Source organism: Xanthomonas sp. CFBP 8152 (assembly GCF_014199025.1).
Classification (GTDB): domain Bacteria; phylum Pseudomonadota; class Gammaproteobacteria; order Xanthomonadales; family Xanthomonadaceae; genus Xanthomonas; species Xanthomonas arboricola_B.
Genome location: NZ_JACHNO010000003.1, coordinates 737,272 through 794,942, shown reverse-complemented (window position 1 = coordinate 794,942; position 57,671 = coordinate 737,272). Strand labels below are relative to the sequence as shown.

Below are 57,671 nucleotides of genomic sequence, written 5' to 3'. Positions count from 1 at the left end.
AGCGGACGCGCCGCAGTGTTGGCGGCCAGCGATCGATCCATCTGCGCATGCAAGGCTCCGGGCTGGCGAGTGCGCTGATTCGAGCATGCCGGGATACCGCCCGCCACGTGTCTTTGGTCAGGGGCGCGAGAGCTTCCGGCTTTAGGTTGCAAGCGAGGGCATCGTCGCCGGTCACATTCCCGACGATTGCCCTCAAGTCCGCCGCGTGCGGGCCGACAAGGTATGCAACGTTTCGAGGAATCTCCATGGGCATCTTGATCTACCTGGTGCCTGCATTCGCGCTCTGGGCGCTGATTGCCACCGTGCTGGCGTTCGTGCGTGGCCGGCAGCTGCGCGCCGAATCCGGCCAGCTCGCCAGCACCCAGGACAGTCTTGCCCGCTACCAGGCTGCGCTCTCGCAGGCGAAGGCGCGTGCGGCCGCCAGCGTGCTGGAGCTGGAATCGCTGCAACGCAGCTACACCGTCCTCAAGCAATCGCTGGAGCAGCAGGAACAAACGGCAGCCGAACAGGCGCCGGCTGCCGACAGCCAGGTGATTCCGATGGTGATGGTGCAGCGGCTGGATATCGCCAACGAGATCGGCACATTGTTTGCGCACGTCGCACGGGTGGCACGCAGCCTGCGCCGCTACAGCGCCTACAGCCGCGGCCACACTGCGCCGGAACCGGCCACTGCCCGTTACGACCTGCACTGGCTGGCCGATTGCCTGCACAGCTTCGACCAGATCGGCTATGCCTTGTTGCGCGGCAACGTCGCGGCGCTGATCACCGCCTGCCAGGACCTGCTGTCGATGTACGACCACTATCTGAAGGACGGGTCCGGCTACAACAGCCGCGATACCTTCCAGCGCCTGAGCAGCGATGTGCCGCTCTCGGATGCCACCGATGCCATCCGCTCGATCATCGTCAAGGCCACGCTGGCGCAGGATGTGCGGGATGCGGTGATGGAGGATGCGGCTGCGGCTAACGTCGGGTGAATCGGGAATCGGGAATCGGGAATCGGGAATCGGGAATCGGGAATCGGGAATCGTAAGAGCGTGAGTGCGGGGTTCTGTTGGGTCAACAGGTAGATGCATGCTGTTTGACCGCTTCCCGATGAAGCGACTGCTGTGATGCGATTGCAGATAAAAAAAGCGCACCGCTTGCGGTGCGCTTTTTCGTTTCAGGCCTCGGGGATGGCCGACAACCCTCAGCTTGCTGGTTTGATTGCCGCGTTCATCACGGTGCCTGCTGCGGCAGCGCGTAGGCCACCACGGCATCGCCAGCGGGCGTTTCCATGAAGTGGTGGCCACCGGCCATGATCACCAGGTACTCGCGGCCGCCGTAGGCGTAGACCATCGGGTTGGCCTGGCCGCCGGCCGGCAGCTTGGCGTGCCACAGTTCCTTGCCGGTGGCCAGATCGATGGCGCGGATCAGGTCGTCGGTGGCTGCGGCAATGAAGATCAATCCGCCGGCCGTCACCACCGAACCGCCGTTGTTGGGGGTGCCGATCTCGATCGGCAGACCCGAGCGGATGCCGAACGGACCATTGCCGCGTGCGCTGCCGAACGGGCGGTCCCATAGCGTCTTGCCGCTGGCCAGATCGATCGCACGGATGCCGCCATACGGCGGCTGCTTGCACAGCAGCTTGGTGAACGGCAGGCGCCAGCCGGCGTTGACGTTGATCGCATACGGCGTACCGGCCTGCGGATCGCCCGCGCCTTCTGCGCCACCGGCATCGCCGCGCACTTCATCGCGCGGCGCCCAGCCCAGTTTGTCGGCCTTGGCGCGCGGCACCAGCAGGTTGTAGTTGGGCATGTCGTTGTAGTTGGCCACGATCACGCCGCGCTGCGGATCCACCGACACGCTGCCCCAATCCGAACCGCCGTTGTAGCCGGGATACTCGATCGAATGGCGGTCGGCTTCCGGCGGCGTGTAGATGCCCTTGTAGCTGGCCTTGCGGAACTGGATGCGGCACACCAGCTGATCGATCGGCGTCATCCCCCACATGTCGCGCTCGGTCAGATCCGGCTTGCGCAGCGTGTGGTACAGCGAAAATGGCTGGGTCTTGGCACGCATCTGCGGCTCCACGCCACCGCCTGGCACCGCGCGTTCTTCCACGCCCACCAGCGGCTTGCCGGTACGCCGATCCAGCACGTACAACTCGCCCTGCTTGCTCGGCAACAACACCGCCGGCACGTTGACGCCGTCCTTGGGGAAGTCGATCAGGCTCGGCTGCGAGCCCAGGTCATAATCCCAGGCGTCGATATGCGTGGTCTGGAAATTCCACACCGGCTTGCCGGTGGTGACATCCAGCGTCACCAGCGAGGTCGCATAGCGATTCTCCTGCGGCGTGCGCGAGCTGCTCCAGTAATCGGCGGTGGAGTTGCCCATCGGCAGATACACATAGCCCAGCTGCTCGTCGGCCGCGGCGGTGGTCCACATGTTCGGCGTGCCACGCGTCCAGGTCTGGCCCGGCGGCGGCGCGCCGTTCCAGTCCGGATGGGTCATGTCCCAGGCCCAGCGCAATTGGCCGGTCACCGCATCGAAGCCTTCGATCACGCCGGACGGCTCGTAACGCTTCTGCCCGTCCAGCACCTGATGGCCGGTGACCACCACCCCACGCACGATGGCGGGCGGCGAATTGATCGACACATAGCCCGGCGGCGTCTGCCCCATACCGACGGTGATGTCGACCTGGCCATTGTTGCCGAAATCCGTGCACGGCTTGCCGCTACGCGCATCCAGCGCGATCAGGCGGCCATCCAGCGTGCCTTCGATGATGCGCGTGCGGCACAGCGGCGCCGCATCCGCTGCCACCGCTGCGGCGGCGTCGTTGGCTGCCGCCGCCACCTGGTAGTACGACACACCACGGCAGGCGGCCGTATACGGAATCGCCTCGTCCTTGACCTTGGGATCGTAGCGCCAACGCTCCTTGCCACTTGCGGCATCCAGCGCGATCACCTGATTGCGTGCAGTGCACAGATACAGGCTGTCGCCTACCTTCAGCGGCGTGGTTTCCGCACCCCAGCGCTTGCTCGGCAGGTCGCCGGTGTGGAAGACCCAGGCCTGCTCCAATTGCGCAACGTTGTCGCGATTGATCTGCTGCAACGGCGAATAGCGCTGTCCGGCCTGGCTGCGTCCATACGCGGCCCAGTCGTCGTCGGCAGGCGCATTGCCCGGCTGCCCGTCGGAGGCGGCCGGCGCTGCAGACGCGCTGCGCTTGACCAGGCCCGCGGCCATGCCGGCGGCGTGTGCCAGCGCACCATCGGCCTCGGTCATCCCAAACGGCACGAAGGCGGGCGCGAAGGCCACCACGAACACCGCTGCCAAGGCGCCCGCCACGCTGCGCGATACCGCACGCGACACCGGGCGCTCCAGCTTCGGCAGCAGCAGCGCCAGCACGAATGCCAGGCCGACGATCAAGCCCAGCCGCGGTACCCAACGCCAGTAGTCGCTGCCCGATTCCCACCATGTCCACAGCAACGTCGCCGCCACCACTGCGGCAAACCACCACGCGCCCGCATTGCGACCGCGAAACAGCAATACGCCGGCGATCAGCAAGGCCACGCCCACAGGCGCGTAATACCAGGAGCCGCCCAGCGCGGCCAGCCACACGCCGCCTGCCAGCAGCACGGCGCCCAGCACTCCAATCACGCCTCCCAACGTCGCCAGCGCCCAGTGGCCGCGACGGGAAGGACGATGCAATGTCGTCATCAGTTGTTCCTCTTCGATCTGCGGCGACGCAACGCCGCCGCACCGCCCACAACCTTCGACCCGCCGCGGTGAAAACACCGCGTTCTTTGCGACCGCCGTCGACAAACACTGCGTTGCAGATGTCACCGCGTGCAACAAAAAACGCCGGCTGTGCGCCGGCGTTTTTCGTCAACTGCGTTGCTCGCCAGATGCGATCACGCGTCGGTCGGTGGCAGCTCGCCTGTGCTTGCTGCCGGTGCAGCCGCTGCATCGTCCAGCACGTCCTCGGCCTCATCCAGCGAGGCGTCCAGGCGTTCGACTGCCTGCAACTTTTCGCCCTTGGACAGGCGGATCAAGGTCACGCCCTGGGTATTGCGACCCACGCGCGAGATCTCCGAACCGCGGGTACGCACCAGCGTACCGCCATCGGAAATCAGCAGCACTTCGTCGGTGGCACCCAGCAGCACCGCACGCACCAGCTTGCCGTTGCGCTCGGTGGTCTGGATGCCGATCACGCCCTGCGTACCGCGGCCCTTGCGCGGGTACTCGGTCAGCGGGGTGCGCTTGCCGTAGCCGTTCTCGGTGGCGGTGAGGATGTAGGCCATGTCGTCGCTCTCGGCAACGTCGATCACCTCCGCCTCAACACCGTCCGTGCTCTCCACCACGTCCTCGACACCGTCGTCCTCGACATCGCCCTCGATGCCGCCGGCACGCTCGGCCACGATCAGGCTGACCACCTCTTCGCCCTTGGTCAGACGGATGCCGCGCACGCCGGTGGCGGTACGGCCCATCGAACGCACGGTGGATTCGCCGAAACGCACGGTCTTGCCATTGGAGGCGAACAACAACACGTCGCGATCGCCATCGGTCAAGGCAACACCCACCAGCGCATCGCCCTCATCGAGGTTGATCGCGATCTTGCCGCGTGCCAGGCGGAACGCGAATTCGCTCAACGGCGTCTTCTTGACCGTGCCGTTGCGCGTGGCAAAGAACACATAGCGGTTGTCGGCGTACTCGCGCACCGGCAGCACCGCCTGCACACGCTCGCCGGGGTCCAGCGGAATCCAGTTGATGATCGGACGGCCACGCGCATTGGAGCCGGCTTCCGGCAACTGGTACACCGGCAGCCAGAACACCTTGCCGCTGCTGGTGAAGGTCAACAGCGTGTCGTGCGTGTTGACCAGCCACAGCTGATCGATGAAATCCTCTTCCTTGGTCGCCGCCGCAGACCGGCCACGGCCACCCCGGCGCTGCGCACGATACGCGCTCACCGGCTGGCGCTTGGCATAGCCGGCATGCGAGAGCGTCACCACCACGTCTTCCGGCGAAATCAGGTCCAGGATGTCCAGATCTTCTTCGCTGTGACGGATCTCGGTGCGGCGTTCGTCGCCGTACTCTTCGCGGATATTGATCAGCTCGTCGCGGATCACCTGCAGCAGCACGTCGGGGTTTTCCAGGATGCGGATCAGGCCCTGGATGACCTCGAGCAACTGCTTGTACTCGTCGGTCAGCTTTTCCTGTTCCAACCCGGTCAGGCGATGCAGGCGCATTTCCAGAATCTGCGAGGCCTGCACTTCACTGAGCTGATAGAAGCCGTCGGCCAAGCCCACGCCCGGGGCCAGATCCTCCGGCTTGGAGGCTTCGGCACCGGCGGCGCCCAGCAGCGCGCCGACCAGACCCGGTTCCCAGGTCTTGGCCAGCATGCGCTCGCGCGCTTCCTGCGGGTTGGCCGAGGTCTTGATCAGCTCGATCATCTCGTCGATGTTGGCCAACGCGACGGTCAGGCCTTCCAGCACGTGCGCACGCGCACGCGCCTTGCGCAGCTCAAAGATGGTGCGGCGGGTCACCACTTCGCGGCGGTGGCGGATGAACGCCTGCAGCATCTGCTTGAGGTTCATCAACTGCGGGCGGCCGTCGATCAGCGCCACCATGTTGATGCCGAACACCGACTCCATCTGGGTCTGTTGATACAGGTTGTTGAGCACGACCTCGGCCGACTCGCCGCGCTTGACCTCGATGTAGATGCGCATGCCGTCCTTGTCGGACTCGTCGCGCAGCTCGCTGATGCCTTCGAGCTTCTTTTCCTTGACCAGCTCGGCGATCTTCTCGATCAGCCGCGCCTTGTTCACCTGGTACGGAATCTCGGTGACGATGATCGCTTCACGGCCGTTGTCGGCCACTTCCACATCGGCCTTGGCGCGCATGCGCACGCGGCCACGGCCGGTGCGGTAACCGGCAGCGATGCCGGCGGTGCCGTTGATGATGCCGGCGGTGGGGAAATCCGGGCCGGGGATGTACTCCATCAGGCCTTCGACATCCAGCTCCGGCGTGTCGATCAAGGCGATGCAGGCGTTGATCGCCTCGGTCAGATTGTGTGGCGGGATATTGGTGGCCATGCCCACCGCGATACCGGCCGAGCCGTTGACCAGCAGGCTCGGGAACCGGGTCGGCATGACCGTCGGCTCCTGTTCCTTCTCGTCGTAATTGGGCTGGAAATCGACGGTTTCCTTGTCGATGTCGGCCATCAGCTCATGCGCCAGCCGCGACATGCGCGACTCGGTGTAACGCATCGCCGCGGCGGAATCGCCATCGACCGAACCGAAGTTACCCTGGCCGTCCACCATCATGTAGCGCAGCGAGAACGGCTGCGCCATGCGCACCAGGGTGTCATACACCGACTGGTCGCCGTGCGGGTGGTACTTACCGATGACGTCGCCGACGATACGCGCCGACTTGAAGTAGGCCTTGTTGCTGTGTGCGCCCAGCTCGTGCATGGCGTACAGGACGCGACGGTGCACGGGTTTGAGGCCATCACGGGCATCGGGGAGTGCGCGGCCCACGATCACGCTCATCGCGTAATCGAGATAGCTCTTGCGCATCTCGTCTTCCAGATTGACCTGGATGATTTCCTTGGCGGTTTCTGCCATTCGGGTTCCGTAAGTGAGGTGGCGGGCGAGCCGGAAAGCTACGTTAGGGGCGCCCTGACGACAGGCTGCCGACCCCACGCTCCCGCCGATCGATTCAAGCGTCGGATTGTATCACGAAGGGGCACCACGATGCCGCCGGTTTACCGGCCAGAAACAAGCACTTGCAGGATTTTGGCGGGGCGATGCGGCGATAGCGTGCCGCACTGGCCTCAGCCGCCGAACGCCGCCTGCATGCGCGCCAGGTCCGGCTGCGCGATCACCCCGCGCTCGGTGACGATCGCATCGATCAGGCTGCCGGGGGTGACGTCGAAGACCGGGTTCCAGGCGTTGATGCCATCGGCCACCGTGCGCACGCCGCCGACCCCGAACAATTCGCCCGGGTCGCGCTGCTCGATCTCGATCTGATCGCCGCTGGCGGTCTCCATGTCCACCGTGGACGACGGTGCCACCACCATGAACTTGACGCCGTGGTGGCGCGCGGCGATCGCCAGCTGGTAGGTGCCGATCTTGTTGGCGGTATCGCCGTTGGCGCAGATGCGGTCGGCACCGACGATGACCCACTGCACCAGACCGGACTTCATCAGATGCGCGGCGGCCGAATCGGCGATCAGGGTCGCGTCGATGCCATCCTGCTGCAGCTCCCACACGGTCAGGCGCGCGCCCTGCAACCACGGCCGGGTCTCGCCGGCAAACACCTTGGCGATGCGCTGCTGCGCCACCCCGGCGCGGATCACGCCCAGCGCGGTGCCGAAGCCGGCGGTGGCCAGCGAACCGGTATTGCAATGGGTCAGCACGCCGCTGCCGGTCTCGATCAACGACGCACCCAGAGCGCCCATATGCCGGTTGGCCGCCAGGTCTTCGTCGGCGATGGCCTGCGCCTGGCGCGCGATCACCTCGCGCCAGTCGGCACCGGCAGCGCCGAGCACGCGACGCATGCGCATTAGCGCCCAGGCCAGGTTGACCGCGGTCGGACGCGCGGCATTGAGCCGCAACAGCGCCGGCTCGAGTTTCTGCAAGGCCGCACCGCCGTCGTCGGCAGCGATGTCGCGCGCCGCCAGCACCACGCCCCACCCGGCCGCAATGCCGATCGCCGGCGCGCCGCGCACGGCCAGCGAATGGATCGCCTCGGCCACCGCGTCGCTGGTGTCGCAACGCACGTGCTCGACCACGAAGGGCAGCTTGCGTTGGTCGAGCAGTTCCAGGGCATCGCCCGTCCACAGCAGCGGGCGGATATGGTCGTAGCGGGCGTAATCGATATGGGCGCTGTCGTTCATCCGGACATTGTAAGGCGCCCAGGCAGCCCAGTCAGTGGCCGCATCGCTCAGCCCGCTGGCATCGCGCACACCGGCCATCCCGGCTGGCACTTGCCCGCTGCTCACCGTCACGGGACCTTGTGCGGCATGGAGGCCGCATAAGCCTCTACAGGGACGTACTTGCGGCGTGTCCGGCGGTGGGTGGGCGGGCAAAGGCCCTGCAGCCAAGCTGCAAATCGCCCGCTCCACAACCGAGGCATCCGCAACCCGTCCAATCACGTCTCAAGACCACCGGGAGCTCGAGCTTCAGCGTCGTCTTGGCGTTTCAAGGCGAGCTGGTCGAGTGCGCGGTGCCCTCGCCAGAGAGTTGGTTGGTAGTCGAATGAAGAGCTACTTGCTCGATGCATCGACCATTGAGCCATTGAGCCATTGAGCCGGCCCATCATTCTCCAACGATGCACATCACGCACCGCTCTTGACCGTGCACACCGACTATCTCGATTGGTCCTTGCCCGCTCACCGTCGCGGGACCTTACGCGGCATGGATGCCGCGTAAGAGCCTACACGGACGTACTTGCGGCGTGTCCTGCGATGGTGGGCGGGCAAGGGCCCCGCAGCCAAGTCGCAGACTCGATGCATCGACCACTGAGCTATTGAGCCGACCCATCATTCTCCAACGATGCACATCACGCACTGCTCTTGACCTTGCACACCGACCATCTCGATTGGTCCTTGCCCGCCTACCGTCGCGGGACCTTAAGCGGCATGGATGCCGCGTAAGCGCCTACATGGACGTACTTGCGGCGTGCCCTGCGATGGTGGGTGGGCAAGGGCCCTGCAGCCAAGTCGCAGATCGCCCGCTCCCCTACAGCGCCGCCATGTCGCTGCCTTCCAGGTCCAGCACCACCCACACATCCGCACCGAACAAGCACATTCAAGTCAACCGAGAGCTTGAGCCTCAGCGTGGCCTGGATGTTCCAAGCAGAGCTGGTCGAGGGCGCGACACCCTCACCAACTGGGTCACGTGCTGACTTAAACCGCGGCGCCGGCTACGCTCACCTATGCGATGGAGAGCAGCGGTTTCGTCAGTCCATCAGTCGACGATGAACTCGGCGCGGCAGCCGTCGTTGACCCACACGCCGTCGCGGCTCCAGCCCCAGGTCTGGCCTTCCACGCATTCCTTTTTGGAGATCTGCCGGCCTACACGTACCTGACGCTCTACCGAGATCCCGCAGGTGCGGCGTGCGCCCTTCTTCGATTCGCAGGTCACCATACGTGGCATGGCCACGAAGCCAGAACCGTCCTCGGCCGCGACCTCGAATTCGCCGTCGCAGCCGCGCGACACCCAGATTTCGTTACGGCGCGCGCCCCAGCTGCGGCCCTCCTTGCACGGCCACACCGAGCGCTGGCGCAGCAGGCGCACCGGCGCTCCGCGCAGCACCACCGGGCAAACCACCTTGCCGCCGTTGGAATCGCAGCGCACCACGCGACGCATCTGCGCAGCGCTCGGCACCCGCGCACTGGCAAACTCCGCACGGCAGCCCTGCTCGACCCACACGCCATCGCGTTCGATATCCCACTCGCTGCCGCGGATGCAACTTGTCTCCGATAGCTGGCGTACCAGCTGGACGCCGTGCTCGGTATCCATCGCACAATGCACGCGCGCCATGTCCTTGGATTCGCAACGCACCACGCCCGATGCGCGATCGGCCGCACGCGCATCGGCGAGCATCAGCAGCGGCAAGCACCACAAACCGCATAAGCTGATCAGCCACTTCATGCCGACAATCCTCACCCAAACACGCTCTGCGCCGCGCCCCCGTGGACGCCACGATGAGAGCATCATCGATGTGAAGATAGCAATACGGTAGCGATGACAGCGGGATGGCAGCGGGCGCATACCATGCGCCGCAACGTCAGGCACAGTGCATTACAGGCGCTGCCGGGGTCAGGCGCTTGCGAATGCGAATGCCAACACATCGGCAATCTGCGTGGTTCCACGCATGGCCATCAACAGCCGGTCCACACCGACCGCAACTCCCGCGCAATCGGGCAGCTGCGACAACACCGCCAGCAGGCGCTCGTCCACCGGTAGTTGCGGCAATCCGCGCGCCGCCCGCACCGCGTTGTCGCGCATGAAACGCGCACGCTGCTCCTGCGCATCGTTGAGCTCGTGGTACCCATTGGCAACCTCGTAGGCGCCCAGATACAGCTCGAAGCGCTCGGCCACCGGCGGCTCGTCGCGGCGGATGCGCGCCAACGCGCATTGGCTGGCCGGCCAGTCGTGCACCACGGTCAGCATGTCGCTGGCAAAGCCCGGCTGGATGCGATGGGTCATCAGCAGATCCAGCCAGTCGTCGCGGCTCAGGCCATCCGGATCGATCGCGATGTCGTGCAGCGGTGCGCGCAGCGTTTCGATCGGATCGCTTAGCGGGTCGATACCCAGCGCCTGCACGAACAGCGCGCGATAGCTCAGCACCTGCACCTGCGCCTGGCGCCCGACCAGCGCAAGCGCGCGGCGCACCAGCGCAACGGTCTCCTGCGCCAGGGCGCGATCGTCCCAGCCCACCCGGTACCACTCGAGCATGCTGAACTCGGGATTGTGGCGGCCGCCGGCCTCGCCATTGCGGAACACCCGCCCCAGCTCGTAGCAGTCGCCCACCCCGGCCGCCAGCAGGCGCTTGAGCGGATATTCCGGCGAGGTACGCAACCAGCGCACCGGCGCGCCGGCATCGACATGGCCGCTGAAGCGCGTGCTGAAGCTGTCGATGTTCGGCTCGGTATTGCCGGCCTCCGACAGCACCGGCGTCTCCACTTCCAGCACGTCGCGCTCGGCGAAGAAATCGCGGATCAGCGCGTTGAGCCGCGCGCGCAACCGCAACGCGTCCAGATCGACCTGCGTCGCACTCATGGTTGCTGGCCGTGCTCGCCGAGGAAGGCCAGCAAGCGCGCCTCGTCCCAGATCTCCACGCCCAGTGACTGCGCCTTGTCCAGCTTGGAGCCGGCTTCTTCGCCGGCCACCAGAAACGCGGTTTTCTTGGAGACGCTGCCGGCGACCTTGGCGCCCAGCGCTTCCAGCCGTTGCTTGGCCGCATCGCGTGTGAGCGCGGCCAGGGTCCCGGTGATCACCACGGTCTGGCCGTCGAGCGGGCCGGTTTGCTGCACATCGGCGTCGGGCAGACGCGACAGCACCGTTTCCATCGCCTGTTGCGCAGCGCTTGCCAAGGCCGCATTTTCGGGCCGCTCCAGCCATTGCAGCAGCGACGCCACCACCGGCGCGGGAACGCCGGCCTGCAACAAGGCATCGGACCCGGCGCTGCGCAGCGCATCGAAGGAGGCCACCGCGGCAGCCAGCTGCTGCGCACGCACTGGCGTCACCTTGGGGATATCCATGTCCTGCAGCACGCTGGCAAAGCTCAGCGCCTCGCGCAGCCTGGGCGATGGCGGATGCGCATCGCCGATGCGCACACCACGCTGCAGCAGGTCGTCGATGGCCTGCTGATTGCCGGGCTGGTCGAAGAAGTGCCCGAGCGAGCGCGCCACCTCGCCACCGATATCGGGCACGCGCTTGAACAGCGGCCACGGCAGATGGCGGATCAATTCCAGATCGCCGAACCACGCCGACAAGGCCTTGGCGGTGCTCTCGCCGACATGCTCGATGCCCAGCGCGAACAGGAAGCGCTCCAGCGTGGTATCGCGCGATTGCTCGATCGCCTCGATCAGGTTTTCCGCCCACTTGGTGGCGATCTTCTTGCGGTTCCAGTCGAACGCCGGCAGCCCGGCACGTAGCAGATCGGCCTGCCAGGTTTGCGGCGCCTCGCGCTCGCCGGCCAGGTCCACACCGATGCCGACCACGGTGTTTTCCAGCTGGCCGTACGCACCGCTGGCCAGATGCTCGCGCGCCTCGCGCAGGAACGCATGCGGGCTCTCGGCAGTGCTGATCAGGCGCAATTGCAGCAGCTGGTCCACGTTGAGCAGGTACAGATCGGCCACGCCCTGCACCACGCCACTGTCGGCCAGCACCTCGATGAATTTTTCGCCCAGGCCATCGACATCCATCGCACGGCGCGAGACGAAATGCCGGAACGCTTCCTTGCGCTGTGCCGGGCAGGTCAGCTCGCCGGAGCAGCGCCACACCGCCTCGCCTTCCTCACGCACGATCTCCGACCCGCATACCGGGCATTGCGTGGGCATCTGCCATGGCCGGGTGCCGGGCGGCCGTTGCTCGGCAACTACGCCGGCCACTTCCGGAATCACATCGCCGGCACGCCGCACGATCACCGTATCGCCCACGCGCACATCCAGCCGCGCGATCTGGTCGGCGTTGTGCAGCGTGGCGTTGGTGACGATCACCCCGGCCACATGCACCGGCTTCAGCCGTGCCACCGGCGTGGCGGCCCCGGTGCGACCGATCTGGATCTCGATCGCCTCCACCGTGGTGGACTGCTCCTGCGCCGGAAATTTATGCGCGATCGCCCAGCGCGGCGCGCGCGAGACAAAACCCATCTCGCGCTGCCCGGCCAGATCGTCGAGCTTGTAGACCACCCCATCGATATCGAAGGGCAAGCCATCGCGCGCTTCACCGACGCGTTGGTAGTACGCCAACAGGCCATCGCTGCCCTGCACCACCTCCACCAGGGCGCTGACCGGCAAACCCCACGCGCGCAACTGCGCCAGGATCGCCGAATGCGTCTGCGGCAACATGCCCTCGCTCACTTCGCCCACGCCGTAGGCAAAGAAACTCAGCGGGCGCTGCGCAGTGATGCGCGCATCCAGCTGACGCAGCGAGCCTGCAGCGCCATTGCGCGGATTGGCCAGCACCTTGCCGCCCTGCAGGCGCATCTGCGCGTTGTAGGTCTCGAAGGCGGTGCGCGGCATGTACACCTCGCCGCGCACCTCCAGTACCTGCGGCCAGCCTTCGCCACGCAGGCGCAGCGGAATCGCCTTGACCGTACGCAGATTGGCGCTGACATCCTCACCGGTGGCGCCGTCGCCCCGCGTTGCGCCCTGCACGAACTCGCCGTTTTCGTAGCGCAGGCTGATCGCCAGGCCATCGAGCTTGGGCTCGGCTGAAAACACCGGCCGTTTCACCTCCAGCCGCTCGCTGATACGCCGTACGAACTCGGTCACCTCTTCATCGCTGAAGGCATTGCCCAACGACAGCATCGGCAGGGCATGCCGCACTTCGGCAAAGCGCGACGCGGCCAGGTGGCCGACGCGCTGGGTCGGCGAATCGGCGCTGGCCAGCTCCGGGTGCGCAGCCTCCAGGGCCTCCAGTTCGCGCATCAGGCGGTCGTAGTCGACGTCGGCCATCTGCGGCTCGTCGAGCACGTGATAGCGGTAGTTGGCGTCCTCGATACGACGACGCAGGGCGTCGATGCGCTGAGCGGGATCCGGGCTGACAGTCATACGATCGCTGGGCTGGCTCTGGGCCGCCCATTCTAACGGGCCGTGCCGGTGTGCAAGTGCGGCCCGACCACCGACCAAACCGCGCGACAGCGAGCCCGGCAGCGATTTTCCGATAGGCAGACAGGCACAAACCCGCTAGCGTGGCGCCCTCTTTTGCCTGCTCGCCTGGAGCTCACCGTGCCGTTGCCCGTTTCGCGCCGTTCGTTTCTCAGCCTTGCCACCTCCGGCGTGGCGGTTTCCGCACTGGGACTGGCACCCGCGGCCGAGGCAGCCCGCAAGCGTGCGGCTGCGCCGGCCAAGCCCGGTGTGGCGCCGGCAACGGGCGCGGTGTTTCTCAATCTCAACGAACATCCGCTCGGCCCCTCGCCCGCCGCACTGGATGCGGCAACGCGCTCGCTGGCACGTGCAGGCCGCTATCAGTTCGAGATGGAGCAGGACCTGCGCAACCTGGTGACCGGCGAGCTGCAACTGCCCGGCGACCATCTGGCGTTCTTTCCCGGTTCCAGGGACGCACTGCATCGTGCCGGCAGCCTGTTCACCTCGGCACGTGCCGGGCTGGTGGTGGCCGACCCGAGCTTCGACCCGATCATCGACAGCGCCACCGCCCGCGGCGTGCCGGTGCGCAAGCTGCCGCTGCGGGCCGATGGCGCGCACGACGTCAAGGCGATGGCCAAGGCCGACCCGTCCGCCGGCCTGATCTACCTGTGCAACCCCGGCAACGCCAGCGGCGCCATCACCCCGCGCGCCGACATCGAGTGGCTGCTGGCCAACAAGCCGTCCAGCGCGGTGCTGGTGGTCGACGAAGCGTATATCCACTACAGCAACGAGCCGTCCGTGGCGGACCTGGTGCGCCAGCGCCAGGACCTGATCGTGCTGCGCAGCTTCTCCAAGCTCTACGGCATGGCCGGCCTGCGCCTGGGCGCCGCGCTGGCGCCGCCGGGGCTGCAGACCAAGCTCGCCAGCCTGGGCAGCAACCCGTTGTCGGTACCGGCAATGGCCGCCGGCATCGCCAGCCTGCGCGACCCGCAGCTGGTGCAGACCCGCCGCGCGGAGAACGCCCGCGTGCGCGACGACACCATCGCCTGGCTCAAGAGCAAGGGCTACACCTGCCTGCCCACACAGGCCAACTGCTTCCTGCTCGACGTCAAGCGCGACGCCGGCGTGTTTGCCGATTCGATGCAGAAACAGGGCGTCATCGTCGGCCGCAGCTGGCCGATCTGGCCCAAGCGCGTGCGCGTGAGCGTCGGCACCGAGGCGGAGATGCTGCGCTTTCGCGAGGCGTTTACCAAGGCCAAGCGCTGATCGCTAAGCACAGAGGGGCCATCCCTTCTTCCCTCGGGAGAAGGTGCCCCGAAGGGGCGGATGAGGGTGCGCCTCGGAGATCTGCCAAGACCTGTAATGACAAGCGCGTCGCCACGCGCCGGCAGACCTGGATCACCGACTGCTCCACTGCTTCGCCTCCGTACCCTCACCTCAACCCCTCTCCCGTCGGAGAGGGGCTTTGATTTCCTATCGCGTGGACGTTGGAAGAGGCGCGGCAGCATTCGGACGCAGCAAGCGCCGGATCCACACGTAGCTGAGCGCAAACGTCAGCGCCATCGACACCGCACTCCACACCAGGAGCTGGCGCATCATCGGCGGGCCCTGAAAGATGCGCGCGTAGTAGCTTGCATCCAACAGCGCGATCACGTGCGGCGGGAAGACGCTGATGATGGGCGTTGGCACTGGCGCAACCAGCAGCGCCACTGCAGCGGCAAAGCCGATCGAGCTCCATTGCGCGCGATGTGGGCTTGTCGACGCGCCTTTGCGCAAACGCAGCGCAATCCGCGACACCATCCATAGCAGCGGTGCGGCCAGGATGGCCCACACCGCCAGCAAGATCAGCACCGCCAGCGCGCCCTGCAAGCTCCACATCGTTCACCTCTACGCTAGAACGCGCCCTGCGGCAGGTCGCGACTTAGACTGCGTATGGATGACTCGCGGTCGGGATGGTTCACGGTCAATGGCTCGCAATCACCGACTCAGCGACGCTCGATCACCAGCGGTGCGCAATCACCACCGACGCACATCACCAGCAGCGCGCACTTAAAAGCAACACGCACTCACCAGCGCGGTGACTTGGTCAGCGGCGGTGCCTGGTGCTGGCGATCGTAGGCGCGCAGTTCGTCGCGGATATGCGCCACGCGCTGGCGGCCCAGCGCATTGCGGCTGTCGTCCAGCACCACGCCGTCGAGCAGTTCGGCCATGCGCTGCACGGTCGGCAGCATCTTTTCCCAGGCATCCAGCGCGGTCATCGGCGCCGGCAAGGTGAGGAAGAACGCAATCGCCGGGGTCTGCATCTCGCGGATGTTGGCCATGTCGAAGCTGCCGGGCTTGAGGATGCTGGCCATGCTGAAGATCGGCCCGCGCTCCGGATGCCCTTCCACCAGGCGGTGGAAGACATTCATGTGACCGAACACCAGCCCGGTCTTCTCGGCAGCGACCACCACGTCTTCGCCGCGCAGAACCTGGCCGGCCTTGGCGGCCACGAACAGCGAGACGATCTTGTCGAAATCCTGGTTGGGACGCTTGCCGACATCGTTGCCGCCGGCCGCATCGGCATTGTCCAGGTTCAGTTCGCTTTGCTCGGCGCCCTCATTGCGTTCGAACGGGTCGCCGTCCACGTCAGGCTGGCCGGAAATCACCGGCTCGCGGCGCTCGCGCGGCTGCCCGTCGTCCTTGTCGACCCGGCGCCCTTGCGGCGATTTTTTCGGGCGGCCAAATAGGAAGATGGCCGCGACCAGCAGCAGTCCAGCGATCAGGATCCCGATCCGGATCATGGCCATGTCGGACATTCAGCGTGCCTCCGCATAAGAGTGACAGGTGTCGATATTCCGACAAGCATGGCACGTCATGCCGCACCCGCCAAACGTGCGGCCTCTTCCAGGTCCACGCTGACCAAGCGACTGACGCCCGGCTCGCGCATGGTCACGCCGGAGAGCTGGCGCGCGGCCTCCATCGTCGCCTTGTTGTGGCTGACGAACAGGAACTGCACCTTCTCGCTCATTTCCCGCACCATGTTGGCCAGACGGCCGACATTGGCTTCGTCCAGCGGCGCGTCCACCTCGTCGAGCAGGCAGAACGGCGCGGGATTGAGCTGGAAGATCGCAAACACCAGCGCCACCGCGGTCATCGCCTTCTCGCCACCGGACAGCAGCGAGATGCTGGACACGCGCTTGCCCGGCGGGCGCGCCATGATGGTTACGCCGGTGTCGAGCAGGTCTTCGCCGGTGAGTTCCAGATAGGCGTGACCACCGCCGAACAGGCGTGGATATAGCGCCTGGACGCCGGAATTGACCCGGTCGAAGGTGTCCTTGAAGCGACCGCGGGTTTCGCGGTCGATCTTGCGGATCGCCTCTTCCAGCGTCTCCAGTGCGGTGTTGAGATCCAGGTTCTGCGCGTCCAGATATTCCGAACGCTGCGCCGCTTCGCCGTACTCCTGGATCGCGGCCAGGTTGACCGGTTCCAGCCGCCGCATGCGCCCGTCGATCTGGCCGACCGCCGCTTCCCACTCGGCCACGTTCGCCGCTTCCGGCAATCCATTGACCACGTCCTCGAGCACGAAGCCGGCCTTCACCACGGCGGCTTCCAGTTGCTCTGCGCTGAGCACCAGCGCCTGCTGATCCAGCTTGCGCTGGGAGATGCGCTCGCGTTGGGCTAGCGCCTGTTCGTCGCGCTGCTGACGGGTCTGCTCGTAGCTGCGCAGCTCGCCATCGATGCTCTCCAGCATGGTGCGCGCTTCGCTCAGCACGCGCTCGGTGCGCACACGCTCGCTCAACGCGGCCTGGTGCTCGTGCTCCAGCGTTTCCACCGGCGAGTCGCCGTCGCTGAGCTGGGCGACCAGATCCTCCAGACGCGTGTCGAGCTGGCCGCGCTGGCTGTCCATGCGCTCCAGCGTCTGGCTCAGGGAGGTGATCTGGGTGCGTTGCGATTCAAGCGTGAGCGCCAATGCATGCATCGCATCGCGCACGCCACGTGCGGCATCGCGGGCCTGATCGCGCGCATCGGTGAGCTGACGGCGTTCGTTCTCCAGCACCTGCCGGGTGCCTTGCAGATCGCCCATCAGGGTCACCGCGTCTTCGAGCTTGGCGCGCGCCTCACGTGCCTGTTCGCGGCTGGTGTCCAGCGTTTCCAACAGCTGCGACAATTCGTTTTCGATGCGCTCGATGCGCGTGCGCGCGGCATCGACCTTGCCCTGCTGACTCTGCAGCTGACCGGCTAGTTCGGACACGCTGCGGTGCGCCATGTACAACTGGCGCTGCGCATCTTCGCGCTGCTGTTCGGCCGCCAGCAGTTGTTCGCGGAAGCTGCCCAGGCGCTGCTCGAGGTCGGCCTCGCGCTCCTGCAGCGTTTCGATCTGCGCGCGCAGCTCCTGAATTTCGCGCTCGCGCAGCAAGGCGCCCTGCTTGGCAGCGCCGGAGCGCGACACCCGCACCCAGCCCTCGCCCAGCCGCTCGCCGCTGCGGGTGATGACCGAATCGCCCTCGGGCAGGCCGCGCTGCAGCGTGCGCGCGGCTTCCAGATCCTCGGCCGCGTGCAGGCGCGCGAGCAGGCGACGGATCGCGATCGGCCCCTGCACCTTGGCCGCCAGCGAAGTCGGCGCAAAGCTCGCGTTGTCGCTGGCACCGGAGACCAGCGCGATGCGGCCCTCGCCCAACTCGCCCAACGCATCGACCAGTTGCTCCGGCGCATCCACCAGCACGCCTTCGATCAGCTGCCCCAATGCGCCTTCGACCGCGTTTTCCCAGCCGCTTTCGACCGTGATGCGCTCGCCGACACGTGCGGCAGAGTCCAGCCCGCGCGACTTCAGCCACGCCACTGCCGCGCCCTGCTCCTGGCCGAGTGCGGCCTGCTGCAGGGTTTCCAGCGACGACAGCCGGCCACGCGCGGCCTGCGCCTGCTTGCGCACGTCGGCCAGTTCGCCCTGGCTGGCGCGCTGTTGTTCCTGCAGCCCGCCGAGTGCGTGCTTGCGCGCTTCGACCTGCTCGGTCAGCCCGTCCAGCGAGGTCTTCTGGGTTTCATGGCGCAGCTCGATCTGCTCGAACGCCTCGGCCAGCGCATCCAGGTCCAGTCCGGCGCGCTCGTTGACCAGCGCTTCGCGGCGGCGCTCGGCTTCCAGCGACTGACGATCGAGATAATCGACACGCGTGCGTTCCACTTCGCCGGCACGCGAGGCTTCGCCGGTGGCGCGGTTATGGGTTTCCCAGCGCTGCTGCCAGTCGGCCAGACGCGCTTCGGCCTCGCGTAGCGCCTCCTGGCGGAATTCGTGGTCTTCGCGCAGCTGCTCCAGTTGCGGTTCGGCAGCGTCCACCGCCTCGCGCAGCACCGCCAGCCTGGCCGAATCGCCGCTGATATGCTGGGTCAGCTCCTGCAACTGGCTCTGCGCCTCATCGCGCGCCTTGTGCAGGCGATGCGAGAGTTCGCGCTGATGCTGGATCTGCTGCTCGATGCGCGCCAGCGCACCACCGACCTGATAGACATCGGCCTGCGCCTTGGCCACCGCTTCGGCGGCCTCCTCGCGACGCGCGCGCCCGGTTTCGATCCGCGCCTCGGCATCGCGCTGTTCGGCGATCAATTGCTGCAGCCGGGTCTCTTCCTGATTCAGTTTTTCGCGCAGGCCCTGCAACCGGCCATCCAGGCCGCGGTATTCCAGCGCCTTCCACTCGGCGTCCTTGATCCGGCGCTCCTCCTGCAAGGCCTGATACTGCTCGGCCTGGCGCGCCTGGCGCTGCAGATGCGCCAGTTGCTTGGTGATCTCTTCGCGCAGGTCGCCCAGGCGATCGAGATTCTCGCGGGTATGCCGGATGCGCGTTTCGGTTTCCTTGCGGCGCTCCTTGTACTTGGAAATGCCGGCGGCTTCTTCCAGATACACGCGCAGGTCTTCCGGCCGCGCCTCGATGATCTGGCTGATCATGCCCTGCTCGATGATCGAGTAGCTGCGCGGCCCCAGGCCGGTGCCCAGGAACAGGTCGGTGATGTCGCGGCGCCGGCACTTGGTGCCGTTGAGGTAGTAGGCGCTGTTGCCGTCGCGGCTGACCAGGCGCTTGACCGAGATCTCGTTGAACGAGGCGAACTCGCCGCTGATGGTGTGATCGGAGTTGTCGAAGATCAACTCCACCGTCGCCTGCGACACCGGCTTGCGCGCCGATGAGCCGGAGAAGATCACGTCGGTCAGCGAGTCGCCACGCAAGCGGCTGGCCGAACTTTCGCCCATCACCCAGCGCACCGCATCGATGATGTTGGACTTGCCGCAGCCATTGGGCCCGACGATGCCGGTCATGTTGGTGGGCAGGTGCAACGTGGTCGGGTCGACGAACGACTTGAAACCGGACAGTTTGATCGTGGACAGGCGCATGGGACTGAAGGTTCCGGGCACCGCACGGGCAGGGCCGGCAGGCGCTTTTTCCTGTGAAGCCGCCCCCCTAAACCCTTGATCCACAAGATCTATGGGCCGTGGAACCGGCAATGGAGCATGAGTATAGCGGGCCTGGCATCGCTGGCGTGGCCGCAGAAAGACGAAGGGCGCCTAACCAGGCGCCCTTCGGGTACAGCGTGCAGCGTGGATCAGGCGTCGGATTCGACGATGACCTTGACCGAGGTTTCCACATCGGCGTGCAGGTGCAGCACAACGTCGTACTCGCCGACATTGCGGAATGCGCCTTCGCCCAGGATCACTTCGCTCTTTTCCAGCGGCAGGCCGGCGGCGGTGAACGCCTCGGCGATATCGCGCGGACCGACCGAGCCGTACAGCTTGCCTTCGGTCGACGCATGCGCGCCGATGGTGACGCTGGCGCCTTCGAACTTGCCGGCGCGGCTCTGTGCATCGGCCAGGATGGTGTTGGCCTTGGCTTCGTAATCGGCACGCTTGGCTTCAAACGCTTCGACGTTGGCAGCGGTGGCCGGAACGGCCTTGCCCTGCGGCACGAGGAAGTTGCGGCCGTAACCCGGCTTGACGCTGACCTTGTCGCCCAGGCCGCCGAGATTGGTCACTTTCTGCAGAAGAATCAGATCCATGGTGGTGCTCCGTTATTCGTTAGCGCCGGCGCTTTGGCCGACGCAACGTTTGCTGTCCGAAAAGACGGGATTCGGGAATCGGGATTTGGGAATCGCAACAGCACGATCAACACCGCATCTCGAATGACCGGCCTCTATATTTTAATAACCCGCACATGGATGTGCGGGCTCTTGTGAGGGACTCACATACAACCGTGCGGACTCTTGTGAGGAACTCACATCAACGACTCGGATTAGACGTCGTGATTGTCCGTGTACGGGATCAGCGCCAGGAACCGCGAGCGCTTGACGGCCGTGGCCAGCTGACGCTGGTACTTGGACTTGGTACCGGTCACGCGGCTCGGCACGATCTTGCCGTTCTCGGTGAGGTACTGACGCAGGGTGTTGAGATCCTTGTAATCGATCTCTTTCACGCCCTCGGCGGTGAACTTGCAGAACTTGCGACGACGGAAGAACTTGGACATGACAGCGCTCCTTAAGCGGCTTCGGCGTTGTCGCCGTCGGTATCGGTGGCGGCAGGTGCAGCATCGCCCTCATCGTCATCGCGACGACGACGCTCGCTACGCTCGGGCTTGTCGCCCTTCTCGTCCTTGCTCTTCATGATCAGCGACTGCTCGGTGTCCGGGCCATCGCGCTTGACGACCAGGTGACGCAGCACCGCATCGTTGAAGCGGAAGCTTTCCACCAGCTCGCTCAGCACGGCCTGGTCGACTTCGATGTTGAGCAGCACATAGTGCGCCTTCACCAGGTTCTGGATCGGGTAGGCCAGCTGACGGCGGCCCCAGTCTTCCAGACGGTGGATGGTGCCGTTACCGCCCTCGATCAGCGACTTGTAGCGCTCGATCATGGCCGGGACCTGCTCGCTCTGATCCGGGTGGACCAGGAACACGACTTCGTAATGACGACTCATGTTGTATTACCTTTCGGATGTGGCCACGTGGGCCGGACAGCTCCCCGGTGACCCGCGCAAGGCGGCCGGTGGAGCAAGGATTCCCGCCCGGAACCGGGCAGGAAGCATGAAAGTATGGCAGTTCAGGCGTTTAGCCGCAACCAAGCCGAGCCAGCGGCCGAGCCCACGAACAGGACATCTGCGCGGCGACTGCTCAAGCCCCTCTCCCGCCGGGGCGATAAGGCACCGCTTGCGCGCCACTGGCGCGCGGGCCGGGGCGCGGAGCGGGGTTGGGGTGAGGGTCCGGGGCAAAGCCACTCGTGACGCCTAACCGCGCGAGGCTTCGCCCCGTACCCTCACCCGCCCTTCGGGCACCTTCTCCCGCAGGGAGAAGGGATAGCGCTCGCTGGCGAGCTCAGCGATGCTCGGCTTCGGTCGTGAAGCTTTCCCCGCAGCCGCACTCGGCGGTCGCGTTGGGATTGCGGAAAGTGAAGGTCTCGCTGAGGCCGTGCTTGCCGAAATCGATGCAGGTGCCGTCGACCAACGGCAGGCTGACCGGATCGACGAAGATGCGCACGCCTTCCTGCTCGAACACCGCATCGTCATCGCGCTTCTCGCGCGCCAGGTCGGTGACATGGCCCCAGCCCGAACAACCGGTCTTGGTCACGCCAAAGCGCAGGCCCAGCGTCCCCGGGGTCTGCTGCACGAAACGCTGCACGCGCTCCAGCGCGGCAGGGGTGAGGCTGATGGCCATGGAGGTGCTCCGGAAACGATGGTGGCAAGTATAGCGAGGCTGCAGTAACCGGGGGCTGGACCCGCCGCTACGACGTGTTCCCCAGATGGGGCCATCTCCGGGCTTCGACAAGCGCAATCACCCGCAAGCGGTTCAGATGCTCGCGCCGGCGCGCCCGCAGCCAGTAAACTCGCAGACCATTCAAGGTCGCTACGGCGAGGACAAGTCATGACGGTGGTCAGCGTTGAACATGCGCTTGCGGGAAAACTCCCGGAAGGCGGCGAAGTTACGGTACGGGGGTGGGTGCGCACGCTGCGCGGATCTGCCGGACTGGCCTTCATCAACGTGACCGATGGCTCGTGCTTCGCTCCGATCCAGGTGGTGGCCAACGACACCCTGCCCAACTTCGACGAAATCAAGCGCCTGACCAGCGGCTGCTCGCTGGTCGCCAAGGGCGTGCTGGTGAAGTCGCAGGGCAAGGGCCAGTCGTTCGAGATCCAGGCCAGCGGCGTGGAGATCGTCGGCTGGGTCGAGGACCCGCTGACCTACCCGATCCAGCCCAAGCCGATGTCGCCGGAGTTCCTGCGCGAAGTGGCGCACCTGCGCCCGCGCACCAACCTGTTCGGCGCGGTCACCCGCATCCGCAACTGCCTGGCGCAGGCGGTGCACCGCTTCTTCCACCAGAACGGCTTCAACTGGATCAGCACCCCGATCATCACCACCTCCGACGCCGAAGGCGCCGGGCAGATGTTTCGCGTCTCCACGCTGGACATGGTCAACCTGCCGCGCGATGCCAGCGGCGCGGTGGATTTCAGCCGCGACTTCTTCGGCAAAGAGACCTTCCTGACCGTGTCTGGCCAGCTCAACGTGGAGGCCTACTGCCTGGCGCTGAGCAAGGTCTACACCTTTGGCCCGACCTTCCGCGCCGAGAACAGCCACACCACGCGCCATCTGGCCGAATTCTGGATGATCGAGCCGGAAATCGCCTTCGCCGATCTGGCCGAAGACGCGCGCCTGGCCGAGCAGTTCCTCAAGTACCTGTTCCGCGCGGTGCTGGACGAGCGTGGCGACGACCTGGCATTCCTGGCCGAGCGCGTGGACAAGAACGCGATCGCCAAACTGGAAGCCTTCATCAATGCCCCGTTCGAGCAGATCGACTACACCGAGGCGGTGAAGCTGCTGCAGAATTCAGGCAAGAAGTTCGACTTCCCGGTCGAATGGGGCCTGGACCTGCAGACCGAGCACGAGCGCTGGCTGACCGAAGAACACATCGGCCGCCCGGTGGTGGTGACTAACTACCCCGAGCACATCAAGGCCTTCTACATGCGCCTGAACGACGACGGCAAGACCGTCGCGGCGATGGACGTGCTGGCGCCGGGCATCGGCGAGATCATCGGCGGCAGCCAGCGCGAAGAGCGCTTGGATGTGCTGGATGCACGCATGGCCCAGTTCGGCCTGGATCAGGAGCACTACAGCTGGTACCGCGATTTCCGCCGCTACGGTTCGGTGCCGCATGCCGGCTTCGGCTTAGGGTTCGAGCGCCTGGTGGTCTACGTGTGCGGGCTGAGCAATATCCGCGACGCCATCCCCTACCCGCGCGCGCCGGGCAGCGCGGAGTTCTGATGTGAGGTGGACCATCACTGCGCTGGTGATCGGCGCAGCACCTCCCCAACTCGCACTGATGCTGGCGGGCGCATGACCCTGTTCTTCGCACTGTGTTTTGTCGGTGTTGCCGTTGCCGGGCTCACCGCCTTGCTGATCTTCTGGCCGCTGACGCTGGTGCACCTGCGCGACCGTCATCCCGAGGCGCTGGCCAGCTTCGGCGAGCCGGCCTTCATCAGTCCTGCGGCGCTGCGCTGGTTGCTGACGCGGCGCTACCGCAGCCATCGCGACAGTGCGCTGTCCGGCCTGGCCACACCCGCCTGGCTGTCGCTGCTGACCATCTTCTTCGGCCTGGGCATGGCGGCCCTGCTCGGCCTGCTGTCCAAGGTAATGCCATGAATACACAGCAAGACACTGCATATGACGACCGCGATTCGTGGTGGCTGGCCACGATCGGCCGCACGCTGATCTGGGCGCGCCTGCGCGTCAAGCAGGCCGGTACCGCCGAAGTCCTGGACAGCGATGGCAAGATCCTGCCCTACGACAGCGAAGACAGCGCCCGCGCGGCGTTGTTCGATGCCGAGTTCGTCGCGCTCGACGGGCTGGACGAAGAAGACGCGCTGATGCGTGGCTTCTCGCTCGACGAAGTGTCGCCGCCGCGTGGCGAGGACGATGCGGACCTGCGCGAACGCATGGTAATGACCCTGGGCGGTCGCGCCTGACATGTACGCCCCACGCGCGTTCGCGCAGACCGATCTGGCCTTGCTGGACTGGCTGATCGCGCGCGACCCGTTCGTCACCATGATCAGCCACGGCGACGATGGACAGCCGGCAATCTCGCATCTGCCGGTGCTGTACCGACGCGACGCGCAGGCAGTGGTCATCGAAGGCCACTGGGCGCGCTCCAATCCGCAGGCGCGCAGTCCCGGCGATGCGGTACTCGTGGTGCAGGGCCCGCATGCCTATGTGTCGCCGAGCTGGTATCCGGACAAGGAAACGGCCGCACGCGTGCCGACCTGGAACTACGCCGTGGCGCATCTGCACGGACGTTGCGAGCAGGTGAGCGATGAGGCGGTGCTGGGCGACCTGATCGGCCGCATGAGCACGCACTTCGAACAACGCGTCGGCAGCGACTGGCTGTTCGAGATGGAGCGCGACAGCCACCGCCGGCAGTTGCGCGGCCTGGTCGGCTTCCGCTTCGTTCCCAGCCGCATCCAGCTGACCTTCAAGCTCAGCCAGAACCACCCGGCCGCTAATGTGGCGGCCGTGAGCGATGCATTGCAGCAACAGGCATCGGCCGACTCCCGCGAGGTGGCGTCGCTGATGCGCGACGCCCTGCGCGCACGCGACGGCGCGGTCTGAGCAGCGCCGTCCAGCGCGGATTTTCCGCATCACCGTTTTATCGCTCATCTCTCGATCACACACCGCCCCACTGTCCTCTGGAATACTGCGCGCATGAACGAGCTCAACCACTTGCTTGAAAACAACCGTGCCTGGTCCGAGCGCATCCGCCGCGAGGACCCGGAATTCTTCTCCAAGCTGTCCACCCAGCAGACGCCCGAGTACCTGTGGATCGGCTGCTCGGACTCGCGCGTGCCGGCCAACCAGATCATCGACATGGCCCCGGGCGAGGTGTTCGTCCATCGCAACATCGCCAATGTGGTGGTGCATACCGATCTGAACTGCCTGTCGGTGATCCAGTTCGCCGTCGACGTGCTCAAGGTCAAGCACATCCTGGTGGTCGGCCATTACGGCTGCGGCGGCGTGTTTGCCAGCCTGACCCAGAAGCGCATGGGCCTGGTCGACAACTGGATCCGCCATGTCACCGATGTGGCCGACAAGCACGAGGCCTGCCTGCACGACGCGGGCGACCTGCCGGTGCAGCACGCGCGCCTGTGCGAGCTCAACGTGCTCGAGCAGGTGGTCAATGTCTGCCGCACCACCATCGTGCGCGATGCCTGGGACCGCGGCCAGGCACTGCAGGTGCATGGCTGGGTCTACAGCCTGCGCGACGGGCGTGCGCACGACCTGGGCATGTCGATCGACCGCCCCGAGCTGCTGCAGGAACGCTACGACGCCGCACTGGCGCGCATCCAGGCCGATCACGCCGAACGCTGAGCCGCACCCGCACACCCTCCCACCGCGGCGCCCATCGGCGCCGTCGGTTGGCTATGCTGGACGTCTTCTTTGCCGAGGAACGTCGATGCTGGTCCCGCCGATCAACCTGCAAGCCTGGATCGAGCAACACCGCCACCTGCTCAAGCCGCCGGTGGGCAACAAATGCATCCAGCAGGACGGCTTCATCATCATGATCGTCGGTGGGCCGAATGCGCGCACCGACTACCACTACGACGAAGGCCCGGAGTGGTTCTTCCAGCTCGAAGGCGAGATGGTGCTGAAGGTGCAGGACGAAGGCGTTGCACGCGACATCCCGATCCGCGCCGGCGAGATCTTCCTGCTGCCGCCGAAGGTGCCGCATTCGCCGCAACGCGCGGCCGGCTCGATCGGCCTGGTGATCGAACGCGAGCGCTTGCCCAACGAGCAAGACGGCCTGCAGTGGTATTGCCCGCAGTGCAATCACAAACTGTACGAGGCGATGTTTCCGCTGCAGGACATCGAAACCGATTTTCCGCCGGTGTTCGATCATTTCTACCGCTCGCTCGCGCTGCGCACCTGCACCCAGTGCGGGCATCTGCACCCTGCGCCGGAGCGCTATGCCACTGTCGAGGCATGAGTGGGCGATGGCCGAGGCACGTTCACAGGTCTTCGAGCGCAGTCGCTCGGCGGTCGGTCGTGGGCGCGTCACGGCGACATCGCAATGCCGCGCAACGCAATGACGATGCAGCTGTGCGCAGCGCGCTGTGTTTCGAGGTTGTGCATGCGCCGCAGCCACGCTGTGCGTCTACGTTGAATCCTTTGCCATGCTGCGCACGCTGATCGACCTCAAGCCGCGCGACGTGCCGCTGCGCGTTGCGCTGCGCAATACCGCCGCAGTGGTGCTGCCGCTGGCGGTTGGTGTGGCCACCGGGCATGTCGCCGCCGGTCTGGCCGTGTGTACCGGTGCGCTCAACACCATGTTCACCGACCAGCCCGGCCCGTACCGCGCGCGTCTGCAACGCATGTTGATGGCCGCACTGGCAGCGGGCCTTGCCGCGTTGCTCGGCATCTGGGTCGGCCACAACACGCCGGCATTGGTGATCGCCGGGCTGCTGCTCGGTCTTGGCGGCGGCTTGCTGGTGGCACTGGGCCCGGTAGCGGCGCGGGTGGGGCTGACCAGCATGATCCTGCTGGTGGTCAGCGCCGACATGCGCCTGCCGGTGCAGCAGGCTGCGGGCGTGGCGGCGTTGATCTTCGCCGGCGGCCTGCTCCAGGTGGTGCTGGCACTGGCGGCCTGGCCGCTGCAACGCTATCGCCCGGAGCGTTTCGCGCTGGCCGACCTGATGCGTCAACTGGCCGGCATCGCACGCCAGCGACCGGAAGCCAGCGCCCCGCCGCCGGCCACCCAGGAGGTGCTCGATGCGATGGTGATGCTGCATGGCGAGCATCGCTCGCGCGCGATCGCCGTGCAGAGCTTCCGCATCATCGCCGAGCTGTGCGAACGCGTGCGGCTGGAGCTGCTGTCGCTGGCCGACGTCGATACCCGCCTGACCGACTCGCAGGCGCGCCCGGCGATCGAGCGCGTGCTCGAACGCAGCGCCATCGTGCTGGAACAGCTCGCGCATGCGATGACGGTGGGCGAAGACCCGCTCGCCGCCAATGCCTCGATGACCGGCTTCGACGATCTGGTCGCCGCACTAGCGCAGTTCCAGCACGACAACGCCGATACCCGCGAGCGCCGGCTGGTGCGCGTGGCGGTGGCGCGCGCGCAAGGCCTGGGCGGCCAGCTGCGCGCGCTGATCCGCAACGCGCATTGGGCCAGCAGCCGTGGCGAGATCCAGGCGCAGCTGGCCGAAGCGCGTTTGCCGGCGGCCCTGCGGCCCGCAGCGACCTGGGCCACGCTGCGCGCGAACCTGGATCTGTCGTCGGTGGCCTTCCGGCATGCCTTGCGCTGCGGCGTGTGCCTGGCGCTGGCGATCGCCTTCCAGCGCTGGCAGCAGATCCCGCACGGCTTCTGGATTCCGATGACCACCGCCATCGTGCTCAAGCCGGATTTCGGCGGCACTTTCAGCTTCGGCGCCTTGCGCGTGGCCGGCACCTTCGTCGGCCTGCTGGTGGCGACCTTGCTGGCGCATCTGGCGATGGACGGCGCCAGCGTCCGCCTGGCGTTGCTGGTGCTGTTCTGCCTGGGCTTCCGTCTGCTGACGCAGGTGAATACGGCATCGGCGTGGCGTTTCTGACCGGCATGCTGGTGCTGCTGCTGTCCTTCGAAGGCGTGGCACCGGGCGAGGCCATCGGTGCGCGTCTGCAGGCCACGGTGGCCGGCAGCGCCTGGGCGTTGATCGCCTACGCGGTGTGGCCCACGCGCGAGCGCCGGCATATCCGCGCTTCATTGGCGCAGCTGTTGAGCGCCTATCGCGGTCATCTGCGCAATCTGCTGCTCGGCAGGATGGAGGATCTGGGCGATACCCGCGCTGCCGCACGCGTGGCGCGCACCAACGCGCAGGCCTCGATCGAACGCCTGCGCGGCGAGCCATGCAGCCGGCGCAATCTGCACGAGCTCAAACTCGCCGAGTCGTTGCTGGCCAACGGCAACCGGCTGATCCGCGCCACCCTGTCGCTGGAAGCGGTGCTGCGCGATGGCCACCCCTTGCCCGCGCTGGAAGCGCTGCCCGCCTTTGCGCAACAGGCCGACCAGGCGCTGTCCGAGCTGATCGCCTGCCTGGTCGAGGGCGGCATTCCGGCAGCGGCCACCTTGCGCGGCGCCGAGCGCCAGCTGTCCGATGCATTGACGGCGCTGCCCGACGGCTCACCCGCCACCGCCGCACTGGCCGACACCATCGACCGCATCACCGACAGTATCGGCACCTTGACACATCTATTGCGCCCTGCCCGGCCAGCCTCGACCAACGCCGCGGCCGAGGCACCGGCCGCGCCCGACGGCGCACACGGTGCCGGGGGGTAAACTGCGCCACTGACCTGCGTTGCGAGCCGTGATCATGACCGACCTGCTGTCCCGCGCCAATGCCGTTGCATTGGACGCCGCCGACCCGCTGCGCCACCTGCGCGACGACTTCGTGTTTCCGCAGCATGCCGGCCAGGACCAGACCTACTTCGTCGGCAATTCGCTGGGCCTGCAGCCGCGCGGCGCCCGTGCGATGGTGGCCGAGGTGCTCGACCAGTGGGGCGCACGCGCGGTGGAAGGCCACTTCACCGGCCCCACCCAGTGGCTGACCTATCACCAGCTGGTGCGCGATGGCCTGGCGCGCGTGGTCGGCGCGCAGCCCGGCGAAGTGGTCGCGATGAACACGCTGAGCGTCAACCTGCATCTGATGATGGCCAGCTTCTACCGGCCCACGCCCGAGCGTGGCGCCATCCTGATCGAAGCCGGCGCGTTTCCGTCCGACCGCCACGCGGTGGAATCGCAACTGCGCCTGCATGGGCTGGATCCGGCCACGCAGCTGATCGAAGTGGAAGCGGACCAACCCAATGGCACGGTGTCGATGGCGGCGATCGCCGATGCCATCGCACGGCACGGTCCGCGGCTGGCGCTGGTGCTGTGGCCCGGCATCCAGTACCGCACCGGCCAGGCCTTCGAGCTGGGCGACATCGTGCGGCTAGCACGCGCGCAGGGCGCGATGGTGGGGTTCGACCTGGCGCATGCGGTCGGCAATATCGCGCTGACGCTGCACGACGACGGCGCGGATTTCGCAGTGTGGTGCCACTACAAATATCTCAACGCCGGCCCCGGTGCGGTGGGTGGCTGTTTCGTGCACGCACGTCATGCCAACAGCGACCTGCCGCGCATGGCCGGTTGGTGGGGGCACGAGCAGCAGAGCCGCTTCCGCATGGATCCGCAGTTCGTGCCCTCGCCTGGGGCCGAAGGCTGGCAGCTGAGCAATCCGCCGGTGCTGGCGCTGGCGCCGTTACGCGCGTCGCTGGAGTTGTTCGATCAGGCCGGCATGCCGGCACTGCGCGCCAAGTCCGAACAGCTCACCGGGCACCTGGAACAGCTGATCCACGCCCGCGTGCCGCAAGTGCTGCAGATCGTCACCCCGGCCGAGCCGGCGCAACGCGGCTGCCAGCTATCGTTGCGCGTGGCCGGCGGTCGCGCACAGGGGCGCTCGCTGTTCGAGTACCTGCAGTCGGTGGGCGTGCTCGGCGACTGGCGCGAACCTGACGTGATCCGCATCGCGCCGGTGCCGCTGTACAACCGCTTTGGCGATCTGCACCAGTTGGTGGAACAGGTGGAGACCTGGGCCACCGCCTGAGCACGCACGGCACCCACTGTGCCATCGAGCAGATCAGCGCGTGAGCCGGGACCGGCACACGCCCACGTACACTCCGAACCCGCACCTGGCCGGCCACGGCAGGTGCCGTTGCCAATCACTCTCCTTTTCCCCTCTTGGCCGGTACTCACGTCCGGCCGCTGCCGGATACCGCATTGAGCGCAGTCTCTCCCCGTTCCCTGACCCTGATCGGCGCTGGCCTGGCCGGTTGCCTGCTGGCCATCCTGCTGTCGCGTCGCGGCTGGCAGGTCACCGTCTACGAGCGCCGCGGCGATCCGCGCATCAAGGGTTACGAGTCCGGCCGCTCGATCAACCTGGCGCTGGCCGAACGCGGCCGCCATGCGCTGCGTCAGGCCGGCGCCGAAGACGCGGTGATGGCCAAGGCGGTGATGATGCGCGGGCGCATGGTGCATCCGCTGCATGCACAACCGCAGCTGCAGCGCTACGGGCGCGACGACAGCGAAGTGATCTGGTCGATCCACCGCGCCGCGTTGAATGTCGCGCTGCTGGATCTGGCCGAGCAGGCCGGCGCACGCGTGCATTTCTACCGCCGCCTGCACACGGTGGACTTCGATGCCGGCTATGCGCGCTTCATCGACGACCGCGACGACCAGCCGCACGAAATCCACTTCCAGAGCCTGATCGGCAGCGATGGCGCCGGCTCGGCGTTGCGCGCGGCGATGCAGCGCAAATCGCCATTGGGCGAGCGCACCGAATTCCTCGATCACTCCTACAAGGAGCTGGAAATCCCGCCGTTGCCCGGTGGCGGTTTCCGCATCGAAGGCAACGCGTTGCACATCTGGCCGCGTGGGCGCTACATGTGCATCGCGCTGCCCAACGATGGCGGCACCTTCACCGTCACCCTGTTTCTGCCCAACGCCGGCGCGCCCAGCTTTGCCACCACGCGCACCGGCGACGAAGCGCTGGCCCTGTTCGCGCGTGATTTTCCCGATGCCCTGCCGCTGATCCCGCAGCTCAAGGAGCATTGGGAAGAACATCCGCCCGGCCTGCTCGGCACGCTGACGCTGGACCGCTGGCATCTGGGCGGCCGCGCCCTGCTGATCGGCGACGCCGCGCATGCGATGGTGCCGTTCCACGGCCAGGGCATGAATTGCGCGTTCGAAGATTGCGTGGCGCTGGCAGAACAGCTGGACGCGCACGACGACCTGGAAACCGCGTTTGCCGCATTCCAGGCCGCACGCCATGAGGATGCCGCAGCGATCCAGCAGATGGCACTGGAAAACTATCTGGAGATGCGCGACCGCGTCGACGATCCCGACTTCCTGCTGCAACGCGCGCTCGAGCAGCAACTGCAGGCACGTTGGCCCACCCGTTTCGTGCCGCATTACACGATGGTGACCTTCCTGCGCACGCGCTACGCGATCGCCCTGGCGCGCAGCGAGGTCCAGCGCCAGATCCTGGCCGAGGCCACACGCGGGCACAGCGACCTGTCGCGCATCGACTGGGCCGCGCTGGAAGCGGTCGTGCATGCGCGCCTGCAGCCGCTGGAAGGCGCGCACTGATCGGCCTGCACCGGACGGCGTCAGCGGGCCGGCGCGCGGATGGGAGATACTAGGCAGCACTGGCGGCGCCCTGCGCAGCGCGCCGCGGACCTGGATTTCATACGGCATGCCTGACAGCTTTCTCTTCTACGACCTGGAAACCTTCGGCCAGGATCCACGCCGCACGCGCATCGCACAGTTCGCCGCGGTGCGTACCGATGCGCAACTGCGCGTGATCGAAGAGCCGATCAGTTTCTACGTGCAGCCGGCCGACGATCTGCTGCCCTCTCCGTACGCGACCATGGTCACCGGCATCACCCCGCAGCACGCACTGCGCGAAGGCGTGAGCGAGGCCGAAGCGTTTGCGCGCATCGCCGAGCAGATGAGCCGGCCGCAGACGTGCACGCTGGGCTACAACTCGATCCGCTTCGACGACGAGTTCGTGCGCTGCGGGCTGTTCCGCAATTTCTACGACCCGTACGAGCGCGAGTGGCGCGGCGGCAATTCGCGCTGGGACCTGCTCGACGTGTTGCGGTTGGTGCATGCGCTGCGTCCGGACGGCATCGTCTGGCCGCAGCGCGAAGACGGCGCCACCTCGTTCAAGCTCGAACACCTGGCCGATGCCAACGCGGTGCGCGACGGCGATGCGCACGAGGCGCTGTCGGACGTGTACGCCACCATCGGCATGGCGCGCAGGTTCCAGCAGCATCAGCCCAAGTTGTGGGACTACGCACTGCGTCTGCGCGACAAGCGCTTTGCGGCGACGCTGCTGGACGTCGTCGCGATGCAGCCGGTGCTGCATATCTCGCAGCGCTATCCCGCCTCGCGCATGTGCGCCGCCGCGGTGTTGCCATTGACGCGCCATCCGCGCATCGACAGCCGCGTGATCGTGTTCGATCTGGACGGCGATCCTGAAGTGCTGTTGCGCCTGAGCCCGGACGAGATCGCCGACCGGCTGTACATCCGCGCTGCCGACCTGCCCGAAGGCGAACAGCGCATTGCGCTCAAGGAAGTGCACTTGAACAAGTCGCCGGCGCTGGTGGCCTGGCAGCATCTGCGTGCGGCGGATTTCCAGCGTCTGGGCATCGACCACGACGCCGTGTTGGCCAAGGCTGCACGCCTGCGCGAGCTGGGCCCTGAACTGGCCGAAAAAGTGCGCCAGGTGTACGGCAGCGAGCGCGCTGCCGCGCCGGCCGTCAACGATGCCGATGCCTCGCTCTATGACGGCTTCCTGGCCGAAGGCGACAAGCGCCTGCTGGCGCAGGTGCGCGCCAGTGCGCCGGCCGAACTGGGCGCGCTGGAGTCGCGCTTTCGCGACCCGCGCCTGGTCGAACTGCTGTTCCGCTACCGCGCGCGCAACTGGCCGCAGACGCTGTCGTTCGAAGAGCAGGAACGCTGGAACGTCTACCGCCGCCAGCGCCTGCTGGAAGACAGGGGCCTGGGCGAAGTCACGCTCGATCAGTTCCATGCGCAGATCGCGGATTTACGGCTCGCTCACCCGGACGATGCTACCAAGCAGTCCCTGCTCGATCAGCTCACCGCCTGGGGTCTGGACCTCCAACGCACGCTATGACCAGCTATTTTTCCGACGCCAGTTTCAAGTTCCTGCGCGCATTGGCGCGCCACAACGACAAGACCTGGTTCAACGACCACCGGCATCAGTACGAGGCGCATGTGCGCCAGCCGTTCCTGCAGCTCATCACCGACCTGCAGCCGGCCTTGGCCGAGGTCAGCGAGCACTATCGCGCCGATCCCAAGACCCAGGGCGGCTCGCTGTTCCGCATCTATCGCGATGCGCGTTTTTCCAACGACAAATCGCCGTACAAGAACTGGCAGGGCGCGCGCCTGTTCCATGAGCGCCGCCGCCAGGTGCCGGCGCCGTCGTTCTACATCCATCTGCAGCCAGGCGAGAGTTTCGTGGGTGCCGGGCTGTGGCATCCGGAGCCGGACACCCAGCGCAAGCTGCGCCAGTTCATTTTCGACAACCCCGCCAACTGGAAAGCGGCAGCCTACGAACCCAGACTGCGCCGCAAGTTCGCGCTGGACGACAGCGAGAAGCTGGTGCGTGCACCGCGCGGCTTTCCCAACGAGTTCGAGTTCATCGACGATCTCAAGCATCGCAACTGGGCGTATCTGCGGCATCTCGACGACGCCGTCATGACCGGCCCGCGCCTGCGCCAGACCATCGAGGCTGACCTGGTGGTGCTGGCGCCGTTCGTCGATTATCTGTGCGCCGCGCTGGATCTGGAATTTTGATGGATCGCGCGGCGCCGACAGCAATCGACGCGGTGCCGGCAAACGGCGGATCACAGCGGTTTGTTGCTGCACGACGCCGTGCATCGATGCATCTTGCGCAAACCACAGCAAGGGAATGCACACCATGAAGAAGCGCTGGTTGCTGTTGCCTGTGCTGGCCGTGTTGCTGCTGGCCAGTTACGTGGTTGCAGGTCCGTACCTGGCCATTCGCGGCATCAGCGAGGCAGTCGCCAATCGCGACGCGGCGCAGCTGGAACGCCATGTGGACTTCCCCAGCCTGCGGGTCAACCTCAAGGCACAGCTGGACGATTACCTGATTCGCCAGGCCGGCAGCCGCATGCAATCGAGCCTGCTCGGCGGATTCGCCCTGCAGCTTGCCAGCGGCATCAGCGGCGCCGGCGTGGACACGCTGGTGACGCCTCTGGGCATCGGCGCATTGCTGCAAGGTCATAGCGTGTGGAATCGCGTCACCGGCGACACCGTCAGCCCGGACACCTATGCGGCGCCAGCACCGGCGCGTCCGCTGCAAGGCGCCGAGCAGCGCTTCGAATCCACCCACCGCTTCACCGCGACCACCCGCACCGCCGCCGGAGCGCCGGTGGTGTTCGTGCTGACCCGCCAAGGCCTGCGTTGGCGGTTGACCGATATCCAGTTGCCGCTGGCGGATGCACAAAGTCCGCTCGCCCCATAGCCGTGCACCTGCGAGCGGTGTTGAGACTTTCGTCTTCGCAGGCTGCTGACGGGCGCCGGCCTGCAGCTCACGAAAATTGCCAGTCGCGTTCCATCCACGCTGCCTGCAGCCGCAGCATCGCCGGCCGCAGCTGCCGACGCGCCGACCATGGCAAGGCCGCCAGCGTCTGCGCCGCAGGCTGCGGCGTGCGTTTGCCGTTCCAGGCGTACAGTACCTGGTTGCGCGGATCCGGCTCGGGCAACAGCAGCACCCGTCCATCGAACAGCTCGCGCAGGGCGCCCAGATGCCCGCCGAGCGGCACCTGGAACAGGTTCAGGGCCAACACACCGCCGGGCGTCAGCGCAGCGCGGCAGTCAGCGTAGAACTCGGGCGTGCACAACGCCGGCGGAATGCCATCGGCATCGTAGGCATCCAGCAGCAACAGGTCGTAGCGCCCGGCACGCGTGCCGATCCACTGCGCACCGTCGCCATGCGTGACCTCAAGCCGCGCATCGTCGCATGGCACGCCAAACGCATTGCGCAACGCCAGCACCTGCGCGTCGACGTCCACCGCCTCGATGCGCGTGCTGCGCAGGTAACGGTGGCAGAACTTGGCCTGCGCGCCGCCGCCGAAGCCGATCAGGCCGATGCGCTCGGGGCGCGGCTGCAGCAGCCACAGCGCCGCCAGCATGCCGCGCGTATACGGCAGCATCAGCCGGTACGGCGCCCAGCGCGACATGCGGGTTTGCACGGTGTCGTCGACGAAATACAGCTCCAGCTGGCGCCAGCTGGAGCGCAGCGTTGCGCGTCCGGACGGCTCCGCTGCGTCGCTCACCTGCCCGGCGGATCGTTGGCCACGCCATGTGGCACGTGACCGGCCGCCACATGCTGGTGTTGGCGCGCACTGTCGATGTTGTGCTGCGAATCGTCGAAGAAGATATCCGCGCCGAATGCCTCCAGAAACGGCCCCTTGTGCCGCCCGCCTAGAAACAGCGCCTCGTCCAGACGCACGCCCCACTCGCGCAGGGTGCGGATCACCCGCTCGTGCGCCGGCGCCGAGCGCGCGGTGACCAGCGCGGTGCGGATCGGCGAGGCCTCGCCCGGCGGGAATGCCGCCTGCAGCGTATGCAGCGCCGACAGGAAATTGCGGAACGGACCGACCGACAGCGGCTCGCGCGCACGTTCGCGCTCGTGGCGCCCAAACGCCTCCACGCCCTGCTCGCGCGAGATGCGCTCGCTCTCGTCGCCAAAGATCACCGCATCGCCGTCGAAGGCGATACGCAGCTGGGTCGACAGGCGGCTTTCGTCGTTGTCCACGATCGCCGCGGCGGCCTCGGCGCGTTCGCCCGGTGCGCGCGGCATGATGGTCGCCGCCGCGATGCCATGGGTGAGTGCGCGACGTACCGACTCCGGATTGGCCGACAGGAACAGATCGGTACCGAATGGCTTCACGTATGGCCAGGTCGGCTGACCCGAGGTGAAGGTCGCCCGCACGATGCCCAGGTTGTAGTGCTGGATCGAATTGAAGATGCGCAGCCCGGTGTCGGCGGAATTGCGCGACAGCAGGATCACTTCGACACGCGGGGTTTCTTCGGGCACATCATGGTTGAGCGCCAACAGCTTGCGCACTACCGGAAAGGCGACCCCCGGCTCCAGGATGTCGTCCTCATGCTCGCGCTGGAACGCCGAATACGCCTCCACCCCATCAGCCTCGAACAGCGCGTGGCCTTCTTCGAGATCGAACAGCGCGCGCGAGGTCACCGCGACGGTCAGGAGTCTTGGGGAATTATCAGCCATTGGGGTGCCGGGAATGGGGAATCGGGATTGGGGAATGGGCTGGAGCAACAACGAATGTTCTGGGATTTGAGATGGTTACTTGCACTGCATCGTACCTTGGGCACGCGCAGGCTCGGCTGCACGTCGCGCTGCTGCCGTTGCCAATCCCGAATCCCCACTCCCAAATCCCCGCTCCTCAAACCGCAAACTGTTCGCTGAAGATGCGTTCTTCCAGATTGTGTTCGGGATCGAACAGCAGCGTCACCTGGCGCTGGGTGGATTCGCGGATGGTCACTTCCACCACGTCGCGGATCTCGTGCGAGTCGGCGGTGACGCTGACTGGGCGCTTGTACGGGTCCAGCACGCGGAAGCACACTTCGGTGTCGGCCTTGAGGATGGCGCCCCGCCAGCGGCGCGGGCGATAGGGGGCGATCGGCGTCAGTGCCAGCGTGTGCGAGCCCAGCGGCAGGATCGGCCCGTGCGCGGAATAGTTGTAGGCGGTGCTGCCGGCTGGCGTGGCGACCATGACACCGTCACCGATCAGCTCGGCGATGCGGGTCTGGCCATTGAGATCCACGCTCAGGTGCGCGGCCTGGCGGGTCTGGCGCAGCAGCGAGACCTCGTTGTAGGCCAGCGACACCGTGCTGGCACCGGACTCGGTCTGCACCTGCATTTCCAGCGGGCGCAGGTGCGCCGGTTCGGCACGTTGCAGACGCGCGAGCAGGTCGTCCTCGTCGTCGCGGTACTGGTTCATCAGGAACCCGACCGAGCCCAGCTTCATGCCGAACACCGGCTTGCTGGCAGCGCCGTGCCGGTGCAGGGTCTGCAGCATGAAACCGTCCCCGCCCAGGGCGCAGACGATGTCGGCGGTGTCCAGCGCATGATCGCCATAGCGCTGCACAAGACGCGCGCGCGCGGTCACCGCCGGCTCGGCGTGACTGGCGAGAAAGGCAATCCGGGGTGGTGCGGTCATCGTTGACTCCAGAGCATGCGAATCAGCATACCGCAGCGCTGTGGTGGGCTTGTTGGCTGCCCGCCCCGCCCTGGCCTGCACGGCCGGGCTTGCGCCTGCGCGATCGGGCGCCACCGGCGACACGGCGCACATTAGCCGGTCGAACGCTGGCGATACCCAGCGCGCACTGCCCGGTCAGACGCGACCGCACCACGTGCTCAGGCAGTCAACCGCCAGGCGCGATGGATGCGCGCATGCCGCTCGAAATCCGGGTCGATGGTGCGCGGGCTGATTTCCTCGCACTGCGCGAACTCGGCCACCAGTTCGGCATCCAGCTTGAAGCGACGGAAGTTGTTGGAGAAGTACAGCACCCCGCCCGGCGCCAGCCGCGCCACTGCCGCACGCAACAGCCGCACGTGTTCGCGCTGGATGTCGAAGTCTTCGGCGCGCGCGGAGTTGGAGAAGGTCGGCGGGTCGCAGAAGATCACGTCGAAATGCGCGCGCTCGGCTTCTAGCCAGGCCAGCGCGTCGGCCTGCACCAGCTTGTGCTTGCTGCCGGCCTGGCCGTTCAGGGCCAGGTTGTCGGCACACCACTGCAGATAGGTAGCGGACAGGTCCACGCTGGTGGTCGAGCTTGCGCCGGCCACTGCCGCTTGCACGCTGGCCACGCCGGTATAGCAGAACAGGTTGAGGAAACGCCGCCCCTTCGATTGCGCGGCCATGGTGCCGCGCAACGGGCGATGGTCCAGGAACAGGCCCGTGTCCAGGTAATCGAACAGATTCACCCGCAGCAGCGCGCCATGCTCGCGCACGTTGATGAACTCGTTGCGCTGCTCGAAGCGGCCGTACTTGCTGCCGCCCTTGCCGCGCTCGCGCGATTTGAGCGCCACGCGTTCGCCCGGCACCTCGAACACCTCGCGTGCGGCGGCCAGCAGTTCGCCCAGACGGCGGCGCACGTCGGCTTCCGGAATCGTCGCCGGCGCCGCGTATTCCTGCACATGCAGAAACACGCGGCGATCGCCATCGGCCTGCTGGTACACGTCGATGGCCGCGGAATACTCCGGCAGATCGGCGTCGTAGACGCGGAAACATTCGATGCCTTCGCGTGCGCGCCACTTCTTGAACTTCTGCAGATTCTTGCGCAGGCGATTGGCCACCATCTGCGCGCCTTCGCTAAGCGCGGTCGGCGCCGCCAGCGGGGTGCGCCGCGGCACCGCGATCGGGTCGCAGACGATCAACGCGCACTCGATCGCGCCATTGAACAGCTGGTACTTCTTGCCAGCGCGCAGGCCGGTGGCATACGCCAGCTCGGCGTTGCCGCACAGCAGGCTGGCCCGCCATTGCGGCACGGCGCGCTGCAGGGTATCGCCCAGGCGGCGATACAGCGCCGCATCGGCGGCCAGACGTTCGTCGTAAGGCGGATTGCACACCACCACGCCGGTGGCCTGCGGCGGCGTCTGCAGATCGCCCACCTCGCGCACGCCGAACCAGATCGCCTCGGCCACGCCGGCCACTTGCGCATTCTCTTTCGCGGCGCGAATCGCATGCGGGTCCATGTCGCTGCCGTGGATCACCTGCCTGAGCGCGGCGCGGCCGAGACTGTCGCGCTCGCGCGCTTCGCCCACCAGCTGCTGCCAGCCCTCGCGGTCGAAGCCGCGCCAGCGGCTGGGGATATCGCTGCCATAGCGCTGCAGACCGGGGGCCACGTCGGCGGCCATCAGCGCGCCTTCGATCAGCAGGGTGCCGCTGCCGCACATCGGATCCAGCAGGCCGCCGCCCTCGGCGTAGGCGCGCGGCCAACCGGCGCGCAGCAACACCGCCGCGGCCAGATTCTCCTTGAGCGGCGCATCGTTCTGCGCCATGCGCCAGCCGCGCCGATGCAGCGGGCCGCCGCCCAGATCCACCGAGATGGTGGCACGGCCCTTGCGCAGCGACAGGTTCAAACGCAGATCCGGGCTGTCCACATCCACCGACGGACGTTCCAGGCCCTGCCGGCGCATGGTGTCGACCACCGCGTCCTTGATGCGCTGCGCGGCGTAACGGGCGTGCGTGATCGCGGTGCCGGAGACATGTGCGTCCACCGACAACGTGTGGCCGACGGACAGGTGCTCGTCCCACGGCAATTCGGCCACCCCGGCATACAGCGCGTCCTCGTCCGGGCAATCGAACTCGCTCAGCGGCCACAGCACGCGGCTGGCCAGGCGCGACCACAGCACGGCGCGCTGCGCATCGCGCAGGTCGCCTTCGACGTTGACGCCGGAGATGGTGGCGGTGGCCTTGCTGGCGCCGAGCGACAGCAGCTCGTCGGCAAGCAGGTATTCCAGGCCCTTGGCACAGGATGCGAAGAATTTCACGTAGGCAGGTATCGATGGAGACGCTGGCCATGAGGGCGAGCGCGGGAGCAGGACGCTGGGCCGGCGCCCGGGAGGGCAAAGCCGTGGCCGCCGCGGGCGGGGCGCAAATGGTCGGCCATCGGAGCCGGCTTTACCAGCCCGGCGGCGGGATCGCCCGCCGCGCGGTTCACCACGGCGCCAGCCGCCACTGCGGCTGCGCAGTCTCCAGACGCTGCCGCAGGCCCAGCCGCTGCAGGAAGGCGGCATCGTGCGAGGCGACGATCAGCGCCCCCTGGTAGCTGCGCAGCAGCGCCTCGATCGCCTCCACCGCGGCCAGATCCAGGTGGTTGGTCGGCTCGTCCAGCAACAGCAATTGCGCCGGCTGCGCCCGGTACAGCGCACAGGCCAGCGCGGCCTTGAGCCGCTGCCCGCCGCTGAGCTGGCCGGTGGGCAGGTCGGCATGCGTCTGGTCCAGTCCCAGCAGCGCCAGGCGCAGCCGCTGTGCGTGGGCCGGCACGCCCGGATCTGCGTCACGCAGGTGCGCAGCGGCCGAGCGCGCCGGATCCAGCAGCCCCAGGTGCTGATCCAGATACGCCGCCGGCACATGCACCTGGCATTGCCCCGCGCTGGGTTGCAGGCGCCCGGCCAGCAGTTGCAGCAACGACGACTTGCCGCTGCCATTGGGACCGACCAGGCCAATCCGCGGCTGCCCATGCAGCAGCAGATCCACCCGCCGCCCGCCCAGCCGCCCGTCGGCCAGTTCCACCTCGTGCAGCGTGGCCAAGCGCCGCGATGCACCGGAAGGCGATGTCGGCGCCAGTACTGCAATCGCAGGATCGCTCTGCACCTGGGCTGCGGCCTGCACCACCGCCGCGCTCAGCCGCGCCTGTTCGGCCTGACGTTGCTGTTGCAGCCGCCCCGCACTGACCTCGCTGCGCTGCTTCTGCGCGCCAAGCAGGATCGCGGCCTGATTGGCCTGCCCTGCAGCACGCGCGCCGCGCACCTGGCGTTGCTGTTGACGCTGCTGTTGCTCGCGCAGCGCCTGCTCGCCGCGTGCACGCGCCTGTTTGCGCTGGGCCAGCAACGCGCTGGCGGCCTGCTGTTCGATGGCGCGCTGCTGCGCATAGAACGTGTAATTGCCGCCGTAGCTGCGCAGCCCCTGCGCGGACAATTCAACAATGCGCTGCATCGCATCGAGCAGGCCGCGGTCGTGGCTGATCACCAGCAAGCCACCGCTCCACGCCAGCAACTGATCCATCAGCCGCTGGCGTTGCGGGCCATCCAGGTGATTGCTGGGCTCGTCCAGAATCAACAGGTCCGGCCGGGTCAGAAACGCACCGGCCAGTGCCACGCGCATCGCTTCGCCGCCGCTGAGCTGCGCGGCCGGTGCACGCGGATCGCGCCCACCCAGGCCTTGCCGCTCGAGTTCTGCGGCAAATTGCGCATGGGCAGTCCAGCGCTCGCCGACGCGTTCAAAATCGGCGGGCGCAACGCTGCCGGCGGCGATACGGTCCAGCGCATCCAGCAGCGGCGCGACGCCGGCCAATTCGGCAATGCTTTGCCCGGGCGCCACGCGCACGTGCTGCGGCAGGTAATGCACGCTGCCGTTGCGCACGCAATGCCCGGCGCTGGGCAGCACCTCGCCGGCCAGCAGGCGCGCGAGCACGCTCTTGCCCACGCCATTGCGCCCGACCAGGCCGGTGGCGCGTTGGTCGATGTGGATCGTCAGATCGGAAAATAGCGAGCTGCCATCGGGCAGCACATACGCAACGCTTTCCAGCGTCAACGACGGACAGGTCATACCGGTCTCCATTGCATGCCAGCACACGCGCCGATCCAAGCGGACCAGCAGCGGGTCAAGGCCGTCATCACGACGGCGGCATCAATGGCGCATTGGACCAATCCTCAGGCCGTGGGCAATGCGGCGAAGTGTAGGTCAGCCTGCGACGCAAGCCAAATTACCGGCCTGGTCGCGTTCAAGCACAGCATGGCAAGCAGCAGCCTTCACAGATATGTTCAAGCTCCTGAAGGCCGCCACCCCGCTGATTTCCAGGCGCCCTGGAAAAACGCGGCGAGCGCTCGCCGACACGCAACCGCCAGGATCGGTGTCCATGCATTCCCGAGCCGGAGCAAGAGCTGTCCCTCCGCACGCAAGGCCCGGCGTGGATCACGCCAACTGGTCGCCAGCAACTGGACTCAACCCAATCCGAAGGCCGGGTGATAGGCAACATCGGCCAGCGGCAGCAGACGGTCGCCGAACGCCAGCGCCTGCAGCTCGGACGCCGGGACGCCGGGCAACACCAACCCCGGCTCCACCGCAAAACCCAGACGCCTAAAGAACGCCGGCTCGCCCAATGCCAGACAACCGGCAGCGCCACGCTGGCGCAAACTGGCCAACGCCGCCTGCACCAGGCGCGTGCCCAACCCCTGGCGCTGATGTCCCGGCCCGACTGCCAGCGGCCCCAACGCGTACCAGCCGGGCGAATCGTCCGACAGCGACACCGGCGATACCGCCAGGTGCCCGACCACATAGCCGTCGTGGTCGGCCACCAGCGACAGCGCCAGCGCGCCGTCGTCGCGCAAGGCGGTGATCACGTGCTGCTCGTCGTGGCGGCTATGTTCGTCGCGCATGAACGCGACCATCGTCAGCAGTTCGATCGCTGCGGCATCGCCATCGCTGGCTTCGCGAATCAGCACGTTCACCGCAGGCCCCGCAGCCCGCACGTCTTCAGGCCATTGCGCATCACAGGCTCTGCAACAGTTCGGCGAAGGCGCGTGCCGACGCATCCACATGCGATGCCAGCCGGTGTTCGTCGTCGACCAGCAACAAGCGCGCATGCCGCGCCTGCGCCCAGGCGATCACCTCGCTGGCCGGAATCAATTCATCGCGCCAGGCATGCACGATGGAAATCGGCACGCGCGCCGCATCCAGTGCCGGCAATGGCCCCATCCTGGTCGGCGGCACCATCAGGAACAACCCGCGCGTGGGCACCTGCAACGACACCTGCGCGGCGATGTACGAGCCCAGGCTGGAACCGACCAGCACCAGCGGGCCCTTGTCGGCCGCCGCACGCGCGATCTGCAGCAGGCGTTGCAGCCGTCCCTGCACGTCGCCGAGCGAGCTGACCTCGCGGCGTGCGTCCAGATCGGTATAGTCCGGGCGCTCGTGGGTCCAGCCCAGCTGCCCGGCGACGTCGGCCAGGGCGGTGACCTTCAGCGCGTCCGGGCCGCTTTCGAAGCCGTGCGACAGGATGCAGTGACCGCGGCTCATAGCGCCTGCACCGTATCGCCGATGCGCAACACGCCGCCACGCAGGATGCGCGAGCACGGATCGCAGGGGTCGGTGCCTTCCAGCTCGACTCCGCCGATGCGGAAGCGACGCCCTTTCAGGGCGATCAGCGGGATGCCGGACACCACCAGATTGCGGCGCAAGGTGGCCGGCGCAATCACTGCGTGACCGGCCAGCGCCGCGATCACCGGCAGATGCTCGGCCTGGATCAGGGTCACGCCACGCTTGCCGCTGCCGCCTTTGTAACGGTCGCCGACCAGGCCGATGCCGGTGGTGGCCTGCGCCGCGTCCACCTCGATCATGTCCACGTCGCGCGCCGGGCGCACGCCGATCCAGGTCACCTGGCCGGTCTGCGGCAGGGTTGCCATCAATTGGCCCAAAGGGCTGTCGGGATTCAAAGCCATCGTCGAATGCTAGCATCCGCCCCATGTCCGATGCCGTCCTGCCGTCGCCACCGATCACCTACGCGCCCCTGTCCTACGAATCGCGGCTGGCGCGACGCGCGCTCACGCAGATCGACATGGTGGTCATCCATTGCACCGAACTGCCCGACATGGCGATGGCGCGCGAATACGGCGAACGCGTGCTCTACGACAGCGGCACCGGCAACAGCGGGCATTACTACATCGACCGCAACGGCAGCATCCAGCAATACGTCGCGCTGGAGCGCGTCGCCCATCACGTGCGCGGCCACAACCCGCATACGCTGGGCATCGAACTGGTCAACAGCGGCCGTTACCCGCACTGGCTGGACTCGCGCCATCAGTGCATGAACGAACCGTATCCGCAGGTGCAGATCAGCGCGCTGATCACGCTGCTGCAATGGCTGCAACAGCAGTTGCCGTCGATACGCCGCATCGCCGGCCACCAAGCACTGGACACCACTCGGGAAGCAGCCAGCGATGACCCGTCGCGCAAGATCCAACGCAAGCTCGACCCAGGGCCGCTGTTTCCGTGGCCGCAGATCGAAGCGGCAGTCAGCTGGCCGCATACGCCGCGCTAGCAGCGGCACAACGCCATCGACACCGCATGCTGTCTTCGCTGGTGCAGCGCTCAGCGTTCGGCCGCGCGGTAGGTCTTCTCGCCTGCATTTACCGCCAGGTCCAGGCGATTTTCCGGCGATGCGATCGGGCAGACCACGTGCGGCGTCAACGCGCAGGGTGGATTCTCGGCCAGGTTGAAGTCGAGCACGAGCCGGCCCTCACGTGGCGCTGCGGTATGGAGATAGCGCGCGCCGCCATAACTTTCCTTGCCGCTGGTGCGATCGGCGAACAGGAAGAACAGACCCTGCCCGTCGTCGCTGACGATCGGCTGCAACCGATACTCCTGGCCATTGCGCGAAAACACCGCCTCGCCCGGCACCTCGACGGTGAGCGGTGTACCGATCGACGTCAGCAATGTGGTCGTACGCGGCGTGGGATACGCCTGCCAGCGCGCCTGGATGCGCCAGTGCGGATCGGTCGGAAAATACTCCAGCCCGGCGAAGTGGGTCAGCAGCGGCGCTGCCGGGTCGCGGAAACGCCAGCCGAACAGGCTGCCGGTCTGCACCAGATAGAACTGCCGCCCTTCCACATCCAGGCGATCGCCGCGCTGCCCTGCGCGCTCCGGCTCCAGGCGTACGCGCTCGACGCGCTGCCCGTTCAAGTGCACCTGCGCGGCGACCGCGGCTTCGAAGTGCACGCGGCCGTCGGTACCCAGCGTCAGCTGCCCCAGTTGCGCAGGGCCGGCCGGCAATACCAGATCGCTGCGCGGATCGCTGCCCACCTGGTACCGGCCTGCACGCACGCGCCCGGAGCCGGTGTAGCTCAGCCAACCGTCGGGCGCACGCAAGCGCTGCAGGCGCTTGGCGCGTACACGTTCGAGTTCGACCTGATACACCGCGTGGCGGTCGCCCTGTTCACGACCGGCGATGCGCGCACCGTCAGCGTCGGCGGTCGACCCGGCCGAACAGGCAGCCATCGACAGCATCGCGACGCACAGCGCGCCGACCTGCAACTGCAACCGCATGAGTCACCCAGCACTGCAAGAAACTGCGCTCCGCGCAGCGAACCTGCGTCCCCACAGGTCACCGTTCCTGCCGCCATTGTGCCTGCAATCAGGGGCTGGTCGCGACCGGACGTGTCGAATCCTGCACCCAACCGCTCCAGGACCCGGCGTAAACGCGCGCGCCCGACAAGCCGGCCACTTCCAATGCCAGCAGCAGATGACACGCGGTCACGCCCGAACCGCACATCACCACCGCCTGCTCGGGGCGATACGCGCCCAGCAGCGGAGCCAACTCCGCACGCAGCTCCCCTGCCGGCTTGAAACGGCCGTTGCGCAGGCTCACATCTAGCGGACGACTCACCGCGCCGGGCACATGCCCGGCCACCGGATCGACCGGCTCCGCCTCGCCGCGAAAACGCTCGCCCGCACGCGCATCCAGCAACCAACCCGGCGCCTGATCCAGCCGCGCCAGAATCTGCTCGGCCTCGACCACGGCATCGCTGTCAAAGCTGCCTGGATATGCCACGCCATCGCGCACTGCAGGCGGCTCGGCGCTTTCGGGCAACCCCGCAGCGCGCCAGGCGGCCAATCCGCCGTCGAGCACCGCCACGCGACGATGCCCCATCAGCCGCAGCATCCACCACGCCCGCGCCGCGGCCATGCTGCCGTCGGCAGCGTCGTAGATCACCACCTGGCTGTCCGGGTCGATCCCCCACTCGCCCAGCCGCCTGGCGAATGCGGCGCTGTGCGGCAGCGGATGCCGCCCCCGTGCAGGCCGCGACAGATCGGCCAGATCATCGTCGAGATCGGCGTAGTGCGCGCCTGGCAGATGCCCCTGCGCATAGGCCTTGCGCGCTGCATCCGGGTCCGGCGCAGTCGGTGGCGCAGCGCGCGCGTCCAGCAGTCGCAACCGCGGGTGCGGCAATGCTGCTGCCAACGTGGCGCTGTCGACCAGCGTGGTCCAGTGGAGTTCCGCACTCATGCTACCTGCTCCAGACGACGACGAAGATTGAGGAGAATGGCCGCGGTGGCACCCCAGATGCGGTGGCCCGGCCAGTCGTATTCCAGCACGCGGCGTGGCCGGCCGCGAAACTCCAGCTCCACGCTGCGCAGATTGTCCGGGTCCATCAGATAGGCCAACGGCACCTCGAACACCTCGGCCACTTCATCCGGCTGCGGCACCGCCACGAACGCCGGGTCGATGACCGCCACCACCGGCGTGACGCGAAAGCCGCTCACGGTCAGAAACGGATCCAGATATCCCAGCGCATGCACCTGACCGGCGCCGAGCGCGATTTCTTCGCAACTCTCGCGCAAGGCCGCAGCGGCCGCATCCGCATCCGACGGCTCGACCCGTCCACCGGGAAAACTGACCTGCCCGGCATGGTGACGCAGGCTGTCGGTGCGCCGGGTCAGCAGCACCGTGGTGCCGTGCGTGCGCGCCACCAGGCCGCACAGCACCGCGGCCTCGGCTGACGCGCCGCCTTCGGTCAGATCGATCAATTCGGCATGATTCCAGCCAGGCCCGTCGGGCGCGGTGTCCAGCGCATACAACGCACGCTGCAGCTGCGCACATTCGGGCAGCCGCGCGGCCAACGCGCGCGCGGGCAGAACCGTGTGCAGATACTCCTGACGTTCGCCGTCGCTCATGCTCATCCAACGTGCAATTTCATCCAGGCTGCGCAGGCAGCCGACACAGTGCGCCTGCGCGTCCAGCGAACATACACCGATACACGGGCTGGGAAGGCCACTGCGGTTCGAATCGATGTCGCTCATCGCTGCCTCCCGCCACACCGCATCGTCACGCCGTTCCGCCATCCTGTCACGCGTATCCGGTGAACCCAAACGACAACGCCGGCCTGGTGGCCGGCGTTGTCGCAGCAACATCAAAGGCAATTACTTGACGCTGACCAGCTTGATCTCGAACTGCACAGCCACGTTCGGCGGGAACGGGGTACGCGGATCGGCACCGTAGGCTTTCTCCGGCGGCAGGGTCACTTCCCACTTCGAACCAGCCGGCATCTGCAGCAGCGTGTCGCGCATGGCCTGCATTTCGACTTCGCTGACCTTGATGGCCGGGATCTGCTGCGCGGGACGCGCCTTCTCGCGGTCGCCGAACGGGAACGGACCGGCCACTTCCAGCTGCACGGTGCTGGCCTGGGTCGGCTTGGCGCCCTTGCCTGCTTCGATCACGCGGTACTGCACGCCGCTCGGCAGCGTCTGCACGCCAGCGGTGCCCTTGTTCTTGGCCAGGAACTGGTCGCTCTTGGTCTTGTTAGCAGCAGCGGCCTTGTCGTACTCGGCCTTGGCCTGCTGGGCACGGCCCTGCTCACGCTTCTGGAACGCTTCGACAGCCGGCTTCAGCTGGTCGGCGGTGATCGCCGGCTGCTTCTTGGCATAGGCGTCCTGCAGACCCTTTACCACCGAGTTGATGTCGAGCTGCTCGCCGCGGCCGGTGAGCTCGGCGAGGTTGTTGCCGTAGTCGTAGCCGAAGTAATAGCTCAACTTGCCCTTCTCGGACGTCGTGTCCTGGGCCAGTGCATTGCCCGACAGGGCCAGGGCCGCCACAGCGACCGCGATAGAACGCAACTTCATCAAACAATTCTCCAGGGTGGTGGCACAGGACGGGTCTGCCGCCTGAGATGACGCGCTAGGATAGCGGCCGCGATAGCGAACCGCTACTTATCACGAAAGCTATGACCAGCAAGGCTTTCGGAAGTTCCGCATTTACTAATTTTTTACGTTCGTAAGGATTTCCATGTCCAATCACGTCATTCTGATCGCCGACCACGCCAGTGTACGGACGATCACGGTCAATCGACCGGACAAACTGAACGCCTTGAACCAGGAAACGCTGCGGGCGCTGGATCACGCCTTTGCCGAGGCAGCGAACGCGGACGATATCCGCGTGGTGATCCTGACCGGTGCCGGCCCCAAGGCGTTTGTCGCCGGCGCGGACATCGCCGAGATGCGCGATCTGTCGGCGATGCAGGGCCGCGCGTTCTCGCTGCTCGGTCAGCAGCTGATGCGCCGGATCGAGCGCATGCCCAAGCCGGTGATCGCCATGGTCAACGGCTTTGCGCTCGGTGGCGGACTGGAGCTGGCGATGGCCTGCCATCTGCGCATTGCCGCATCCATCGCACGGCTGGGGCAGCCGGAGGTCAATCTCGGCCTGATCCCCGGTTTCGGCGGCACACAACGGCTGTTGCGTCTGACCGGGCGAGCGGCGGCGCTGGAACTGTGCCTGCTCGGCCTGCCAATCGATGCCGCACGCGCGTTGCAGTTGGGTTTGGTCAATCGCGTGGTCGAGCCGGAGGCATTGCGGGAAGAAACTCTTGCCCTGGCACAGCGCCTGGCCGCCGCCGCACCGCTCGCGCTACGCGGCATTCTGGATGCGGTGGTGTTCGGTGGCGAATGCGCCATCGAAGAAGGCCTGCAGCTGGAAACCGCGCAATTTGCGCTGCTTTTCGCCAGCGACGACATGCGCGAAGGCACCGGCGCCTTTCTCGAAAAACGCCCCGCGCACTTTCTCAACCGCTGATCGGCCTGCCATGACGTCCGACCCTACACCGGCACCACGTCCACTGGCCCTGCAGCTGTTCGACTGCGTCCACGCGGACGATCTCGATCGTGCGTTGGCACTGGGCCTGATGGAGTACCGACCCGATCCGCGCGACGACCTGCTGGATCCGGCCTGCCCGCAGCTGAGCGCGGCATTGCTTGCCACACAGCAACGGCTGCGCGATGCCTGGGCCGCACGCGACCGCTACCGTGCACGCGCCGCGCGCCTGCAACGTCGCGCCGCCGAACGCGATGCACGCCGGACGCCGGCACCGGCGCCCAGCCAACCGGCGGCCGCCGCGTTACCGCCGCTGGCTGCCGCCATCCTTGCGCGTGCCAAGGCCAAGGCCGCTGGTGGAGCACAGCCATGAATGCAATCCACGTCACCGCGCCGGCACGGCGCGGCAGCAGCATGCGCAAGCCTGAAATACAGGAGATGTTCGCGCGCCTGCGCGAGCTCAATCCGCACCCGACCACCGAGCTGGAATACACCACGCCGTTCGAGTTGCTGATCGCGGTGCTGCTGTCGGCACAAGCCACCGATGTCGGCGTCAACAAGGCCACCCGCAAGCTGTATCCGGTGGCCAATACCCCGCGCGACATTCTCGATCTGGGCGAAGAAGGCCTGAAGCGCTACATCGCCACCATCGGCCTGTTCAACGCCAAGGCCAAGAACGTCATCGCCACCTGCAGGATCCTGCTGGAGCAACACGGCGGCCAGGTGCCGCACGATCGCACTGCACTGGAGGCGTTACCCGGCGTCGGCCGCAAGACCGCCAACGTCGTGCTCAACACCGCGTTTGGCGAGCCCACCATGGCGGTGGACACGCATATCTTCCGCGTCGCCAAACGCACCGGTCTTGCCGCAGGCAAGGACGTGCGCGCGGTCGAGGACACACTGGTCAAGGTCATTCCGGCCGAATTCCTGCACGACGCACACCATTGGCTCATCTTGCATGGCCGCTACGTCTGCAAGGCACGCAAACCCGATTGCCCAGGCTGCGTGATCCACGACCTATGCCGCTACCGCGACAAGACCCGCGCGCCTGACGAACGGCCGACAACTCCAAGAAACTAACCAGGCATCACGACAACCAGGCAACCTGCACGTCCCACGCCAGGCAACCACGCCGACAAGCCAGCGTGTGCTTTTGCGAATCCCGATTCCCGATTCCCCAATCCCCGCCCCAAAAAAAAATCGCGACCGGATGATGCGTCTTTCGGCGCCATGCATCACCCGGTCGCGACAGAGATCGCCTAGCGCAAGCGCCGGGCGTTTGCAGCAGGTTTACGCCGCCTTCGCTTGCTCCACGCGCTGTTCGACCAGCACGCTTTCCGCCGTCGGCTGTCCTTCCACGCGTCGATCCAACTCGTTCCAGTCCACCACCAGCTCGCAGCCGCGCGAGGCCGCATTCCGGCTCCAGTCGCGCAGCAACTCGATGCAGGCATGGTCGACGTGATGCAGCCTGGCCACGTCCAGATGCAGTGCGGTGTTCGGCGGCACGCTTTCCAACGTACGCGCCATCGCCGGCACCTTCAGGAACGTCGCCGAGCCCTGCAGGGTCAGATGCATCTCGTCCTTCTTGTGCTCGTGCTCGCGCACGTCCACCTTCAGGCGCGAAGAATGCAGGGCCAGACGGAGCAACGACAGGCCGAAGCCGATCAGCACACCGGTCAGCAGGTCGGTCGCCACGATCGCGAAGGTGGTCGCCAGGTAGATCGCGGCGGTGCCACGACCATAGGTCGCCAGCTCCTTGACCTGCCCGATCTTGATCATCTTCACGCCCGTATAGACCAGGATGCCGGCCAGACACGCCACCGGCGTCATCCGCAACAGCCACGGCAGCAGCATCGCGAAGACCAGCAACCAGCCGCCATGCAGCACCGTGGACATGCGCGTGGCCGCGCCGGCCTGCACGTTGGCCGCACTTCGCACGATCACGCCGGTCATCGGCAAGGCGCCCAGGAAGCCGCACAGCATATTGCCCACACCCTGCGCCGCCAGCTCACGGTCGTACTGCGTACGCGCGCCCTGATGCATGCGATCCACCGCCGCCGCCGACAGCAAGGTCTCTGCGCTGGCGATGAAGGCAAAGGTCACCGCCGACACCAGCAACGTCGCATTGAACACGCCGAAGATGTCCGCCACGCTGGGGATGCTGATCGCCGAGAACAGATTGGTCGGCACATCGACCTTGTTGACGTTCAGGCCCTGCAACTGCACCGTCGCCGTGACCACCACCACCGCGATCAACGCACCCGGCAGGAAACGCAAACGCTGCGGACGCAGCTTGTCCCATGCCAGGATGATGCCGATGGTGGCCAGGCCCACGAACAACGCGGTACGGCCGGTCCCTTCGGTGATCGCCTGCCACACCACGGCCGGCAATGCAGCGAAGTTTTCCAGACCGCGCGCCTTGGGAGCGGCGTCCATCAGCACATGCGCCTGCGAGGCCACGATCAGGATGCCGATGCCCGACAACATGCCGGCCACCACGGCCGGCGACGTCATCCGGAACCACACGCCTGCACGGCATAGACCGGCGATCAACTGAATCGCACCAGCCAGCAGGATCACCGGACCGAGTGCGGCAATACCGTGCTCGCGGACCAGTTCAAACACCAACACAGCCAGGCCGGCGGCCGGTCCACTCACCTGCAAGGGAGAGCCCGCCAGGAAGCCAACGACCAGTCCACCGATGATGCCGGTGATCAGGCCTGTGGCCGGCGGCATGCCGGAAGCGATTGCGATACCCATGCACAACGGGAGCGCGACCAGAAAGACTACGACCGACGACAACAAGTCACGCCCGAACAGTCCCTGACGGAAATATCCGCCGATACCTGATGTGTTCATGATGTGCTCCCTCAGGCGAGTTCAGCGCGCACGACTTGCTGCAGTCGCGGACGTGGGGTGGCTTCGGGGGTGTTGTCCGCCAACAACGGACGGAAGCCACCCTTCTCGGCATCGAAGGCACGGATCTCGCCGTGGGCGATGTCGTAGATCCAGCCATGGATGCGCAAGGTACCGGCAGCCAGACGCGCGGCCACCACCGGCTGCGTACGCAGATGGTCCAGCTGCGAGACCACGTTCTCTTCGGTCATGCAGCTCAGTGCTTCCTGGCTGTGCGGATCGTGTCCATGGTGGGCAGTGACATGACGCGCTGCATCGGTGTGCTTGAGCCAGGCCGCCACGGACGGCACGTCCTCCAGCGATTCCGGCTTGAGCACGGCCTTCATCGCGCCGCAGTCGGTGTGGCCGCAGATCACGATGTGGCGCACACCCAACACGGCAATGGCGTATTCGATTGCCGCAACCACGCCGCTGACATGCTGGGAGTAAGGCGGCACCACATTGCCGATGTTGCGATAGACGAACAGTTCGCCCGGCTGTGCGGAGAAGATCAGCTCCGGCATGACACGCGAATCGGCGCAGGTGATGAACAACGTATGCGGACTCTGGCCACCGGCCAGTTCCTGAAAGCGCGCACTCTGGCGCGGATACACTTCCTTACGGAAATGACGAAAACCTTCTAGCAAACTTTCCATGGGAGATACCTCTAGGTAACGGGTGGCTCTCCGCGGCGAGAACCGCGAAGTGCAAAGACGAACAAGTCAAAGGAAGCCGGTGCGCTGCACCGGGTGACGCGACTAACGAAGGATCAGGCGCGCACTGCGTTGGGAGGACGCAGTTGCGGGATCAGGTCGCGTTTTTGAGTTGCCGGCGCGTAATGCGCGTACCAGGAGGGGAAATAACGTGCGACCACCGGCCATGCTTGGGAGAGCAAGGGGATGTCATCTGCAGAATGGGAATCGACCTGGGTCTGTGCGTCCCCGTCGCCCTGCAGCTCATCGGCTGCATCACGTTCTTCGCCAGCATCCGTCATGACCGCCACGCCGTCGCCCACAAGCGCATCGTGGATGCGGTCATGCGCATCGGCCGCCGACCACGCAGTGAGCGCGAGCAGGCAGACCAACAGCAGCTGGAGGAATCGAGGAAACATGGCCTCGAAACTAACAATTTAGAACGCGCCTGCGCAAGTGGTGCGACGCACAAGGCGCTTGATACGCCTCAGTTTCATGTGGTTGGTTCAGGTCGCAATAAGCCTGGGCGCGCTGAGACGGCGAATTGCGCCGCTGTCACATCTGTCATACGGAGCGACCCGTTCAGACTCATGACACACGCTGACAAAAAACAAACGCACGTAAATCTTTGTCTTTACTGACAAATATCAGATTGCAACGCGATCTGAAATTGTCACATTAACGCAACTTTCACGCCATAGCCTGCGCTCACTTTCTCAGGTCGCAAGGCACACATGAAACGTTCTCCCACCCTGCTTGGCTCCGCCCTGCTGCTGGCGCTGGCCGCACCCGCTGCGCACGCCGAAATCGCCATCGACGTGATCGGTGGTTCGGAGATGTCGCTCGAAGGCCTGGTCCAGGCCGATGGCAACTGGTTCCACAACGATGTGCAGGACCTCAATGGCCCGATCGGTGCCAACGGCGACAATTCCGAGTTCAGCATCCGGCGTGCTGAGCTGGTGCTCAAGGGCAAGGGCCCGGGCAATTTCGAATGGGTGGCCGGTTACGACCCCAGCGTGCTGAAGGAAGTCACCATCCGCGGCACCACCATCCGCAGCACCGGGCGTTTCCTCGACAACAACATCAAGTACAAGTTCGCCGGCAACGCCAACAACTACCTGCAGGTCGGCCAGTTCAAGCAGCCCAACAGCCTGGAAGAGCTGTCCAGCACCAAGAACAACGACTTTGTCTCCAAGGCAGCAGTGACCAACACCTACGGCATCTCGCGCCGGCTGGGCGTGGCCTACGGCATGGGCGACAACAACTGGAGCATCACCGCCAGTGCATTCGGCCGCGAACTGACCCGCAACCAGGCACACGGCAGCGGCTACGGCGCGCGCGGCACCTGGGCGCCGATCAACGAGAGCGGCAACGTGCTGCACGTCGGCCTGAGCTACCTGGGTTACGACACCGACGACGACACTCTGCGCCTGCGCGCGCGCCCGGACGCCGACCTGACCACGGTGCGCCTGATCGACAGCGGCGCTATCACCAACGTGGACAGCGTGGGTGTGGCCGGAGCCGAGGCGATGTGGATCACCGGCCCGTTCAAGCTGCAGAGCGAATTCTTCCAGGAAAACGCCAAGCGCATCGGCAGCAACGCCCACGATTACAAGAGTGACGGCTGGTACGTCAGCGGCGTCTGGAACATCACCGGCGAGACCTGGGGCTACAAGGCCGGCGTGCCGACCACCCCGCTGCCGAACGCGCCGGCCTCGGGGATGTGGCAGCTGGCGGTGCGCTACGACACCCTGGACCTCAACGACGGCCACCTGGTCTCCAACGGCACCACGCCGTTCGTGGACGGCGTGCTGGGCGGCAAGATGGATGTATGGACGGTCGGTGCCAACTGGTACTGGCGCTCCAACTTCAAGTTCGCACTCGACTACGCCAAGGTGGAAAGCACCCGCTACAACAGCGCCACGCGTGGCCTGGTGGACGACAACCCGTCGATCATCGAGGCACGTGCGCAGTTCTATTGGTAAGTGCGCGGTGGATCCGACCGCTGTGGTGCGTTTTCTGTGGGCGCGCCACGGCGGCGACCACCCTGACCCGCCCCGGCAAAAGCGTCACCGCAACGCCGTCATCTGCATGTCATCTCCCGGACACCGCGCGGTCATGCCCCTGCCCTGCAATGGCACGACCGCGGGACGTCCTCATCCCTTCGCTACAGGAGCTGTTCCGTGATCCACTCTCTGAAGACCCGTCTGGCCGTCGGCGTGCTCACCGCCTCGCTGGCCTTGTGCGCCCAGGCCGCCGATGTCACCGGCGCCGGTGCGTCGTTCATCTACCCGGTGATGTCCAAGTGGTCGGCCGACTACAACGCGGCCACCAAGAAGCAGGTCAACTATCAATCGATCGGTTCGGGCGGCGGCATTGCCCAGATCAAGGCAGCCAGCGCGGACTTCGGCTCGTCCGATGCGCCGCTCAAGCCGGAAGAACTGGCCGCGGCCGGCCTGGCGCAATTTCCGTCGGTGATCGGCGGCGTGGTGCCGGTGGTCAACGTGCCCGGCGTGGCGGCAGGCGCGCTGAAGCTGGACGGCAAGACCCTGGGCGACATCTTCCTGGGCAAGGTCAGCACCTGGAACGACCCGGCGATCGCCGCGCTCAACCCGGGCGTGAAGCTGCCCGACGGCAAGATCACCGTGGTGCATCGCTCCGACGGTTCGGGCACCAGCTTCAACTTCACCAACTACCTGTCCAAGGTCAACCCGGACTGGAAGGGCAAGGTCGGCGAAGGCACCGCGGTGCAGTGGCCGACCGGCATCGGCGGCAAGGGCAACGAGGGCGTGGCCGCGTACGTGAAGCAGATCAAGGGCGGCATCGGCTACGTCGAGCTGTCGTATGCGCTGCAGAACAAGATGGCCTACACCGCGATGAAGAACGCCGCCGGCAAGTTCGTGCAGCCGTCCGACGAGACCTTCGCCGCCGCCGCCAACAGCGCCGACTGGGGCAGCAGCAAGGACTTCTACCTGGTGATGACCAATGCCTCCGGCGACAACGCCTGGCCGATCACCGCCACCAACTTCATCCTGGTGCAGAAGAAACCCAAGAACCCGGCCGGCCTCAAGAACACGCTGGAGTTCTTCCGCTGGGTCTACAGCAAGGGCGATGCGCAGGCCAAGCAACTGGACTACGTGCCACTGCCGGACAGCCTGGTGACCCAGATCGAGGCCTACTGGGGCAAGAACCTGCCCAAGTAACGCCAGCCACAGCGACAGGAACGACGCCGTCTCTCTCCCCGGCGTCGGCACCGGGACGCGGCCCCCACGGGGTCGCGTCTTTTTTGTGATGCCTTCGCCAAAAGGCGCTGTCATGCACGTGTAACAAAAACATCATTTCATAGCGTGGTCTGCCGGGTCCCCCGGCCAATCCAGCCTCGGAGCTTCCATGAAACTGCAGTCGGCCAGCCTGACCGCCCTGTCTCTCACCATCGCCCTCGCCCTGGCCGCCTGCTCGCCCGGCAAGGATGCGCAGTCCGGCGATACCGTCAAGGGTTCCCCCAGCGCAGGCGCCACGGCCGGCGACAGCAAGAGCGCGGAGATCTCCGGTGCCGGTGCGTCGTTCATCTATCCGCTGGTCTCCAAGTGGTCGGCCGACTACAACGCCGCCACCGGCAACAAGGTGAACTATCAGTCGATCGGCTCCGGCGGCGGCATCGCGCAGATCAAGGCCGGCACGGTGGATTTCGGCTCGACCGACAAGCCGCTGGACAGCGTCGAACTGCAGCAGGCCGGTCTGGGCCAGTTCCCGTCGGCGATCGGCGGCGTGGTGCCTGTGGTGAACCTGGAAGGCATCGCACCGGGCAAGCTGCGCCTGACCGGCGCGCTGCTGGGCGACATCTTCCTGGGCAAGGTCACGATGTGGAACGACGCGGCGATCGTCGCGGCCAATCCGGGCGTGACGCTGCCGGCGATCAAGATCAACCTGGTGCATCGCTCCGATGGGTCGGGCACTACCTTCAACTTCTCCAACTACCTGTCCAAGGTCAGCCCGGAGTGGAAGAGCAAGGTCGGTGAAGGCACCTCGGTGCAGTGGCCGGGTGGCGTCGGCGGCAAGGGCAATGAAGGCGTGGCCTCGTACGTGCAGCAGATCAAGGGTTCGATCGGTTATGTCGAACTGGCCTACGCACTGCAGAACAAGATGCCCTACGCCTCGCTGCAGAATGCGGCCGGCCAGTGGGTGGAGCCGAATGCAGAAAGCTTCGCCGCCGCTGCCGCCAGCGCCGACTGGGCCAACGCCAAGGATTTCAACCTGGTGATCACCAACGCACCGGGCGAGAAGGCCTGGCCGATCACCGCGACCAACTTCATGCTGATGCACAAGCAGCCCAAGGATGCGGCGCGCAGCAAGGCGACGCTGGACTTCTTCAAGTGGGCGCTGGACAACGGCCAGGCCCAGGCCAGCGGACTGCATTACGTGCCGCTGCCGCCGGAACTGGTCAAGCAGATCCAGGCCTACTGGGCCAGCGAGTTCAAGTGATGCCCTGCACCCGCTGTCATGGCGGGCTGCGCTGCGGTGAGGTGCCTGCGGGCGCCTCACCGTTCCTGCTGTCTCACGCTCCCGCCAGTGCGCGGGTGACGAGTCCAATCCAATGAATGCCACCGCCATTCCCGAAGCGATGACCGCCCCGCGCGGCCGCGACCTGCGCGATGCACGTGCCGATCGCCTGTTCAAGCTTGCGCTGGCCGCCACGGTCGTCTTCGTCCTGTTGGCGCTCGGCAGCGCCGCGCTGTCGATGCTGTGGGGCGGGCGCCATGCCTTGCAGATGCAGGGCCTGAGCTTTTTCTATTCCGCCGACTGGAATCCGGTGGAAAACAAATACGGCGCGCTGGCGCCGATCTACGGCACCCTGGTCACCGCATTGATTGCGATGGTGATTGCGGTGCCGGTGAGTTTCGGCATCGCGTTCTTCCTCACCGAGGTGGCGCCGCGCTGGTTGCGCGGCCCGGTCGGCACCGCCATCGAACTGCTGGCCGGCATCCCGTCGATCATCTACGGCATGTGGGGCCTGTTCGTGCTGGTGCCGGTGATGACCGAGCACGTGACGCCGTGGCTCAACGATCACCTGGGCACGCTGCCGCTAATCGGCCCGTTGTTCCAGGGCCCGCCGTTGGGAATCGGGTTGCTGACTGCCGGCTTCGTGCTGGCGATCATGGTGATTCCGTTCATCTCCTCGGTGATGCGCGAAGTATTCCTGACCGTGCCGACGCGCCTGAAGGAATCGGCGTACGCGCTGGGGTCCACCAAATGGGAAGTCAGCTGGGACATCGTGCTGCCCTACACCCGCTCCGCGGTGATCGGCGGCGTGTTCCTGGGCCTGGGCCGTGCGCTGGGCGAAACCATGGCAGTGGCGTTCGTGGTCGGCAACACGGTGCGGCTGTCGCCGTCGCTGCTGGAGCCCGGCACCACCATCGCCGCGTTGATCGCCAACGACTTCGGCGAGGCCACCGAAACCTATCGCTCGGCATTGCTGCTGCTGGGCTTTGTCTTGTTCATCGTGACCTTCATCGTGCTGGCGATTGCGCGCTTCATGCTGATGCAGCTGTCGCGTCGGGAGGGCAACTGATGTCCTCGGTCTCGCAATCGCTGTACAACCGCCGCCGCGTGACCAACGCGATCGCACTGTTGCTCTCGTGCGTTACCGCGCTGTTCGGTCTGTTCTTCCTGGCCTGGATCCTGTGGACCTTGTTGTCCAAGGGCGTGCCGGGCATCGACATCAACCTGTTTACCAAGATGACACCGCCGCCGATGCAGGAAGGCGGCCTGCTCAATGCCTTCTTCGGCAGTGCGGTGATGTGCGGCCTGGCGCTGGCGATCGGCACGCCACTGGGCAT

At 66.4% G+C, this 57,671-nt stretch carries 51 protein-coding genes and 1 pseudogene (1 of these 52 running past the window's edge); 23 read left to right on the top strand and 29 right to left on the bottom strand.

All coding sequences use genetic code 11. The features are described from left to right. The first annotated feature begins 245 nt into the window (after positions 1-245). Complete coding sequence (locus FHT09_RS15350) at positions 246-974, top strand: hypothetical protein (RefSeq protein WP_104605518.1); 729 nt, start codon at positions 246-248, stop codon at positions 972-974. A gap of 241 nt (positions 975-1,215) precedes the next feature. Here FHT09_RS15350 and FHT09_RS15345 read toward each other — a convergent pair whose 3' ends face one another. From FHT09_RS15345 to ligA, 6 genes are all read right to left on the bottom strand, one after another. After that, complete coding sequence (locus FHT09_RS15345) at positions 1,216-3,693, bottom strand: membrane-bound PQQ-dependent dehydrogenase, glucose/quinate/shikimate family (RefSeq protein WP_104605516.1); 2,478 nt, start codon at positions 3,691-3,693, stop codon at positions 1,216-1,218. 194 nt (positions 3,694-3,887) lie between these two features. After that, positions 3,888-6,599 (bottom strand): DNA gyrase subunit A, encoded by a 2,712-nt coding sequence (gene gyrA / locus FHT09_RS15340; RefSeq protein ID WP_104537973.1) that lies wholly within the window; start codon positions 6,597-6,599, stop codon positions 3,888-3,890. Between the two features lie 209 nt (positions 6,600-6,808). After that, entirely contained in the window at positions 6,809-7,873 is a 1,065-nt protein-coding gene (mtnA, locus tag FHT09_RS15335) for an S-methyl-5-thioribose-1-phosphate isomerase (protein ID WP_104605514.1), read from the bottom strand. A gap of 1,072 nt (positions 7,874-8,945) precedes the next feature. Next, a complete protein-coding gene (locus tag FHT09_RS15330) occupies positions 8,946-9,632 on the bottom strand; it encodes a DUF3011 domain-containing protein (RefSeq protein ID WP_104537976.1) in 687 nt (228 codons plus the stop codon). 168 nt (positions 9,633-9,800) lie between these two features. Further along, on the bottom strand, positions 9,801-10,763 hold the full coding sequence (gene epmA / locus FHT09_RS15325; RefSeq protein WP_104537977.1) for an EF-P lysine aminoacylase EpmA: 963 nt from the start codon (positions 10,761-10,763) through the stop codon (positions 9,801-9,803). Further along, positions 10,760-13,261 carry an NAD-dependent DNA ligase LigA gene (gene ligA / locus FHT09_RS15320; protein WP_104605510.1) on the bottom strand — a complete coding sequence of 834 codons (2,502 nt, stop codon included), beginning with the start codon at positions 13,259-13,261 and terminating at the stop codon, positions 10,760-10,762. The genes epmA and ligA overlap by 4 nt, the downstream gene beginning before the upstream one ends. Positions 13,262-13,438: 177 nt before the next feature. On the opposite strand from ligA, the gene FHT09_RS15315 reads away from it, so the two are divergent. After that, positions 13,439-14,563: a pyridoxal phosphate-dependent aminotransferase gene (locus FHT09_RS15315; RefSeq protein WP_104605582.1), complete on the top strand. Its 1,125-nt coding sequence runs from the start codon at positions 13,439-13,441 to the stop codon at positions 14,561-14,563. 207 nt (positions 14,564-14,770) lie between these two features. Here the strand turns inward: FHT09_RS15315 and FHT09_RS15310 are convergent, their stop codons facing one another. The 7 genes from FHT09_RS15310 to FHT09_RS15280 form a co-directional block, all read right to left on the bottom strand. Next, complete coding sequence (locus FHT09_RS15310; RefSeq protein ID WP_104605508.1) at positions 14,771-15,175, bottom strand: hypothetical protein; 405 nt, start codon at positions 15,173-15,175, stop codon at positions 14,771-14,773. Between the two features lie 188 nt (positions 15,176-15,363). After that, the gene (gene zipA, locus FHT09_RS15305) at positions 15,364-16,095 is read right to left on the bottom strand and encodes a cell division protein ZipA (protein WP_104605506.1); all 732 of its coding nucleotides are present in this window, start codon (positions 16,093-16,095) and stop codon (positions 15,364-15,366) included. A 56-nt stretch (positions 16,096-16,151) separates the two neighbouring features. Beyond that, positions 16,152-19,655 (bottom strand): chromosome segregation protein SMC, encoded by a 3,504-nt coding sequence (smc, locus tag FHT09_RS15300; RefSeq protein ID WP_104605504.1) that lies wholly within the window; start codon positions 19,653-19,655, stop codon positions 16,152-16,154. A gap of 209 nt (positions 19,656-19,864) precedes the next feature. Further along, on the bottom strand, positions 19,865-20,314 hold the full coding sequence (gene rplI / locus FHT09_RS15295) for a 50S ribosomal protein L9 (RefSeq protein WP_016904199.1): 450 nt from the start codon (positions 20,312-20,314) through the stop codon (positions 19,865-19,867). 233 nt (positions 20,315-20,547) lie between these two features. Continuing rightward, positions 20,548-20,778, bottom strand: coding sequence for a 30S ribosomal protein S18 (gene rpsR, locus FHT09_RS15290; RefSeq protein ID WP_005991243.1), 231 nt, complete (start codon positions 20,776-20,778; stop codon positions 20,548-20,550). A gap of 11 nt (positions 20,779-20,789) precedes the next feature. Further along, positions 20,790-21,224, bottom strand: a complete 435-nt coding sequence (rpsF, locus tag FHT09_RS15285) for a 30S ribosomal protein S6 (RefSeq protein ID WP_006451585.1) — start codon at positions 21,222-21,224, stop codon at positions 20,790-20,792. Between the two features lie 394 nt (positions 21,225-21,618). Next, the gene (locus FHT09_RS15280; protein WP_016904198.1) at positions 21,619-21,957 is read right to left on the bottom strand and encodes an iron-sulfur cluster assembly accessory protein; all 339 of its coding nucleotides are present in this window, start codon (positions 21,955-21,957) and stop codon (positions 21,619-21,621) included. 207 nt (positions 21,958-22,164) lie between these two features. On the opposite strand from FHT09_RS15280, the gene asnS reads away from it, so the two are divergent. The 12 genes and pseudogenes from asnS to FHT09_RS15220 all read left to right on the top strand — a co-directional run bounded on the left by asnS (position 22,165) and on the right by FHT09_RS15220 (position 34,373). Then, the gene (gene asnS / locus FHT09_RS15275) at positions 22,165-23,559 is read left to right on the top strand and encodes an asparagine--tRNA ligase (protein WP_026064746.1); all 1,395 of its coding nucleotides are present in this window, start codon (positions 22,165-22,167) and stop codon (positions 23,557-23,559) included. A 72-nt stretch (positions 23,560-23,631) separates the two neighbouring features. Continuing rightward, positions 23,632-23,937, top strand: a complete 306-nt coding sequence (locus tag FHT09_RS15270) for a hypothetical protein (RefSeq protein WP_046342293.1) — start codon at positions 23,632-23,634, stop codon at positions 23,935-23,937. Continuing rightward, on the top strand, positions 23,934-24,260 hold the full coding sequence (locus FHT09_RS15265; protein WP_046342292.1) for a hypothetical protein: 327 nt from the start codon (positions 23,934-23,936) through the stop codon (positions 24,258-24,260). Before FHT09_RS15270 ends, FHT09_RS15265 begins: the two co-directional genes overlap by 4 nt. Before the next feature lies 1 nt (position 24,261). Further along, positions 24,262-24,900: an FMN-binding negative transcriptional regulator gene (locus FHT09_RS15260; protein ID WP_104605502.1), complete on the top strand. Its 639-nt coding sequence runs from the start codon at positions 24,262-24,264 to the stop codon at positions 24,898-24,900. 93 nt (positions 24,901-24,993) lie between these two features. After that, positions 24,994-25,656, top strand: coding sequence for a carbonate dehydratase (gene can / locus FHT09_RS15255; RefSeq protein ID WP_016902447.1), 663 nt, complete (start codon positions 24,994-24,996; stop codon positions 25,654-25,656). Positions 25,657-25,741: 85 nt separating this feature from the next. After that, the gene (locus FHT09_RS15250; RefSeq protein ID WP_104537986.1) at positions 25,742-26,272 is read left to right on the top strand and encodes a 3-hydroxyanthranilate 3,4-dioxygenase; all 531 of its coding nucleotides are present in this window, start codon (positions 25,742-25,744) and stop codon (positions 26,270-26,272) included. A gap of 187 nt (positions 26,273-26,459) precedes the next feature. Beyond that, positions 26,460-28,600 (top strand): annotated as a pseudogene (locus FHT09_RS15245) (FUSC family protein). A gap of 34 nt (positions 28,601-28,634) precedes the next feature. Next, positions 28,635-29,906, top strand: coding sequence for a kynureninase (kynU, locus tag FHT09_RS15240; protein WP_104605500.1), 1,272 nt, complete (start codon positions 28,635-28,637; stop codon positions 29,904-29,906). A gap of 173 nt (positions 29,907-30,079) precedes the next feature. Then, positions 30,080-31,447, top strand: a complete 1,368-nt coding sequence (locus FHT09_RS15235) for an NAD(P)/FAD-dependent oxidoreductase (protein ID WP_104605498.1) — start codon at positions 30,080-30,082, stop codon at positions 31,445-31,447. Between the two features lie 106 nt (positions 31,448-31,553). Continuing rightward, positions 31,554-32,999 (top strand): exodeoxyribonuclease I, encoded by a 1,446-nt coding sequence (gene sbcB, locus FHT09_RS15230; RefSeq protein ID WP_104605580.1) that lies wholly within the window; start codon positions 31,554-31,556, stop codon positions 32,997-32,999. After that, the gene (locus FHT09_RS15225) at positions 32,996-33,682 is read left to right on the top strand and encodes a DUF2461 domain-containing protein (protein WP_104605496.1); all 687 of its coding nucleotides are present in this window, start codon (positions 32,996-32,998) and stop codon (positions 33,680-33,682) included. Before sbcB ends, FHT09_RS15225 begins: the two co-directional genes overlap by 4 nt. Before the next feature lie 124 nt (positions 33,683-33,806). After that, positions 33,807-34,373, top strand: a complete 567-nt coding sequence (locus tag FHT09_RS15220) for a DUF2939 domain-containing protein (protein WP_104605578.1) — start codon at positions 33,807-33,809, stop codon at positions 34,371-34,373. A gap of 67 nt (positions 34,374-34,440) precedes the next feature. Here the strand turns inward: FHT09_RS15220 and FHT09_RS15215 are convergent, their stop codons facing one another. From FHT09_RS15215 to FHT09_RS15175, 9 genes are all read right to left on the bottom strand, one after another. Further along, the gene (locus tag FHT09_RS15215; protein ID WP_166775671.1) at positions 34,441-35,187 is read right to left on the bottom strand and encodes a transferase; all 747 of its coding nucleotides are present in this window, start codon (positions 35,185-35,187) and stop codon (positions 34,441-34,443) included. Then, positions 35,184-36,149, bottom strand: coding sequence for a 5'-nucleotidase (locus FHT09_RS15210; protein ID WP_024940674.1), 966 nt, complete (start codon positions 36,147-36,149; stop codon positions 35,184-35,186). Before FHT09_RS15210 ends, FHT09_RS15215 begins: the two co-directional genes overlap by 4 nt. A gap of 175 nt (positions 36,150-36,324) precedes the next feature. Continuing rightward, positions 36,325-37,101 (bottom strand): NAD kinase, encoded by a 777-nt coding sequence (locus FHT09_RS15205; protein WP_016902458.1) that lies wholly within the window; start codon positions 37,099-37,101, stop codon positions 36,325-36,327. Between the two features lie 197 nt (positions 37,102-37,298). Next, positions 37,299-39,434, bottom strand: coding sequence for a bifunctional 23S rRNA (guanine(2069)-N(7))-methyltransferase RlmK/23S rRNA (guanine(2445)-N(2))-methyltransferase RlmL (gene rlmKL / locus FHT09_RS15200; RefSeq protein ID WP_104605494.1), 2,136 nt, complete (start codon positions 39,432-39,434; stop codon positions 37,299-37,301). Next, complete coding sequence (locus FHT09_RS20455) at positions 39,431-39,622, bottom strand: hypothetical protein (protein ID WP_104605492.1); 192 nt, start codon at positions 39,620-39,622, stop codon at positions 39,431-39,433. Before FHT09_RS20455 ends, rlmKL begins: the two co-directional genes overlap by 4 nt. Then, on the bottom strand, positions 39,601-41,214 hold the full coding sequence (locus FHT09_RS15190) for an ABC-F family ATP-binding cassette domain-containing protein (RefSeq protein ID WP_104605574.1): 1,614 nt from the start codon (positions 41,212-41,214) through the stop codon (positions 39,601-39,603). The genes FHT09_RS20455 and FHT09_RS15190 overlap by 22 nt, the downstream gene beginning before the upstream one ends. A 395-nt stretch (positions 41,215-41,609) precedes the next feature. Then, positions 41,610-42,116, bottom strand: coding sequence for an N-acetyltransferase (locus FHT09_RS15185; RefSeq protein ID WP_104605490.1), 507 nt, complete (start codon positions 42,114-42,116; stop codon positions 41,610-41,612). Positions 42,117-42,156: 40 nt separating this feature from the next. Continuing rightward, positions 42,157-42,684: a YqiA/YcfP family alpha/beta fold hydrolase gene (locus FHT09_RS15180; protein ID WP_104537996.1), complete on the bottom strand. Its 528-nt coding sequence runs from the start codon at positions 42,682-42,684 to the stop codon at positions 42,157-42,159. Next, positions 42,681-43,106 carry an MOSC domain-containing protein gene (locus FHT09_RS15175; protein WP_104605488.1) on the bottom strand — a complete coding sequence of 142 codons (426 nt, stop codon included), beginning with the start codon at positions 43,104-43,106 and terminating at the stop codon, positions 42,681-42,683. Before FHT09_RS15175 ends, FHT09_RS15180 begins: the two co-directional genes overlap by 4 nt. A 23-nt stretch (positions 43,107-43,129) precedes the next feature. On the opposite strand from FHT09_RS15175, the gene FHT09_RS15170 reads away from it, so the two are divergent. Beyond that, positions 43,130-43,705, top strand: coding sequence for an N-acetylmuramoyl-L-alanine amidase (locus FHT09_RS15170; protein WP_104605486.1), 576 nt, complete (start codon positions 43,130-43,132; stop codon positions 43,703-43,705). 50 nt (positions 43,706-43,755) lie between these two features. On the opposite strand, the gene FHT09_RS15165 is transcribed toward FHT09_RS15170, so the two are convergent. From FHT09_RS15165 to FHT09_RS15150, 4 genes are all read right to left on the bottom strand, one after another. Next, entirely contained in the window at positions 43,756-44,709 is a 954-nt protein-coding gene (locus FHT09_RS15165) for a DUF1684 domain-containing protein (protein WP_104605484.1), read from the bottom strand. Positions 44,710-44,797: 88 nt separating this feature from the next. Further along, positions 44,798-45,670, bottom strand: a complete 873-nt coding sequence (locus FHT09_RS15160) for a sulfurtransferase (RefSeq protein ID WP_104605482.1) — start codon at positions 45,668-45,670, stop codon at positions 44,798-44,800. Continuing rightward, positions 45,667-46,464: a CoA pyrophosphatase gene (locus FHT09_RS15155; protein WP_104538001.1), complete on the bottom strand. Its 798-nt coding sequence runs from the start codon at positions 46,462-46,464 to the stop codon at positions 45,667-45,669. Before FHT09_RS15155 ends, FHT09_RS15160 begins: the two co-directional genes overlap by 4 nt. A gap of 120 nt (positions 46,465-46,584) precedes the next feature. Continuing rightward, the gene (locus FHT09_RS15150) at positions 46,585-47,283 is read right to left on the bottom strand and encodes an FKBP-type peptidyl-prolyl cis-trans isomerase N-terminal domain-containing protein (RefSeq protein ID WP_104538002.1); all 699 of its coding nucleotides are present in this window, start codon (positions 47,281-47,283) and stop codon (positions 46,585-46,587) included. A 163-nt stretch (positions 47,284-47,446) separates the two neighbouring features. Between FHT09_RS15150 and FHT09_RS15145 the strand changes: the two genes are divergently transcribed. From FHT09_RS15145 to nth, 3 genes are read left to right on the top strand one after another with little or no spacing between them, the layout of a single operon-like run. Further along, positions 47,447-48,229: an enoyl-CoA hydratase-related protein gene (locus FHT09_RS15145; RefSeq protein WP_104538003.1), complete on the top strand. Its 783-nt coding sequence runs from the start codon at positions 47,447-47,449 to the stop codon at positions 48,227-48,229. Positions 48,230-48,239: 10 nt separating this feature from the next. Next, positions 48,240-48,620, top strand: coding sequence for a hypothetical protein (locus FHT09_RS15140; protein WP_104605480.1), 381 nt, complete (start codon positions 48,240-48,242; stop codon positions 48,618-48,620). Then, the gene (gene nth / locus FHT09_RS15135; RefSeq protein WP_104605478.1) at positions 48,617-49,327 is read left to right on the top strand and encodes an endonuclease III; all 711 of its coding nucleotides are present in this window, start codon (positions 48,617-48,619) and stop codon (positions 49,325-49,327) included. The genes FHT09_RS15140 and nth overlap by 4 nt, the downstream gene beginning before the upstream one ends. A 210-nt stretch (positions 49,328-49,537) precedes the next feature. On the opposite strand, the gene FHT09_RS15130 is transcribed toward nth, so the two are convergent. The 3 genes from FHT09_RS15130 to FHT09_RS15120 form a co-directional block, all read right to left on the bottom strand. Next, positions 49,538-51,106, bottom strand: coding sequence for a SulP family inorganic anion transporter (locus FHT09_RS15130; RefSeq protein WP_104605476.1), 1,569 nt, complete (start codon positions 51,104-51,106; stop codon positions 49,538-49,540). An 11-nt stretch (positions 51,107-51,117) separates the two neighbouring features. Continuing rightward, positions 51,118-51,798, bottom strand: a complete 681-nt coding sequence (locus FHT09_RS15125; RefSeq protein WP_016902474.1) for a carbonic anhydrase — start codon at positions 51,796-51,798, stop codon at positions 51,118-51,120. 113 nt (positions 51,799-51,911) lie between these two features. After that, positions 51,912-52,232, bottom strand: a complete 321-nt coding sequence (locus FHT09_RS15120; protein ID WP_181141263.1) for a hypothetical protein — start codon at positions 52,230-52,232, stop codon at positions 51,912-51,914. Positions 52,233-52,568: 336 nt separating this feature from the next. On the opposite strand from FHT09_RS15120, the gene FHT09_RS15115 reads away from it, so the two are divergent. The 5 genes from FHT09_RS15115 to pstA all read left to right on the top strand — a co-directional run. Next, on the top strand, positions 52,569-53,819 hold the full coding sequence (locus FHT09_RS15115; protein WP_104605472.1) for an OprO/OprP family phosphate-selective porin: 1,251 nt from the start codon (positions 52,569-52,571) through the stop codon (positions 53,817-53,819). 198 nt (positions 53,820-54,017) lie between these two features. Continuing rightward, positions 54,018-55,037, top strand: coding sequence for a phosphate ABC transporter substrate-binding protein PstS (pstS, locus tag FHT09_RS15110; protein WP_181141256.1), 1,020 nt, complete (start codon positions 54,018-54,020; stop codon positions 55,035-55,037). Between the two features lie 187 nt (positions 55,038-55,224). Further along, positions 55,225-56,316, top strand: a complete 1,092-nt coding sequence (gene pstS, locus FHT09_RS15105; RefSeq protein ID WP_104605468.1) for a phosphate ABC transporter substrate-binding protein PstS — start codon at positions 55,225-55,227, stop codon at positions 56,314-56,316. Positions 56,317-56,428: 112 nt separating this feature from the next. Continuing rightward, complete coding sequence (gene pstC / locus FHT09_RS15100; protein WP_006450306.1) at positions 56,429-57,403, top strand: phosphate ABC transporter permease subunit PstC; 975 nt, start codon at positions 56,429-56,431, stop codon at positions 57,401-57,403. Beyond that, a protein-coding gene (pstA, locus tag FHT09_RS15095) for a phosphate ABC transporter permease PstA (protein ID WP_104605466.1) crosses the window boundary here: on the top strand, positions 57,403-57,671 show its beginning. 595 nt of this gene lie beyond the right edge of the window; 269 of the gene's 864 nt are visible here — the first part of the coding sequence; it begins with the start codon at positions 57,403-57,405; the stop codon falls past the right edge of the window. Before pstC ends, pstA begins: the two co-directional genes overlap by 1 nt.

Excerpts from the sequence above, each read along its gene's own strand:
- FHT09_RS15330 (WP_104537976.1), bottom strand. The coding sequence starts at position 9,632 with ATGAAGTGGCTGATCAGCTTATGCGGTTTGTGGTGCTTGCCGCTGCTG.
- FHT09_RS15145 (WP_104538003.1), top strand. The coding sequence starts at position 47,447 with ATGTCCAATCACGTCATTCTGATCGCCGACCACGCCAGTGTACGGACG.
- rplI (WP_016904199.1), bottom strand. The coding sequence starts at position 20,314 with ATGGATCTGATTCTTCTGCAGAAAGTGACCAATCTCGGCGGCCTGGGC.
- FHT09_RS15160 (WP_104605482.1), bottom strand. The coding sequence starts at position 45,670 with ATGAGTGCGGAACTCCACTGGACCACGCTGGTCGACAGCGCCACGTTG.
- FHT09_RS15270 (WP_046342293.1), top strand. The coding sequence starts at position 23,632 with ATGACCCTGTTCTTCGCACTGTGTTTTGTCGGTGTTGCCGTTGCCGGG.
- gyrA (WP_104537973.1), bottom strand. The coding sequence starts at position 6,599 with ATGGCAGAAACCGCCAAGGAAATCATCCAGGTCAATCTGGAAGACGAG.
- FHT09_RS15310 (WP_104605508.1), bottom strand. The coding sequence starts at position 15,175 with ATGTGGAGCTTGCAGGGCGCGCTGGCGGTGCTGATCTTGCTGGCGGTG.
- mtnA (WP_104605514.1), bottom strand. The coding sequence starts at position 7,873 with ATGAACGACAGCGCCCATATCGATTACGCCCGCTACGACCATATCCGC.
- FHT09_RS15350 (WP_104605518.1), top strand. The coding sequence starts at position 246 with ATGGGCATCTTGATCTACCTGGTGCCTGCATTCGCGCTCTGGGCGCTG.
- asnS (WP_026064746.1), top strand. The coding sequence starts at position 22,165 with ATGACGGTGGTCAGCGTTGAACATGCGCTTGCGGGAAAACTCCCGGAA.
- FHT09_RS15225 (WP_104605496.1), top strand. The coding sequence starts at position 32,996 with ATGACCAGCTATTTTTCCGACGCCAGTTTCAAGTTCCTGCGCGCATTG.
- sbcB (WP_104605580.1), top strand. The coding sequence starts at position 31,554 with ATGCCTGACAGCTTTCTCTTCTACGACCTGGAAACCTTCGGCCAGGAT.
- FHT09_RS15115 (WP_104605472.1), top strand. The coding sequence starts at position 52,569 with ATGAAACGTTCTCCCACCCTGCTTGGCTCCGCCCTGCTGCTGGCGCTG.
- FHT09_RS15205 (WP_016902458.1), bottom strand. The coding sequence starts at position 37,101 with ATGACCGCACCACCCCGGATTGCCTTTCTCGCCAGTCACGCCGAGCCG.
- can (WP_016902447.1), top strand. The coding sequence starts at position 24,994 with ATGAACGAGCTCAACCACTTGCTTGAAAACAACCGTGCCTGGTCCGAG.
- FHT09_RS15210 (WP_024940674.1), bottom strand. The coding sequence starts at position 36,149 with ATGGCTGATAATTCCCCAAGACTCCTGACCGTCGCGGTGACCTCGCGC.
- smc (WP_104605504.1), bottom strand. The coding sequence starts at position 19,655 with ATGCGCCTGTCCACGATCAAACTGTCCGGTTTCAAGTCGTTCGTCGAC.
- FHT09_RS15345 (WP_104605516.1), bottom strand. The coding sequence starts at position 3,693 with ATGACGACATTGCATCGTCCTTCCCGTCGCGGCCACTGGGCGCTGGCG.
- FHT09_RS15180 (WP_104537996.1), bottom strand. The coding sequence starts at position 42,684 with ATGAGCCGCGGTCACTGCATCCTGTCGCACGGCTTCGAAAGCGGCCCG.
- rpsR (WP_005991243.1), bottom strand. The coding sequence starts at position 20,778 with ATGTCCAAGTTCTTCCGTCGTCGCAAGTTCTGCAAGTTCACCGCCGAG.
- FHT09_RS15155 (WP_104538001.1), bottom strand. The coding sequence starts at position 46,464 with ATGAGCGACATCGATTCGAACCGCAGTGGCCTTCCCAGCCCGTGTATC.
- FHT09_RS15150 (WP_104538002.1), bottom strand. The coding sequence starts at position 47,283 with ATGAAGTTGCGTTCTATCGCGGTCGCTGTGGCGGCCCTGGCCCTGTCG.
- FHT09_RS15260 (WP_104605502.1), top strand. The coding sequence starts at position 24,262 with ATGTACGCCCCACGCGCGTTCGCGCAGACCGATCTGGCCTTGCTGGAC.
- pstC (WP_006450306.1), top strand. The coding sequence starts at position 56,429 with ATGAATGCCACCGCCATTCCCGAAGCGATGACCGCCCCGCGCGGCCGC.
- pstS (WP_104605468.1), top strand. The coding sequence starts at position 55,225 with ATGAAACTGCAGTCGGCCAGCCTGACCGCCCTGTCTCTCACCATCGCC.
- FHT09_RS15250 (WP_104537986.1), top strand. The coding sequence starts at position 25,742 with ATGCTGGTCCCGCCGATCAACCTGCAAGCCTGGATCGAGCAACACCGC.
- FHT09_RS15140 (WP_104605480.1), top strand. The coding sequence starts at position 48,240 with ATGACGTCCGACCCTACACCGGCACCACGTCCACTGGCCCTGCAGCTG.
- FHT09_RS15280 (WP_016904198.1), bottom strand. The coding sequence starts at position 21,957 with ATGGCCATCAGCCTCACCCCTGCCGCGCTGGAGCGCGTGCAGCGTTTC.
- ligA (WP_104605510.1), bottom strand. The coding sequence starts at position 13,261 with ATGACTGTCAGCCCGGATCCCGCTCAGCGCATCGACGCCCTGCGTCGT.
- zipA (WP_104605506.1), bottom strand. The coding sequence starts at position 16,095 with ATGTCCGACATGGCCATGATCCGGATCGGGATCCTGATCGCTGGACTG.
- nth (WP_104605478.1), top strand. The coding sequence starts at position 48,617 with ATGAATGCAATCCACGTCACCGCGCCGGCACGGCGCGGCAGCAGCATG.
- FHT09_RS15190 (WP_104605574.1), bottom strand. The coding sequence starts at position 41,214 with ATGACCTGTCCGTCGTTGACGCTGGAAAGCGTTGCGTATGTGCTGCCC.
- FHT09_RS15125 (WP_016902474.1), bottom strand. The coding sequence starts at position 51,798 with ATGGAAAGTTTGCTAGAAGGTTTTCGTCATTTCCGTAAGGAAGTGTAT.
- FHT09_RS15175 (WP_104605488.1), bottom strand. The coding sequence starts at position 43,106 with ATGGCTTTGAATCCCGACAGCCCTTTGGGCCAATTGATGGCAACCCTG.
- FHT09_RS15170 (WP_104605486.1), top strand. The coding sequence starts at position 43,130 with ATGTCCGATGCCGTCCTGCCGTCGCCACCGATCACCTACGCGCCCCTG.
- rpsF (WP_006451585.1), bottom strand. The coding sequence starts at position 21,224 with ATGAGTCGTCATTACGAAGTCGTGTTCCTGGTCCACCCGGATCAGAGC.
- epmA (WP_104537977.1), bottom strand. The coding sequence starts at position 10,763 with ATGAGTGCGACGCAGGTCGATCTGGACGCGTTGCGGTTGCGCGCGCGG.
- FHT09_RS15265 (WP_046342292.1), top strand. The coding sequence starts at position 23,934 with ATGAATACACAGCAAGACACTGCATATGACGACCGCGATTCGTGGTGG.
- FHT09_RS15130 (WP_104605476.1), bottom strand. The coding sequence starts at position 51,106 with ATGAACACATCAGGTATCGGCGGATATTTCCGTCAGGGACTGTTCGGG.
- FHT09_RS15220 (WP_104605578.1), top strand. The coding sequence starts at position 33,807 with ATGAAGAAGCGCTGGTTGCTGTTGCCTGTGCTGGCCGTGTTGCTGCTG.
- FHT09_RS15165 (WP_104605484.1), bottom strand. The coding sequence starts at position 44,709 with ATGCGGTTGCAGTTGCAGGTCGGCGCGCTGTGCGTCGCGATGCTGTCG.
- kynU (WP_104605500.1), top strand. The coding sequence starts at position 28,635 with ATGACCGACCTGCTGTCCCGCGCCAATGCCGTTGCATTGGACGCCGCC.